Source organism: Psychrobacter sp. van23A, assembly GCF_030845275.1.
GTDB classification, from domain to species: Bacteria; Pseudomonadota; Gammaproteobacteria; order Pseudomonadales; family Moraxellaceae; genus Psychrobacter; species Psychrobacter faecalis.
This window is the reverse complement of record NZ_CP132595.1, coordinates 2,710,556-2,768,226: the sequence shown is the minus strand read 5'-3', so window position 1 is coordinate 2,768,226 and position 57,671 is coordinate 2,710,556. Positions and strand designations below refer to the sequence as shown.

At 44.1% G+C, this 57,671-nt stretch carries 44 protein-coding genes and 1 riboswitch (2 of these 45 running past the window's edge); of the genes, 26 read left to right on the top strand and 18 right to left on the bottom strand.

From position 1 onward, the window contains the following. From pilQ to RAH45_RS11740, 7 genes are all read left to right on the top strand, one after another. Positions 1-1,510: the 3' portion of a type IV pilus secretin PilQ gene (gene pilQ, locus RAH45_RS11770; protein WP_102077697.1), read on the top strand. The gene continues 863 nt to the left of window position 1, outside the view; the window shows 1,510 of its 2,373 coding nt (coding positions 864-2,373); the start codon falls outside the window, past its left edge; the stop codon is at positions 1,508-1,510. Positions 1,511-1,675: 165 nt separating this feature from the next. Beyond that, the gene (gene aroK, locus RAH45_RS11765; protein WP_068405099.1) at positions 1,676-2,239 is read left to right on the top strand and encodes a shikimate kinase AroK; all 564 of its coding nucleotides are present in this window, start codon (positions 1,676-1,678) and stop codon (positions 2,237-2,239) included. Between the two features lie 89 nt (positions 2,240-2,328). Beyond that, the gene (aroB, locus tag RAH45_RS11760; RefSeq protein ID WP_198328722.1) at positions 2,329-3,504 is read left to right on the top strand and encodes a 3-dehydroquinate synthase; all 1,176 of its coding nucleotides are present in this window, start codon (positions 2,329-2,331) and stop codon (positions 3,502-3,504) included. Positions 3,505-3,711: 207 nt separating this feature from the next. Then, positions 3,712-4,839, top strand: coding sequence for a hypothetical protein (locus RAH45_RS11755; protein ID WP_068405103.1), 1,128 nt, complete (start codon positions 3,712-3,714; stop codon positions 4,837-4,839). Positions 4,840-5,657: 818 nt separating this feature from the next. Further along, the gene (gltB, locus tag RAH45_RS11750) at positions 5,658-10,121 is read left to right on the top strand and encodes a glutamate synthase large subunit (RefSeq protein WP_198328721.1); all 4,464 of its coding nucleotides are present in this window, start codon (positions 5,658-5,660) and stop codon (positions 10,119-10,121) included. Positions 10,122-10,261: 140 nt separating this feature from the next. Further along, positions 10,262-11,683 carry a glutamate synthase small subunit GltD family protein gene (locus RAH45_RS11745; protein ID WP_306495953.1) on the top strand — a complete coding sequence of 474 codons (1,422 nt, stop codon included), beginning with the start codon at positions 10,262-10,264 and terminating at the stop codon, positions 11,681-11,683. Positions 11,684-11,898: 215 nt separating this feature from the next. Further along, positions 11,899-13,134, top strand: a complete 1,236-nt coding sequence (locus RAH45_RS11740; RefSeq protein ID WP_198328720.1) for an FUSC family protein — start codon at positions 11,899-11,901, stop codon at positions 13,132-13,134. Positions 13,135-13,253: 119 nt separating this feature from the next. Here the strand turns inward: RAH45_RS11740 and RAH45_RS11735 are convergent, their stop codons facing one another. Further along, the gene (locus RAH45_RS11735) at positions 13,254-14,375 is read right to left on the bottom strand and encodes an ABC transporter substrate-binding protein (protein WP_068405109.1); all 1,122 of its coding nucleotides are present in this window, start codon (positions 14,373-14,375) and stop codon (positions 13,254-13,256) included. A gap of 384 nt (positions 14,376-14,759) precedes the next feature. Between RAH45_RS11735 and RAH45_RS11730 the strand changes: the two genes are divergently transcribed. Next, the gene (locus tag RAH45_RS11730; RefSeq protein ID WP_068405111.1) at positions 14,760-15,023 is read left to right on the top strand and encodes a hypothetical protein; all 264 of its coding nucleotides are present in this window, start codon (positions 14,760-14,762) and stop codon (positions 15,021-15,023) included. Positions 15,024-15,111: 88 nt separating this feature from the next. Here the strand turns inward: RAH45_RS11730 and RAH45_RS11725 are convergent, their stop codons facing one another. The 3 genes from RAH45_RS11725 to parC form a co-directional block, all read right to left on the bottom strand. Then, positions 15,112-15,942 (bottom strand): Cof-type HAD-IIB family hydrolase, encoded by an 831-nt coding sequence (locus RAH45_RS11725; RefSeq protein ID WP_068405113.1) that lies wholly within the window; start codon positions 15,940-15,942, stop codon positions 15,112-15,114. 231 nt (positions 15,943-16,173) lie between these two features. Further along, positions 16,174-16,461, bottom strand: a complete 288-nt coding sequence (locus RAH45_RS11720) for a hypothetical protein (protein WP_193032070.1) — start codon at positions 16,459-16,461, stop codon at positions 16,174-16,176. 59 nt (positions 16,462-16,520) lie between these two features. Then, positions 16,521-18,818, bottom strand: a complete 2,298-nt coding sequence (gene parC / locus RAH45_RS11715) for a DNA topoisomerase IV subunit A (protein ID WP_306495289.1) — start codon at positions 18,816-18,818, stop codon at positions 16,521-16,523. Between the two features lie 598 nt (positions 18,819-19,416). Here parC and RAH45_RS11710 point away from each other — a divergent pair. The 5 genes from RAH45_RS11710 to RAH45_RS11690 all read left to right on the top strand — a co-directional run bounded on the left by RAH45_RS11710 (position 19,417) and on the right by RAH45_RS11690 (position 26,109). Beyond that, positions 19,417-21,144 carry an AMP-binding protein gene (locus RAH45_RS11710; RefSeq protein WP_191690247.1) on the top strand — a complete coding sequence of 576 codons (1,728 nt, stop codon included), beginning with the start codon at positions 19,417-19,419 and terminating at the stop codon, positions 21,142-21,144. Positions 21,145-21,686: 542 nt separating this feature from the next. Then, entirely contained in the window at positions 21,687-23,408 is a 1,722-nt protein-coding gene (locus RAH45_RS11705; RefSeq protein WP_369811293.1) for an AMP-binding protein, read from the top strand. Positions 23,409-23,633: 225 nt separating this feature from the next. After that, positions 23,634-24,350, top strand: a complete 717-nt coding sequence (gene rph / locus RAH45_RS11700; protein WP_198328718.1) for a ribonuclease PH — start codon at positions 23,634-23,636, stop codon at positions 24,348-24,350. A 73-nt stretch (positions 24,351-24,423) separates the two neighbouring features. Further along, positions 24,424-24,915: a hypothetical protein gene (locus RAH45_RS11695; protein ID WP_198328717.1), complete on the top strand. Its 492-nt coding sequence runs from the start codon at positions 24,424-24,426 to the stop codon at positions 24,913-24,915. Positions 24,916-25,275: 360 nt separating this feature from the next. Next, the gene (locus RAH45_RS11690) at positions 25,276-26,109 is read left to right on the top strand and encodes a hypothetical protein (protein WP_198328716.1); all 834 of its coding nucleotides are present in this window, start codon (positions 25,276-25,278) and stop codon (positions 26,107-26,109) included. Between the two features lie 164 nt (positions 26,110-26,273). On the opposite strand, the gene hemJ is transcribed toward RAH45_RS11690, so the two are convergent. From hemJ to serB, 6 genes are all read right to left on the bottom strand, one after another. Beyond that, positions 26,274-26,708, bottom strand: a complete 435-nt coding sequence (gene hemJ / locus RAH45_RS11685) for a protoporphyrinogen oxidase HemJ (protein ID WP_198328727.1) — start codon at positions 26,706-26,708, stop codon at positions 26,274-26,276. 119 nt (positions 26,709-26,827) lie between these two features. Then, entirely contained in the window at positions 26,828-27,994 is a 1,167-nt protein-coding gene (gene bioB, locus RAH45_RS11680) for a biotin synthase BioB (protein WP_306495288.1), read from the bottom strand. 322 nt (positions 27,995-28,316) lie between these two features. After that, positions 28,317-28,823, bottom strand: coding sequence for an SCP2 sterol-binding domain-containing protein (locus tag RAH45_RS11675; RefSeq protein ID WP_068403625.1), 507 nt, complete (start codon positions 28,821-28,823; stop codon positions 28,317-28,319). A gap of 219 nt (positions 28,824-29,042) precedes the next feature. After that, positions 29,043-29,432 (bottom strand): AciT family ciprofloxacin tolerance protein, encoded by a 390-nt coding sequence (gene aciT / locus RAH45_RS11670; RefSeq protein ID WP_198328714.1) that lies wholly within the window; start codon positions 29,430-29,432, stop codon positions 29,043-29,045. Positions 29,433-29,658: 226 nt separating this feature from the next. Beyond that, positions 29,659-30,669 carry a DUF368 domain-containing protein gene (locus RAH45_RS11665; RefSeq protein ID WP_198328713.1) on the bottom strand — a complete coding sequence of 337 codons (1,011 nt, stop codon included), beginning with the start codon at positions 30,667-30,669 and terminating at the stop codon, positions 29,659-29,661. Positions 30,670-30,807: 138 nt separating this feature from the next. Continuing rightward, a complete protein-coding gene (gene serB / locus RAH45_RS11660; RefSeq protein ID WP_193032091.1) occupies positions 30,808-31,995 on the bottom strand; it encodes a phosphoserine phosphatase SerB in 1,188 nt (395 codons plus the stop codon). A 522-nt stretch (positions 31,996-32,517) separates the two neighbouring features. On the opposite strand from serB, the gene RAH45_RS11655 reads away from it, so the two are divergent. The 6 genes from RAH45_RS11655 (at position 32,518) to RAH45_RS11630 (ending at position 37,633) form a co-directional block, all read left to right on the top strand. Beyond that, positions 32,518-34,023, top strand: coding sequence for a hypothetical protein (locus tag RAH45_RS11655; RefSeq protein ID WP_102077717.1), 1,506 nt, complete (start codon positions 32,518-32,520; stop codon positions 34,021-34,023). A gap of 189 nt (positions 34,024-34,212) precedes the next feature. Further along, positions 34,213-34,449, top strand: a complete 237-nt coding sequence (locus RAH45_RS11650; protein WP_068403618.1) for a PA3496 family putative envelope integrity protein — start codon at positions 34,213-34,215, stop codon at positions 34,447-34,449. Positions 34,450-34,699: 250 nt separating this feature from the next. After that, positions 34,700-35,257 carry a UPF0149 family protein gene (locus tag RAH45_RS11645; RefSeq protein ID WP_198328712.1) on the top strand — a complete coding sequence of 186 codons (558 nt, stop codon included), beginning with the start codon at positions 34,700-34,702 and terminating at the stop codon, positions 35,255-35,257. 91 nt (positions 35,258-35,348) lie between these two features. Next, on the top strand, positions 35,349-35,819 hold the full coding sequence (locus tag RAH45_RS11640; protein ID WP_198328711.1) for a YbjQ family protein: 471 nt from the start codon (positions 35,349-35,351) through the stop codon (positions 35,817-35,819). Between the two features lie 48 nt (positions 35,820-35,867). Then, the gene (locus RAH45_RS11635; RefSeq protein ID WP_198328710.1) at positions 35,868-36,356 is read left to right on the top strand and encodes a YbjQ family protein; all 489 of its coding nucleotides are present in this window, start codon (positions 35,868-35,870) and stop codon (positions 36,354-36,356) included. Between the two features lie 353 nt (positions 36,357-36,709). After that, positions 36,710-37,633: a bile acid:sodium symporter family protein gene (locus RAH45_RS11630; protein WP_198328709.1), complete on the top strand. Its 924-nt coding sequence runs from the start codon at positions 36,710-36,712 to the stop codon at positions 37,631-37,633. A 266-nt stretch (positions 37,634-37,899) separates the two neighbouring features. Here the strand turns inward: RAH45_RS11630 and RAH45_RS11625 are convergent, their stop codons facing one another. Next, positions 37,900-39,006, bottom strand: coding sequence for a formate/nitrite transporter family protein (locus RAH45_RS11625; RefSeq protein ID WP_198328708.1), 1,107 nt, complete (start codon positions 39,004-39,006; stop codon positions 37,900-37,902). A gap of 251 nt (positions 39,007-39,257) precedes the next feature. On the opposite strand from RAH45_RS11625, the gene RAH45_RS11620 reads away from it, so the two are divergent. Together RAH45_RS11620 and RAH45_RS11615 are read left to right on the top strand one after the other, a co-directional pair. Next, entirely contained in the window at positions 39,258-42,227 is a 2,970-nt protein-coding gene (locus tag RAH45_RS11620) for a valine--tRNA ligase (RefSeq protein WP_198328707.1), read from the top strand. A 263-nt stretch (positions 42,228-42,490) separates the two neighbouring features. Further along, the gene (locus RAH45_RS11615) at positions 42,491-44,128 is read left to right on the top strand and encodes a hypothetical protein (RefSeq protein WP_306495287.1); all 1,638 of its coding nucleotides are present in this window, start codon (positions 42,491-42,493) and stop codon (positions 44,126-44,128) included. A 197-nt stretch (positions 44,129-44,325) separates the two neighbouring features. Here the strand turns inward: RAH45_RS11615 and RAH45_RS11610 are convergent, their stop codons facing one another. Then, the gene (locus RAH45_RS11610; RefSeq protein WP_198329131.1) at positions 44,326-45,222 is read right to left on the bottom strand and encodes an ABC transporter substrate-binding protein; all 897 of its coding nucleotides are present in this window, start codon (positions 45,220-45,222) and stop codon (positions 44,326-44,328) included. A gap of 151 nt (positions 45,223-45,373) precedes the next feature. Next, positions 45,374-45,491, bottom strand: a riboswitch (TPP riboswitch). 449 nt (positions 45,492-45,940) lie between these two features. Here RAH45_RS11610 and RAH45_RS11605 point away from each other — a divergent pair. Together RAH45_RS11605 and RAH45_RS11600 are read left to right on the top strand one after the other, a co-directional pair. Further along, positions 45,941-46,366, top strand: a complete 426-nt coding sequence (locus tag RAH45_RS11605) for a YbaN family protein (protein ID WP_191690282.1) — start codon at positions 45,941-45,943, stop codon at positions 46,364-46,366. Positions 46,367-46,647: 281 nt separating this feature from the next. Next, on the top strand, positions 46,648-46,857 hold the full coding sequence (locus tag RAH45_RS11600) for a transcription antiterminator/RNA stability regulator CspE (RefSeq protein ID WP_068403593.1): 210 nt from the start codon (positions 46,648-46,650) through the stop codon (positions 46,855-46,857). Positions 46,858-47,054: 197 nt separating this feature from the next. Here the strand turns inward: RAH45_RS11600 and RAH45_RS11595 are convergent, their stop codons facing one another. Next, positions 47,055-48,137, bottom strand: a complete 1,083-nt coding sequence (locus RAH45_RS11595) for a YeiH family protein (RefSeq protein WP_198329130.1) — start codon at positions 48,135-48,137, stop codon at positions 47,055-47,057. 201 nt (positions 48,138-48,338) lie between these two features. On the opposite strand from RAH45_RS11595, the gene RAH45_RS11590 reads away from it, so the two are divergent. Continuing rightward, positions 48,339-49,277, top strand: coding sequence for a LysR substrate-binding domain-containing protein (locus tag RAH45_RS11590; RefSeq protein ID WP_306495286.1), 939 nt, complete (start codon positions 48,339-48,341; stop codon positions 49,275-49,277). A 143-nt stretch (positions 49,278-49,420) separates the two neighbouring features. Here RAH45_RS11590 and RAH45_RS11585 read toward each other — a convergent pair whose 3' ends face one another. Beyond that, complete coding sequence (locus tag RAH45_RS11585) at positions 49,421-49,882, bottom strand: universal stress protein (protein WP_068403584.1); 462 nt, start codon at positions 49,880-49,882, stop codon at positions 49,421-49,423. Between the two features lie 393 nt (positions 49,883-50,275). On the opposite strand from RAH45_RS11585, the gene RAH45_RS11580 reads away from it, so the two are divergent. Continuing rightward, positions 50,276-53,341 (top strand): insulinase family protein, encoded by a 3,066-nt coding sequence (locus tag RAH45_RS11580; protein WP_198329128.1) that lies wholly within the window; start codon positions 50,276-50,278, stop codon positions 53,339-53,341. Between the two features lie 121 nt (positions 53,342-53,462). Here RAH45_RS11580 and RAH45_RS11575 read toward each other — a convergent pair whose 3' ends face one another. Next, positions 53,463-54,026, bottom strand: coding sequence for an NUDIX hydrolase (locus tag RAH45_RS11575; protein WP_193032113.1), 564 nt, complete (start codon positions 54,024-54,026; stop codon positions 53,463-53,465). Between the two features lie 359 nt (positions 54,027-54,385). Continuing rightward, positions 54,386-54,901, bottom strand: a complete 516-nt coding sequence (locus RAH45_RS11570) for an HPP family protein (protein ID WP_227514902.1) — start codon at positions 54,899-54,901, stop codon at positions 54,386-54,388. A gap of 144 nt (positions 54,902-55,045) precedes the next feature. Here RAH45_RS11570 and RAH45_RS11565 point away from each other — a divergent pair, with 144 nt between their 5' ends. Beyond that, positions 55,046-55,783 carry an NUDIX hydrolase gene (locus RAH45_RS11565; protein WP_193032115.1) on the top strand — a complete coding sequence of 246 codons (738 nt, stop codon included), beginning with the start codon at positions 55,046-55,048 and terminating at the stop codon, positions 55,781-55,783. Between the two features lie 257 nt (positions 55,784-56,040). On the opposite strand, the gene RAH45_RS11560 is transcribed toward RAH45_RS11565, so the two are convergent. After that, positions 56,041-57,441, bottom strand: a complete 1,401-nt coding sequence (locus RAH45_RS11560) for an oxygenase MpaB family protein (RefSeq protein ID WP_306495285.1) — start codon at positions 57,439-57,441, stop codon at positions 56,041-56,043. Positions 57,442-57,544: 103 nt separating this feature from the next. Continuing rightward, positions 57,545-57,671 carry the 3' end of a Na+/H+ antiporter NhaA gene (nhaA, locus tag RAH45_RS11555; protein ID WP_193032119.1) on the bottom strand. The gene runs 1,076 nt beyond the window's last position, so 127 of the gene's 1,203 nt are visible here — the last part of the coding sequence; its start codon lies beyond the right edge, outside the window; its stop codon occupies positions 57,545-57,547.

Genomic DNA, 57,671 nt, shown 5'->3' with positions numbered 1-57,671 from the left:
GGTTGATAGTATTGATACCAAAAACCAAGGGCAAAATGGTGTGATCACTATTAATGTCAAAGAAGATTTTGAATATCAGGCTTACCAATCAGGCAATCAATTAAACATCAGTATCAGAAAGCCCGAGCTACTACGCGAGCCGACATTAGAAGAAAAAGTCTATACCGGCGAAGCATTATCGATGGAGTTTCAAGACGTCGAAATCCGTAGTGTTTTAGATATATTGGCCCAGTTTACAGAAATGAATATTGTGGCGAGTGACTCGGTGGCGGGCAACATCACTTTGCGTTTGATTAATGTCCCGTGGGATCAAGCACTAGATATTATTCTAAAGAGTAAGAATCTTGGCAAACGTGAAAATGGCAATGTGATTTTGGTCGCACCTTCGACTGAGCTTGCAGAACAAGAAGCGCGTGAGCTTGAAGCGCAGCAAGCGGTTGAGTCTTATGCACCGCTACGTACAGAATACATTCGCTTAAGCTATGCTAAGGCAGCAGATGTATTGACGCTGATCTCTCAAGGCAGTGGTTCAACAGGTAGTAGCGGTACTGGCAACGCAAACTCTGTTGATAACAATACCTTATTGTCAAACCGTGGTACGGTAACGGTCGATGAGCGTACCAATACCTTGATTATCAAAGATGTGGCTGAAAGCATCGAGAATATTCATAAGCTGATTGGTAAAATTGATATTCCAGTCCGTCAAGTAATGATTGAAGCGCGTATCGTTAGCGCAACCGATAGCTTTAGTAAAGAGATTGGCGTGCGTTGGGGGATTTTATCAAACGGCGCTGCCAATAACCGTAACTTGTTGGTCGGTGGTAGCAATCAGACGCTATGGGACTTAAAAGACTTTGATGTAGAGACGACGACCGTCAATGGTCAAACAGTTTCTTATCCTAAGTATGACATCAGCCGTCCTGATAACTTAAACGTGGATTTAGGGGTTGCCAACCCAGCGGGTAGGATTGCTTTTGGACTGCTTAGCATGTCAGATGTGATGCTCGATCTTGAATTATCAGCCCTACAAGCAGATAACCGCGGTGAAGTGATTTCGACGCCAAAGATTTTGACCGCTGATAAACAAACGGCAAAAGTATCTTCTGGTACGCAAATACCTTATCAAGAAGCCTCGGCCAGTGGCGCGACCACCACCAGCTTTAAAGAAGCGGCATTGAGCTTGGAAGCCACGCCAAACATTACCCCAGACGGTAAAATTGGTTTGCAACTGCTTATCACCAATGGCACACCGACTATCATTAATAATCAGGTTGCGATTGCTGAAGATTCTATTTCAACCAATGTGATTGTGGAAGATGGGCAAACCGTTGTACTGGGCGGCGTCTTTAAAAACCGTAAAAGTAATGGGGTCGATAAAGTACCTTTCTTAGGCGACTTACCTTATGTTGGTCGTGCGTTCCGCAAGGATGTACGTAACAATGCAAAAGAAGAGCTATTGATCTTTGTCACGCCAAAATTGATTAATGATGGTACCAGTCGCCTAAACTAATCTAGCGTTTCATTATTTCATAATAGAAAAAAGCAAGCAGCAACGCTTGCTTTTTTTATGGGTAAGTTTTGTGCCTCCCTATATTTTACTGACAATAATCAATACACGTTACTAGCCAGAATATCCATGACGTTGTATCATACCTAATTTAGCTGAGTGCGTATTATGGTTGAGGAATTACCGTCGGTATTTCTAGTGGGGCCGATGGGAGCGGGAAAGACCACCATTGGCAGATTGCTTGCTAAGCAGTTGGGACGCTCGTTTGTAGACAGTGATTGGTATATCGAGTCGCAAACTGGGGCTGATATTGCTTGGATATTTGCCAAAGAAGGCGAAGCGGGCTTTCGAGAGCGCGAGACGCGTGCCATTGATGAGCTGACGCAGCAAACACAAATTGTCTTAGCAACCGGCGGCGGTGCGGTAATGGCCGCTGAAAACCGAGCGTTTCTTAAAGAGCGCGGCATCGTCGTCTATCTCAATGCTCCGGTGGACGTGCAAATGGCGCGTACTGCAAAAGATAAGTCGCGACCTTTATTACAACAGCCCAACCCTAGAAAAATATTGCAAGATTTATACAGCGCCCGCGACCCCTTATATCGGCAAGTGGCGCATATTATCATGCCGACCGGTCATACTTATCCGCGCCATATGGTCAATCAGTTATTGCAGAAATTAGAAACCTTTTGTGAGTCGACTTCTATTAGCTCAGCACATGAAGAAGATGAATAATAAAAAATAAAATTTCGTTAATGAGCTTAAAAAATATTTATTAAAAATCCGCTAAATTTAACTCAATCCTCATACTTAAGGAGATTTTCATGGCAACGCCACTGTTTCATGCCACCCTAACAGTACAGACGCAAAGTCATGATTATCCTATCGTCATTACTGAAGATAGTAATGCAGGCAACCCTAAAAACATTGTTAGTAATATTACTGAAAATGGCGCTAATGACATTGCTGAAAATGGCGCTAAAAAAAGCAGCATGGCCAGTCAAATCGCGCCTTATATTACCGGTCATCAAGTCCTTATCGTGACTAATGAGACGGTTGCGCCTTTATATTTAAGCGCTTTACAAGAAGAACTTGAAGCAGAGTTTACGGTCAAGGTTTGTGTGCTGCCAGATGGTGAGCAGTATAAAAACCAGGCCAGTATCAATCAGATTTATGATGCGCTGATGGCAGAACACTTTAACCGCGATGTGACTTTAATCGCCCTTGGTGGCGGCGTGGTCGGCGACATGACAGGATTTGCCGCGGCAAGCTTTATGCGTGGGGTCAATTTTATTCAAATCCCAACCACTCTGTTATCACAGGTGGATTCGAGCGTCGGCGGCAAGACCGGCATCAATCATCCGCAAGGTAAAAATATGATTGGCGCATTTTGGCAGCCGCAAATGGTGCTTGCTGATATGAGTACGCTAAAAACCTTGCCCGCGCGTGAGCTATCAGCAGGATTGGCAGAAGTCATCAAGTACGCGCTGATTATGGATGCAGAGTTTTTGACTTGGCTTGAGCACAATTTGCCAGCGATGATGGCGTTAGATTTAGCCGTACTTGGCGAGGCGGTAAAGCGCTGCTGTCAGTATAAAGCCGATATCGTCGCACAAGACGAAAGAGAGTCCGGCGTACGCGCTTTGTTAAACTTCGGTCATACTTTTGGCCATGTGATTGAAACCCATCAAGGCTACGGCAATTGGCTACATGGCGAGGCGGTCGCCGCTGGCATGGTACAAGCGGCTGAGCTGTCGCAAAAAACTGGCTGGTTAACAACTGCGGACGTTGAGCGTATTAAACGCGTACTTACCTTGGCAAATTTGCCGATTACGCCGCCCGCTATTGACGTACAAACGGCATTAGGTTTGATGGGTCATGATAAAAAAGTCAAACACGGACAAATCCGCCTTATTTTGTTAAAATCATTGGGTGAGGCGGTATTGACCAACGATTTTGATGCCAAGCTTTTGACCGAAGTTTTGTCGCAGCATCAATAGTACAAGCTCGTGAAGTATTCAGTAGGTAAGTTGCACGTTTAATTTATCAGTTAATATATAATCGTTAAACGCTTAAAATAATCATTTCAGCCATTTTTAGCTACGATATATTTCGACAATCTTGAGCATTATTTTTTTAAGACCATTATTATATAAAACTCTTTTATAAGTATCTTTTTATAAGTACCCTTTTCCAAGGACCTCTCCATGGCAGCATCACGCTCGACGACTCGCACAGCTGGGCAGAAATATCGCCGTCAAGCACTGATTTGGCTGATAGCAACCCTGCTATTGGGCGTGTTTACCGCCTTAGTTTGGATGTTTAGTCAAACGCCAGCGATAGGTGCTAAGATTGAGAATGAGCCAATATCAGCGCCACAAGCCTCAACCGCTGAGCTTGAGCAGCCGCTAAAGATAGAGTCCTTGCATGAGCTCGATACAGACGTGCAGCCGATTAGTTTTGATACCACGGTTAAAGACTTACGCAGCTATCCTGATGAGTTTAAAGACAAGCGTTATCTGCTCGCTAATAAAGGCAAGTGGACCGTACAGGTGATGAATGTCGCTGAAAATGATGTGATCGTCAGCTATTTAGAAAGCCGAGAAGATCGCGATAAGTTCGCTTATTTCCGCTACCTTGATGAAAATGAGCAGGTGCGTTATATGCTGACTTATGGGCTGATGAGCAGTCCACAAGAGGCGGTCGGTGCCGCGAAGTTGATAGATTTTAAACTGCCTGCAAATGTACGCGTCTTACCTGAAGAGATCAATCGTTACGTCAGTATCATCGATAATTATGAACGTCCAGATCCGGTTAAGGATTTGAGCACCAAGCGCACGCGCAATGTAAACTTGCGCCCAACCAAACGCGAAGTACCAGTACGTCAACAGACACAAACGTCTGATGACAGTAATGGCCAAATGGCAAATAATAATGCCAATCGCGGCGCACAAGATGGCGCTAATGAAAGCATACGTCAGTCAGCTGATACTTCTGACACTTTGACTGTCAATGAAGAGCGGACGGTCGAGATCGAAGGGCAACCAACGACCACGCAATCCTCTACAGATACTAACCGTAAGCCTGAAGCAACCACTGGTAATGCAACAAATAATGGTTCAGGCAATAATAACGCACCGAAAAAACCGCCGGTGGTTGAAGCGCCTAAACCACCGAGCGCCAATGCAAATAGTAACGCCGCCAATAAAAATACCAACGCTGCTGGCAAAAACCCCAATGCCAACGCAGCTGGCAAAAACCCCAATGCCAATGCTAACGCCTCAAAAGGCAATAATGACAGCATCAAAGAGCTGATAGAAGAAAAAAGTAACTAATCTTACTAAGCATGCCGTTTTATAAACGCTCCTGTCGTATTTTATGGCGGGGGCTTTTTTGTGAACGATTTATTCACTATTAAAAAAGCTTAGTAACGCTAATAAAAGCGGCTTTGAATAAGTAATTATTCTCAATAGTTAGTCATTAATGTGTCATTGATAATATATTTTTTTTACAAAATCTAGAGTATGAGTTGACAGAAAAGACTAGATTTTTTAGTCATCATTCACTAAGATAACTGAGGGCGACGTTCTGTATAGTTATCGTAAACTGTTATTTCATACCTCGATATTGTCGTTTCAAGCGCTGCTACTTGCTACCTATTTAAGCTTATCGCAAGTGGCGCAACTCCTCACTTTATCCCGATTGGGATTGTTAAGGCGCTTGAATATAGAGCGTCTCATATTCATATTTAACGGCGGTTTAACCTATTCATCGCCAATTTATCCATAACTTTCTTATCAGCTGCTTTGCTTATTGTCTCTTAAAGAAGTTAAGGCGTCACCGTTTTTATTAACGTTTACGCCGCTCATATTGAGTTTTTAACCGCTAAAACAGACATAAAAGTAAGCAGAGTCCGATAAGGGTTTAGGTATAAATGCTTTAGCGTTAACGTTAAATCAGTAGCTGCGATGGTTATAAAATAAAGAGAGTCGTGATAAGTATTCTTATCACCCTCAAAACGCTTGCATTATTTTCTCCGCTTGCGCTTTATTAATCCGCTTACGTGAATATATTTAGCCCGTTCTGCCCGCGGAGTTTGGTTGCTACTTCATATTGAAAGTATAGGCCGTCCGCTCACTCAAAAGGACAAGCTATGTCAATGATTTCTTCCTCTACGCATTTGGCGGCGCCAGATGACTTCTCTGATAATTGCGGCTTTGGTTTGATAGCTCATATCGAGGGCCAAGCCAGTCACGATTTGGTAAAAACAGCTATTCATAGTCTAAGTTGTATGACCCATCGCGGCGGTGTTGCAGCTGATGGTAAGACTGGCGATGGCTGCGGTTTATTGCTGGCAACGCCGACGGTATTTTTTAGCGATATAGCCGCTGAGCAAGGCTTTACCCTGACTGCTGATTTTGCCGTTGGCATGGTGTTTGTCAGTTTGGATGAGACAAAAGCGCAGTATAGTCAGCAGGTGCTTAATGAAGAGATTGCCGCCCAAGGGTTAGCAGTGGCGGGCTGGCGCGATGTGCCGCTTGATTTAAGTATCGTTGGTGAGATTGGGCGTCAGACATTACCTGGTTTTCAGCAGATATTTGTCAATGCACCAGACGAGATAGCAGCCGATGACTTTAACCGCAAATTATTTGTCGCGCGTAAAAAAGCTGAACAACGCTTGGTTGATGACGAGCTATTTTATGTTTGTTCCTTAAACTGTCAGACCATTATCTATAAAGGTTTGGTCATGCCATCAGATCTGCCAGCGTTCTTTTTAGACTTACAAGATACGCGTTTGGCCTCGCATATCGTGGTCTTCCATCAGCGTTTTTCAACCAATACCTTGCCGCGCTGGCCACTGGCGCAGCCGTTTCGCTATCTGGCGCATAATGGCGAGCTTAATACCATCACAGGCAACCGTAGCTGGTCTGAAGCGCGCACGCCAAAATTAAAGTCTGATAAATTGCCCAATTTAAGTGAATTGACGCCACTGGTGAATAGTACGGGTTCGGATTCATCGAGCTTAGATAATATGCTAGAGGTGCTGATGTCGGGCGGTATGAGTTTATTCCACTCGATGTCAATTCTGGTACCGCCCGCTTGGCAAAATGTCGACAGCATGGATATGGACTTGCGGGCGTTTTATGAATTTTACTCGCAGCATATGGAGGCGTGGGATGGCCCAGCAGGACTAGTGATTCAAGACGGTCGCTATGCGGTATGTATGCTCGACCGTAATGGTCTGCGTCCGTCGCGTTGGGTCACCACCAAAAATGGCTATATCACGGTGGCCTCAGAAGTCGGCGTTTGGGATTATGCGCCAAAAGATGTGCTTGCTAAAGGGCGCGTTGGGCCCGGTCAGATGTTAGTTATCGATACCATGACCGGTCAAATCATGGATACTAAAGCGATTGCGACGTTACTCAAAAAAGCGCATCCATATCGTAAATGGCTGCGCGAAGAAGCAACCCGCATCCGCGATGATGAGCGCTTAGAAGAAGAATTAGCCGCCCAAGCTTGCCGCGGTGAGCCGCTAAAAGCATTGCAAAAAATGTATCATATCACCAATGAAGAGCGCACCGAAATTATCCGTCCTAATGCCGAAAATGCGCAAGAGCCAGTCGGCTCGATGGGCGATGATACGCCGATGGCGGTGCTATCTCAGCAAATTCGTCATGTCGGCGACTTTTTCCGCCAGCAGTTTGCGCAGGTGACCAATCCACCGATAGACCCGTTGCGTGAGTCAATTGTGATGTCGCTACAGACGTGTCTTGGTGCTGAAACCAATGTATTTGCGCCGTCAGCACGCGACGCGCATCGTATTATCTTATCGTCACCGGTTTTATCGGCCAGTAAAATGCAGCAGCTCGAAACCTTGGCTGATCCAGCGTTTCAAATGGCGCGTATCGACTTAAACTACGATACCAATCTTGAGCTAGCAGCCGCTATTAAAGCCATCTGTGAGCAAGTAGCAAATAGCATTCGTGCGGGTTTTACTTTAATTGTCTTGTCTGATAAGAATATCGCAGCCGACAAACTACCTGCCAACGCCATTATGGTCACTGGTGCGGTGCATCATTATTTAATTGCGCAAGGTATTCGTACCGATGCCAATTTAATCGTCGAGACTGGTCTGGCGCGCGATTCACATCAAGTGGCGGTATTGATTGGCTTTGGCGCGACTTGTGTCTATCCATATCTGGCCTATGACGTCATCGATGATTTGGTGGCGACGGGTGAGCTGCTTGGCGATCCGATTCAAGCGCGGGTCAATTTCCGTAAAGGCTTGGATAAAGGGCTGCTAAAAATCTTATCAAAAATGGGTATCTCTACCATTGTCTCTTACCGCGGCGCGCAATTATTTGAAGCGGTGGGGCTTTCTGAAGAAGTGGTAAGCTTATGCTTTAAAGGTGTGCAAAGTCGTATTAAAGGCGCAACCTTTGCCGATTTAGCTGCCGATCAAGCACAATTGGCGGCCAATGCTTTTAAACGCCGTGCGCCACTTGACCAAGGTGGTTTATTAAAATTTGTCTTTAATAAAGAGTACCATGCCTTTAATCCTGACGTAATTAACAGCCTACATACCGCAGTCCGTACCGGCGATTATGACAATTATCGCAATTATGCCGATTTGGTCAATAGCCGTCCCGTAGCAACCTTGCGCGATTTATTACAATTAAAAACCGATAATTCAATCGACGTAAATGACGTCGAGGACATCTCAGAAATTTTATCGCGCTTTGATTCTGCTGGTATGTCTTTAGGAGCATTGTCACCTGAAGCCCATGAAGCGATTGCCATGGCGATGAATACTATTGGCGGGCGCTCAAACTCTGGTGAAGGCGGCGAAGATCCGGTGCGTTATGGTACCTTGCGTAACTCAAAAATTAAGCAAATTGCCTCAGGTCGCTTTGGCGTCACACCGGCGTATCTGCGTTCGGCAGAAGTGCTGCAAATTAAAGTTGCTCAAGGAGCAAAACCGGGTGAGGGCGGTCAGCTGCCGGGCGGTAAGGTTAATGCGCTCATCGCTCGCCTGCGTTATTCGGTACCGGGGGTGACGCTCATATCGCCGCCGCCGCATCATGATATTTACTCTATCGAAGATTTGGCGCAGCTAATTTTTGATTTAAAACAAGTCAATCCAGATGCTTTGGTGTCAGTGAAGCTGGTCTCACGTCCGGGTGTTGGCACCATTGCAACGGGCGTGGCAAAAGCCTACGCTGACCTAATTACCATCTCAGGCTATGATGGTGGCACGGCAGCGTCGCCACTGTCATCTATCCATCATGCTGGCTCGCCGTGGGAGCTGGGGCTTGCTGAAACGCATCAATCGCTTCGGGTCAACGGCTTGCGTGATAAAGTTCGTATTCAAACCGATGGCGGTCTAAAAACGGGTCTTGATGTGGTCAAAGCCGCAATTCTTGGGGCAGAGAGCTTTGGTTTTGGCACCACGCCGATGATTGCCGTTGGCTGTAAATACTTGCGGATTTGCCATCTTAATAACTGCCCAACCGGCGTTGCCACCCAAAAAGCCCAGCTACGTGATGAGCATTTCATCGGTGAAGCAGAAATGCTGATTAACTTCTTTAAATTTGTCGCCACCGAAACGCGCGAATGGCTTGCCGCTCTCGGCGTGCGCAGTATGGAGGAGCTGGTCGGGCGTACCGATTTGCTTGACGTGTTAGAAGGTAATACTGATAAGCAGCGGCATTTGGATTTAACGCCGTTATTATTTAGTCATCCAGCCAGTAGCAGCAAAGCGCAAACTTGTCAGGTGGCGCGTAATGAGCCATTTGATAAAGGCTTGCTCGCTGAGCAAATGATTAACGATATGCTGCTAAGTATCCGTCAAGGTAACGGCGGCGATTATAGCTACGCCGTCGGTAACTGTGATCGCTCTATCGGCGCGCGTATTTCCGGCGAAATTGCGCAGGTCTGGGGCAACCTTGGCATGAGTGATAGACCCATTAAGCTGCATCTAAACGGCACCGCAGGTCAAAGTTTAGGGGTCTGGAATGCGGGCGGTTTGCATATTGAGCTAGAAGGCGATGCCAATGACTATGTTGGTAAAGGCATGGCGGGCGGTGAGATTGTCATTTATCCACCGCAAGATTCAAGCTTTACCACGCATGAAACCGCCATTATCGGCAACACTTGTCTGTATGGCGCTACCGGTGGCAAGTTGTATGCGGCGGGTACAGCAGGCGAGCGTTTCGGCGTACGTAATTCGGGCGCTCATGCGGTTATCGAAGGCACGGGCGACCATTGCTGCGAGTATATGACCGGCGGCATCATTACCGTCCTTGGGCGTACGGGGCTGAATTTCGGCGCAGGCATGACCGGCGGCTTTGCTTATGTCCTCGATATGGATGGTGACTTTTTCGATCGCTGTAATCATGAACTGATTGATTTAAACCGTATCTCAAGCGAGCAAATGGAAGGTCATCGTATTTACTTGCAACAAGTGATTGAAACTCATGTTGAAAAAACGGGCAGTGCGTGGGGGCAAACCATCTTAGCGGACTTTGAGCATTACGCGCGTAAGTTCTATTTGGTAAAACCCAAAGCGGCAAACGTTGCGACCCTGCTTAAAACCACGACGGCTGACCCACAATAAATTGGCTTGGTCAATAATAGGTTTACAAGCAGTTTAATTCATAGGTTTTAAACAGGTAAATGACAACCTCTATCCGTAAATTTGCCTCATTTGGGCTGCAGATATTGGCTGTCGTTACCCACTATAGAAGAGACAATACCATGGCAAAACGCTTAGAAAATAGTTTTCAGTTTTTAGATGTACCGCGCCTTGAGCCGATCAAAAAAGACATCGTTACGCGCTCAACAGAGTTTGTAGAAATTTATCAGCCGTTCGATAGCGAATCAGTAGCGCAGCAATCGCACCGCTGCCTTGAGTGCGGCAATCCATACTGCGAGTGGAAATGTCCGGTACATAATTACATTCCCAACTGGCTTAAATTAGCGGCAGAAGGACAAATATTTCAGGCAGCAGAATTGTGTCATCAAACCAATACTTTGCCTGAAGTTTGTGGCCGTGTCTGTCCGCAAGACCGCTTGTGTGAAGGCGCTTGTACGCTAAACGATGGCTTTGGCGCGGTCACCATCGGCAATGTTGAGAAGTATATCAATGACACCGCTTTTGCCCTTGGCTGGCGCCCTGATATGTCCGAGGTGGTTTGGACGGATAAAAAAGTCGCTATTATTGGCGCAGGGCCTGCAGGACTGGGCTGCGCCGATATCTTAGTCAGAAATGGGGTCAAACCTGTTATCTTTGATAAGCGTCCTGAGATTGGCGGTTTATTAACCTTTGGTATTCCAGAGTTTAAAATGGAAAAAGATGTCATGCGCAATCGCCGTGTCATTTTTGAAGGCATGGGCATGGAGTTCCGTTTAGAGACCGAAATCGGCAGCGACGTCAGTATTGACGAGCTGCTAAGCGAGTACGATGCGGTATTTATGGGCATGGGCACTTATACTTATATGCGCGGCGGCTTTGCAGGCGAAGAGCTAGAAGGCGTCTACGATGCGCTAGATTATTTGATAGCTAACGTCAATCGCTGCAATGACTGGGAAAAAAATCCAGCAGACTATATCGATTTAAAAGGCAAAAAAGTGGTGGTGCTAGGCGGCGGTGATACAGCGATGGACTGTAACCGTAGCAGTGTGCGTCAAGGCGCGCAGCAAGTAGTTTGCGCTTATCGCCGTGACGAAGAAAATATGCCCGGCTCTCGCCGTGAGGTGGTCAATGCGCGCGAAGAAGGCGTTGAGTTTTTATTCAATCGTCAACCGACGAAAATCATTGGTTTAAATGGCAAGGTGAATGCGGTTAAGGTGATTACCACGCATTTGGGCACGCCTGACAGTCATGGTCGCCGCCACCCTGAGCCCATTCCTAACTCAGAAGAAATCATCCCGTGTGATGCGGTTATTCTGGCTTTTGGTTTCCGTCCTAGCCCGGCCGATTGGTTTGCCAGTCAGCAAGTGACAATGGACACGTCAGGTCGAGTCGTCGCCGCCGAAAAACAAACCTTTAAATTCCAAACCAATAACCCAAGAATATTTGCCGGTGGCGATATGGTGCGCGGCTCTGATTTGGTGGTGACAGCGATTTGGGAAGGTCGTGAAGCGGCAGAAGGTATTTTGGATTTCTTAGAAGTCTAGCTTTTAGAAGTCTAGTATTTAGCTGTTGGCAGTTATCAATAGCCAAACACGCTTTTCCAATATTTTTCTGGTTATGTGCTAGTATCTTTACACCTTTAACGCCTTTTCTCTTTTAACAGATAAAAGGCGTTATTTTTTTGATAATTGTTTTATGAATGGTTAAGCTAGCAGTTATCATTTAAGCCACTTTTTATTTATTATAAGAGACGCCCTGCGTGAAACCGACTTTTTGGCAACGATTTACCGTGCCGTTTGTAGAGCCTTACGCCCGCTATCAGCATGCCGATGTTTTGCATGCCATACGTTTGGGCGTGGCCGTGCTTATTGCCCTGTTGTTAAATGAGTTTACCCACTTACCGCATGGTGAATGGACGACCATCACCGTGTTTGTGATATTGGGTTTGTTGCAGTATCAAGGGGCGATTTATACCAAGGCCAAAGAGCGCATACTCGGCACTTTATTAGGTGTGGTGGTCGGGCTGAGCTTTTTATGGTTGATTCAAGATACCGGTGGCTGGCTATGGTTATATTACGGGCTAATTGGTATTATCAGCGGTATTATTGGCTACGTGGCGGTTAAGCAGTTGGGTTATATCGGGCTGCTAACGGGCATTACCATGCTGATGATTGTCTCAAGCCCCGACCATAGCAATATCACCCAAGACGGTCTGTATCGCGCAATTAATATCTTACTTGGCGCAGGGGTTGCGGTCGCTGCGACCTTGATTTTACCGCTGAAATCAACGCTAATGTGGCGGTTTTTATTGGCCAGTAACCTTGAAACCTGCGGTAATTTATACGCTGGAGTGGGCAATCATATTGATGCCGAGATTTTAGTACCAAAACCCTTTAAATATAGTAAGGCGACCAGTTCAGCCAGTATTATTTACCCAAAAAACCCCTCTGTACCAGATACACCAGTGAATAAAGCCTTGGTCAAAGCGCTGCAAAAGATCAATAAGCGCCTGCTTGCCGTACGTCCGCATATCGCCGCCACAGCGAGCGAATCTGGGATTGAAAAAGAAACGCTAGAGACCATTCAGCGTACCCATCGCAATATTATTGGTACGATTGATTTATTATTAAGTGCCGCGCCGCGCTTGGCAAACATCGAGATTGACGATGAAAACCATATTTTACTGATTCATTATCAGCACGAATTAACCCAAGCGATGCAGCATATGGCGGCAGTATTACGTAGTCCAAATGATGAAGTGTTTCGCCCGATTACCCGTATCGCGGTATCAGAATATCCAAGTGTGGAAAACTTAGGCTTTGAATGGCAAGGTTATTTTTGGCTCACCCAAACGCTGCAAGTACAGTTACAGCGGCTTAGTGAATTATTGCAAACCACCAAGCCGCAGTGGTTTGCTGCCTCTGGGTTGCGCTATCAGCGCCGCGAGCAGCGCCGTATTGAACATAAAGGTAGCGAAACCGATTTGCACTTATAAATAAAAGACAAATAAAAGAAAAGACAAATAAAAAACGCTGACTTAATAAAGGCAGCGTTTTTTGGATAGATAATAGGTATCTAAAACAGCAATCAATAAATGCGTATTAATTTACAGAATTAACGCCCCGTTTTAAGCTTATCCCAATACTGCTGATACACTTGCAACGCTTCATCACCGACATCTTCTTGAAACTCCGCTTTTGCTAGCACCTCTTTGCTTGGATAAATGGTTGGATTGTTGCGCACCTCTTCTGGCATCAGCTCACGCGCGGCCATATTCGGTGATGCGTAACCAATCTCTTCGCTGACGATTTTAGAGTTCTCAGGACGCAGTAAGTAGTCGATAAATTTGTGCGCCGCATCCACCTGTTTGGCATTTTTTGGAATAACAAAGTTGTCCATCCAAAGAATAGCCCCTTCAGTTGGGTATTTATACACCAAGCTGGTCAAGCCTTCGTTATTGGCGATGATGGCTTCACCATTCCAGCTCATACCAACCGTGGTTTCCCCTTCCATATACGGCATGCGTGAAGCATCCGAGTTAAAGGTTTTTACATTTGGCATCAAGGTCGTTAGCTTCTCGTAAGCGGCTTTGATTTCTTCAGGGTTTTTACTATTACCTGAATAGCCCAAGGTTAAGAGCGCCATGCCAAACACTTCGCGCATGTCATTCATCAGCATCACTTGACCTTTATACTCAGGACGCCATAAGTCATTCCAGCTATTTACGGTTGCAGGATCGACCGCTTCGCCATTGATGGCAAGACCGGTGCTGCCCCACATATAAGGAATCGAGTATTTGTTTTCTGGATCAACCTTGGTATTGGTAAAGGAGGTATCAAGATTTTTAAAGTTGCTTAATTTGGATTTATCAAGCTCTTGTAGCAGTCCTTCTTTGGCCATTTTTTCCACATAATACGTCGATGGAATCGCTAAATCGTATTGGCTAGAATCATCAAGCAATTTAAGCTTAGCGTACATAGCTTCGTTAGAATCAAAAGTAGTGTAATTGACTCGAATGCCAGTCTCTTTGGTAAAACCATCAAGAATTTCTTGCGGCATATATTCCGACCAGTTATACAGGTTTAACGTTTCTGCACTGGTCGCAGCGCCATCGGTAGCGGCGTTATCTGATTTACTACAGCTCACAAGTGCGAGCCCAACCGCCACGGCTAATAAGGCTTTTGGAAGCATGCGAGCGCTACGAGCGGCAGCGCGCGACGATGATAAATGAGTCAAAATATCTCTCCTAAAATAAGAATGGTGCAAAGCAAGAAAACCCGTAAAACAGGCGCGATGCTAAATTTACAGCTATGTAAACCATTATGGCTATGATTGCGCATAATTTAAAGGGCAATCGTGCATAGCGTTTTTGCTAGTATCGTTACAGCTAAGGCGATTAAAAATAATATGCCAAATGATCATAAATGATGACAAATGCCGCTTTGTATTATGCTTGATTTAACAATAGCCTTTTATAGAATAAACAGATTTACCATAGCGTCGTAATCAAAAAGGCGACATGATAGGCGCGTTTTATGCCACTATAGTTACCGCATGAGACTTTAAACAATAAAAATAAGACAATTTTACCCAATTTGATTGAATTAAAAGAGGAAGACAATGAATAATCGTGTACGCGCTGGGATAGTGATGGCTTTAATTGGCATTATAGGTTTTATGATTATATTTAATTCGGGCTCGCCAACCTCAATTCTGAATTGGCCAGTTGAAACTTATCTGGGTTTGGCATTTACCATTGGCTGGTTAAGCCACGTACCAAATTGGCTGGCTTATGTGCTCGCAGCGTTGGTAATTATTTTAATCATCGTCGGATTTTATAAAGTCGGTAGCTGGCTTTATGGTTTGATGGCTAAGCGTCGTTAAATAGCGTCGTTAAATTCTGCTAGGACGTGCTCTTCTTTTAAAAATGAGGACACGCCTTATATAAATAGCGGTTTTTATAAACTATTTATCAAGACGCTATATGAAATTGCTTGAGTACCGACTGGATGCCACGCTCTTCAATCGTACCCGTGACAAAATCCGCGCGCTCAATCAACGCAGGCTGGGCATCGCCCATCGCTACTGCATAGCCGACCAAATCAAACATCTCTAAGTCATTCATGCCATCGCCAAACGCCATGCATTCGGTTGCATCTACGCCATAATAGCGACAGACGTCTTTGATACCGCGCGCTTTAGAAGCATTGGCGGGCAGGATATCTGCGCCGATATGATGCCAATGTACCAGTTTTAAATCGTCCTGTGCAAAGTCGATATCTTGCATTTTATCGAATTGATTGTTAAAAAACACTGAGCATTGATAAACGGGGTTTGATTGATAATAGAGTGGATCCACGATAGAGTTGGGCGTTTTGGCATTAAAATCACGCAAACGCTCGTTTTCGCCTGACCAAGCAATGTGGGTCGCCGAGTCAAACTTATGAATCAGCTGACTGGTTTGGCATAACTGCACAATTTTGTCCGCTTGCTCAGCAGACAATGGATAATGGCTAATCAAGCCTTTATTATCAAAACTATATTGTCCATTCATACAAATAATGGCATCTAAGACATCCGCTTCGAGCAAGGCTAAAATATCCGCTGGCAATATCGCTTTAGAGCGTCCGGTCGAAATCACCAATTTAATATCAGTTTTGGCCAGCGCCTCAAGCGTCGCTTGGTTGTGCGTAGCGATGATGCCATTACGGCTGAGCGTGTCATCAATGTCAAAAAATATTACTTTCGGCACTGGTAACGCCTGATTGATATTGGCTGGCGCCGCCTTATCTACAATAAACATGAGTATCCTTTATATTTAAAAACCGACTGTATAGGTATTCAAAGCAAGTATAGAAAGTCGTTGGAACTTGCTGAATAATTTTAAATGTAGGGTGCGTCCAGCGCACTATTTCCATACTTTATTAATCTTATCGGTGCGTGGAACGCACCCTACTAACACTCAACTTGTTAGATTGTAAAAGCTAAAAACCCATAAAGTACATCTATGAGTATCATCACTCTTATCGATAAGTTACTCATTGACAAACGATAAAAGGCTTTGAGCGAATTCGAATTGTAGGCCAAGTCTATATGCGTCATCATCAGACCAACCTAAATCTTTTAAAGACCTAATAACTAATTCAACGTCAATTTGTTTATGAGTTTTATGGACTAAATATAAGAACCGAAACCACCTTTCTTCGTCTAATGGATGTCCAGCAAGAGTCGACTTGTTTGCTAATCTTGAAAATCTCTCAAGAGCTTCTTTTGTTTCAGAATTAAAAGTACTTTCTAAAAAGTTAATATTTTCTGAATTCATAAGATTTTTTCCAATAAAGTTTATACGATAAAGTATTTTTCTTACTAAAGAACCATAAACTACCCAATCTCAACACTCGTCACATTCTGAAAGCCTCTTGGCAACTGTCCACCGCGATTACCGCGAGTGCCCGTATAATTAGCCAAATCATTAGGCTTTAGCGTCACATGGCGTTTGCCAGCAGTGATGATTAAGCTGTCTTGCTGACTGAGTGGCGTGATGGCAAGTACTTCTTCACCGTCTTTTAATTTGATCAGCTTATTACCCTTACCACGTGCCTGTTCAGGCAAATCATCAAGGGCAAATATCAATAGATAGCCCGCATTGGTCACGACAGCGAGATGGTCAGGTGTGGCTGTTACCGCTTCACTATTATCGCCATTAGCTTCTGCATTAGCATCAATCTGCGCAACAGGTAGCAAGCGGCTATCAGTTGCTAGGTTGATGATGTTTTTACCCGCTTTTTGATTGCTATCGAGATTGCCAACGGTGTTGATAAAACCATAACCTGCTGAACTTGCGAGGATGATGCGTTGGTTATTATCTCCCGTTAATAGCTGCTCAAAACTGGCGCCCGCTGGCGGTTTGAGTACGCTGGTCAGCGGATCGCCTTGACCACGAGCCGATGCGAGGCTATGGGCGTCGATACTATAGCTGCGCCCAGTGCTGTCGAGCACGTAGATTCTCTCATTGGATTTAGCACGTACATGCGCTTGATAGCTATCACCTGAGCGATAAGTCATGCCGGCAGCATCGACGTCATGACCTTTGGCAGCGCGAATCCAGCCCGCTTTCGATAGGATGGCAGTGACAGGCTCGCTTGGTACGAGGTCAGACTCTTTTAACGCTTGCGCTTCTTCGCGTTCTGCCAATTGCGATACGCGCTCGTTGCCGTGTTCCTTCATGTCGGCGCTAAGCTCATCAATCATCAGATTGGTCAGGCTGTCTGGATTGTCCAAGTATTCTTGAATGATGGCACGTTCGGCAGCCAGTTCATCTTGCTCGCGGCGCAGCTCAATCTCTTCTAGTCTTGCCAGCTGGCGCAGACGAATATCTAAGATAGCATTGGCTTGGATTTCAGTCAGATCATAGCCTTGCATCAATGATAATTTTGGATCGTCTTCTTCACGAATGATACGAATGACTTCATCGATATTGAGATAAGCAATCAGCAAGCCTGCGAGGATATGTAAGCGTTTATCAATTTTATCGAGGCGATATTGCAGACGGCGGGTGACCACGGAGCGGCGACAGACAAGCCATTCTTCAAGGATTTCTTTGAGGTTTTTGACCTGCGGCTTACCATTTAAGCCAATCATATTCATGTTGACGCGGTAATTACTCTCAAGGTCAGTACTGGCAAATAAATGACTCATGACACGCTCAACATCGACGCGCGATGAACGTAGTTCAAGTACGATACGGCAAGCGTTTTCGTGGTCTGATTCGTCATGGATATCCGTTACCCATGGCAACTTTTTATCCATCATGAGTTTAGCGATTTGCTCTTGAATTTTATTGCCTGACACTTGATAGGGAAGCGCGTCGATGATGACTAAATTCTTCTCTTTTGGGTCAATATGGAAAGTGGCGCGCATTTTATAACTGCCGCGACCGCTTTCATACATTGCCTGCAAGTCTTTTTTACTGGTGATGATTTCAGCAGGCGTTGGCAAATCCGGTGCGGGTATCGATTGGGTCAATTGCTTCACCGATAAATCAGGATTTTTAAGCAAACGAATTGCCGCCCGTACCACTTCATTAAGGTTATGCGGCGGAATATCGGTCGCCATACCGACGGCGATACCCGTCGTACCATTCAATAAAATATTGGGTAGGCGCGCGGGCAGGGTGACCGGCTCTTGCATGGTGCCATCGAAGTTATCTTGCCAATCGACCGTGCCTTGACCAAGCTCGGCAAGCAAGGTATTGGCATAAGCCGACATTTTAGCTTCGGTATAACGCATGGCAGCAAAGGATTTGGGATCATCAGGGCTACCCCAGTTGCCTTGACCTGTAATCAGCGGATAGCGATAACTAAACGGCTGCGCCATCAGCACCATCGCTTCATAACAAGCGATATCGCCATGAGGGTGGTATTTACCCAGCACGTCACCGACCGTACGTGCGGATTTTTTGGCTTTGGCAGACGATTTTAGCCCAAGCTCGCTCATCGCATAAACGATACGGCGCTGCACAGGTTTTAGACCGTCAGCGATATTGGGCAATGCGCGATCCATGATGACGTACATGGCGTAGTTGAGATAGGCTTGCTCGGTGAATTCCGCCACGGAGCGGGTATCCATCGGTTCATTAGGAATAATAGGGTCAATCGTATGATCAATAACATCGGACATAAAATAGGGTTCGCTTTTGATTCTTAAAAGAGGTTTTCAATCAGTTTATATCGATAAAATAGGGAAAAATAAGATAGTGCTATCGTAAAGGATATTGGCAAAATTAAAAAGGGATAAGTCAGAATAGACGACAGGTCGTGACGCGCTTGATATAACAGCTTTAATATCAAATATTGAGAATGAAGTGTTGAGCAAAGTAAAAATGTGCCGGTTTTATAATTTTAGAAATGGTGGAAAATAGTGAAAAAACTGATAAATTTCTTAATAACAAATAAAAGTTTATTATATAAATAGTCGTAATTATAGCCAATTTTAGTATTTAAGTCACTGATATTAATAAAGATAGATATCGTCAAGTAAGTTTAAGAACTCAAGTTTCAATCTTTTGTATTGAGTAGTTTGTATAAAGTGTGTATGTTAATCAACAAAGGGCTATTTACCGCTATATTGTTGATCCTTCGCCATATTTTATATCGTCAGCCGCCGCCATTACTTACGTTATATCAATGGTTGGTTGTACGGCGATGTTAGATATGTTTGACCTTTTCGATTATGGATGGATTGATACCAGCACACTATTATTAGGAGCAGTAAGATTATGGAAAATCAAGGTAACGTAATTCGTCGCGATGACAAACCGTGGGTAAAAACTTACGAAAAACTTGGCATCCAATACGATATTGATATGCCGCCCGCCAACACTTCTTTGATCGATATCCTCGAACAGAATTTCGTTACCCATGCAGGTCGTACCGCTTTTGTGTGCATGGATGTGACACTTTCTTATGAAGATTTAGACCGTTATAGCAAACAAATTGCCGCGTATCTACAGTCGCTTGGTTTACAAAAAGGCGATAAAGTAGCGGTTATGATGCCCAATATCTTGCAGCTACCGGTTGCTGTATTAGGGGTGTTACGCGCTGGCATGACCTTGGTCAATGTCAATCCACTTTATACCACCAAAGAGCTTGAGCATCAGTTAAAAGACTCTGATACCAAAGTGCTATTCATCCTAGAAAACTTTGCCAAAACCTATCAAGACATCGGTAAAGACTTGGTTGATCACGTCGTCATTACCTCGATGGGCGATTTGATGAGCCCGTTAAAAGGCTTTATCGTGAATGCAGTCGTGCGCCATGTCAAAAAACTGGTGCCTGATTATAAGGTTAACGGTAGCGTAAACTTTAAAAAAGCACTTAATAAATTGTCTGTCAAAAACTATAAACGCCCAACCAATATCGGTCTTGATGACGTGGCGGTCCTACAATATACAGGTGGAACCACAGGTGTTGCCAAGGGCGCGATGCTGACGCACGGCAACTTGGTCGCCAACCTTATTCAATGTGATACTTATCTTGGCGATGCGTTTGATAAGTTCCAAGAGCGTAACGAGCAGCCGGTCATTATGACCGCCTTGCCGCTGTATCATATTTTCTCATTTACCGTTTGCGGTATGTACGGTTTATATAGAGGTTGTATCGGCTTATTGGTACCAAATCCACGTGATGGCGCAAGCTTAATCAAGGCTTATAAGGACTATCCACCGGCGTTTTTCCCAGCGGTCAACACGCTGTTTAACGCGCTTGCCAACAGCGAAGCCTTTCAAGCATTGGACCATAGCAAGCTTGAGATGTCGATGGGCGGCGGCATGGCAGTATTAAAAGACACCGCGGCTAAGTGGGAAAAAATAACCGGCAATATTATCGTCCAAGGTTATGGCTTATCAGAGACATCTCCTGTCGCGTCGGCAAACCCGCAAGGTACCGGCGAGTTCTCAGGAAATATCGGTCTACCGATGCCAGCGACTGACATGGCCATTTTGGACGAAGAAGGTAATGAGTTGCCAATTGGTGAGCGCGGCGAAATCTGTGTTCGTGGTCCGCAGGTTATGAAGGGCTACTGGAAACGCGAAGACGCGACGGCTGAGGTCATGACGGCGGATGGCTATTTCCGTACCGGCGATATCGGCGTGATGAATGAAGAAGGTTACTTTAAGATTGTCGATCGCAAAAAGAATATGATTTTGGTCTCAGGCTTTAACGTTTATCCAAACGAAGTAGAAGATGTGATGTCTGGTCATCCAAAGATTTTGGAATGCGGCGTTATCGGTATCGACGATGAAAAAAGCGGCGAAGTGCCGAAGATTTTTGTTGTGCGTAGTGATAGTAGCCTGACCGAAGAGGAAGTGCTTGCTTATGCCAAAGAAAACCTCACCGGTTATAAGCGTCCTCGTTATGTTGAATTTATCGACGAGCTGCCAAAGTCTAACGTCGGTAAGATTTTACATAAAGACTTACGCGCCCTAGAAGAAAAGAAACACGCTTAAACCGTTTCATATAATAAATAACCTAATACCAAATTTAGCGGGCTTTTTATAGCGCTTTATCAATACTGAGCATTGATAAAAATATCTTGATATTTGATAGGCGAATGGTGAAAGATGATAAGGTCTTATGCAAATGACCTTATCATCTTTTTTGTTTTTCTATAAGGGTTTGCTAGTATTCATAGAGAACTGGGCGCAAAACTGCTATAGTTCTTGCCCATAAATACTCTATTTAACAGGTGTATTTGACGATAAATGTAGAATATTATCGTCATAAATACCCTTAGACATGCTCTATATGTCTCGAGATTTTTAACTTAAAAGTTTGTGAATGACAAATTCTCTTGAATAAGCAGTTTCTTATGTCATAAGACTTCTTATTCACAAGTTTTTGCTTTTATAACTCAGTGATTGTAAACCACGGTGATTCTATTTAATAAATTTTGATAGCAACTTACTAACAGTAATATTTAGGGAAGATTATGACGGACAGTACCAATAAAGAAGCCAAAAACCATAACGCTGCGGCAGATAGTCAATCAATGGTTGAAAATACCTTTCCTACCATGCCGACGATAGATAGCGACAGTCCGTGGTTAGGCGCGTATGAGCGCTATGGCATCAATGCAACCATCGATATGCCAGAAGACAATACGTCTTTACTGGAAGTGTTCGAACGTAATTTTAGCCGTTATGGGCAAAAACCTGCTTATATTTGCATGGGTTCATCAATCACCTTTAAGCAATTAGATTTATACAGCCGCCAAATCGCCAGTTATTTGCAGTCATTAGGATTGGTCAAAGGTGACAAAGTTGCCGTTATGATGCCCAACATCTTGCAGTATCCTATTGTGATGCTCGGTATCATCCGCGCTGGCATGATTTTGGTCAACGTTAACCCGCTATATACCAGTCGCGAGTTGTCGCATCAGCTAAACGATAGCGGTGCCAAAGCGTTATTTATCGTTGAGAATTTTGCCAAAACTTACCAAGAAGCCGAAGACAAAGGTCAAGTGCAGCACGTTATCGTCTGTAAATTGGGCGATATGCTTGGTTTGGTCAAAGGCACCGTCGTCAATCTTGTTGCGCGCCACGTGAAAAAAATGATTCCGGCTTACCGCTTGCCCGGTAGCACGAGCTTCAAACACGCGTTAAATGCTGTCTCTGCGAGTAAATATAAGCGTCCTGATTTAAACTTAAGCGATGTCGCTTTATTACAATATACCGGCGGTACCACCGGTGTTGCCAAAGGCGCGATGCTGTCACACGGCAACTTAGTCGCCAACATGCTCCAAATCAGTGTCTTAATGAATAGCGCCTTCAACGACGATGTCGATGCCGATGACGTGATTTTGACCGCGCTGCCGCTATACCATGTGTTCTCGTTTATGGTTTGCGGTATGTACGGCATGTATCAAGGTTATGCTGGCTTGCTGATTCCAAATCCGCGTGATTTGGATGGCTTGATTAAAGAGATGGCGAAATATAAACCGGCATTTATCCCGGCGGTAAATACCTTATTTAACGGTTTGGTGCATAAAGAAGGTTTTGCTGATTTAGATTTCTCTAATCTGAAAGCCTCGATTGGCGGCGGTATGTCGGTCTTGCCAAGCGTGGCAAAAGAGTGGCATAAAATCACTGGCTTGCCCATCGTTGAAGGGTACGGTTTGTCGGAAACCTCACCAGTAGTGGCCTTTAACCCGATGACCATCTCTGAATTTACCGGTAAAATTGGTATTCCTGCTTCTAGCACCGACATTATTTTAATCGATGATGATGAAAATGAAGTTGCACTCGGCGACCGCGGCGAAATCTGTGTCAAAGGGCCACAGGTGATGATTGGTTATCAAAACCGCCCACAAGAAACGGCTGAAACCTTTACCGCCAAAGGTTTTTTGAAAACGGGCGATATCGGTATCATGGACGAAAAAGGCTTTATCAAAATCGTTGATCGCAAAAAAGATATGATTTTGGTGTCAGGCTTTAACGTCTATCCAAATGAAATCGAAGAAGCCATGAGTGAGCATCCGAATGTGGTAGAATGCGGCGTTATCGGCATTCCTAACGATGAGCGCGGCGAAGATCCTAAGCTGTTTGTAGTCAAAAAAGGCGAGGTAACCGAGCAAGAGCTGATTGATTTTGGCAAAAAGCAATTAACTGGTTATAAGCGTCCGCGTCATATTCAGTTCGTGGATGAATTACCAAAATCAAACGTCGGTAAAATCCTGCGTAAAGAATTGCGTAAGATGGAAGGGTTAGAATAAGGTTGGCAGCAGACCTTTAACACTAAACTTTTGGCATCAAACTTTTAGCACTAAATCTTGCGAAAGTAGCGGCGTAATAGCTTGGTGATTCTTGCTATTGCGCCGCTGCCACGTTAGGATAACGTCATCTTTTCGTCTGCCAACATAGCTGTTGACGTCGCGACGACCCTATTATTTTATAACGCTTTATCACTTTGATTTTATAACATCGTACTAGGAAATTTTATGCGTATTGATAACCGTGAGCTTAACCAACTTCGCTCGATCAGCTTTGAGCGCCATTACACGAAGCATGCTGAAGGTTCAGTATTGGTCAGCTTTGGCGATACCAAAGTACTATGCACCGCGAGCGTGGAGACGGGCGTACCGCGCTGGCTCAAAGGTAAAGGCAAAGGCTGGGTTACTGCCGAATACGGCATGCTACCGCGTGCGACCAATACTCGTAATCAGCGCGAAGCGGCTCGCGGTAAACAGTCAGGGCGCACGCAAGAAATCCAGCGTTTGATCGGTCGCAGCTTACGAGCGATGATTGATTTGGGTAAACTTGGCGAAAATACCATCTATCTTGATTGTGATGTATTACAAGCGGATGGCGGCACGCGTACCGCCAGTGTGACGGGCGCGGCGATTGCCCTTATCGATGCATTAGAGAGCCTACAAAAAGCCAAAAAACTAAAAGCTGATCCGTTAATTGGTTTGGTCGCTGCGGTATCGGTTGGTATGAAAGATGGCGAAGCGTATTTGGACTTAAACTACGAAGAAGACGCCAGCTGTGATACCGATTTAAACGTGGTAATGACCCAAAAAGGTGAGTTTATCGAACTACAGGGTACGGCAGAAGAAAAACCTTTTACCCGCGCACAAGCAGACGCTATGCTTATCCTTGCCGAAAAAGGTATCGCTGAGCTGATCGATATGCAAAAAACAGCATTAGGTTGGTAAATCTCTAAGCGTATTTTTAAGGTTTATTATTTCAATTTTTAACTATCCACTGCTCTTAAACAGGTATTCATGCATGCTAAAGCTGACCGATGACGGCGCCAAAATCACCTTGCAAGGTCAGTCGCCCGCAGCCGATAATGGGCTGTTTTGGTTTGGCACTGCATTGTTGGTTGGAGCGGTGGCGGTCGCTTTGGCAATGAGCTTGCTATCTGAGCGCTTAGCAATTGGTGCTTTGGCACTATTGATTATTGGTAGTTTTATTTTTAATCGGCAGCGCCAGCAGCGTAAAAAAACCATGAGCGGTGTTATTAGTAGCGGCGTCTTGTGGGTGCGCGATGGCGAGTTGGTACATGACCATCAAGGTAAACGCGCGCATATCCATCTGACCGATGGCGACAAAATTAACTTAATTGGCGAGCAGCTACAAATTGTCGACTGTGATGACATTCGTAAATATCTAATCAGTGGCTTTGATAATATCCAAGAAGCAACCGCGACCAAAGCCATCTTACAAGGTCAGGCTTTGAGCAAACGCCATGCCAATATAAAAATGAGCGATGAGTAAATTATTGATTAGCTTTTATCCTTTGGTCTGTTTTTCTATAAATAGTCTACAATCTGATAATAGCTAAGTATTCTTTCTGAATCTCCGTTCATATTTCTAAAGCCGATGTCTTTCTAAAAACCATATTTTTATAAAAACCAAGCCTCGTTTTACCACTTATCCTCAATTTCATACCTTTTATCGCTTATCTAAAAGCAATAGTACTTGCAGATTCCTGTACAAATGGTTTATAAGTAGGGTTGAAAAATTTATCTTATTTATCGTTAATATGCTTATTGATACCAGCTTATAAAGACCAAACTTTGTGAATGGTCAAAGCTCAAGCTAAGTCATCAATAATATGTCGCCAAGGAGTTGGTCATGTCGCGTTTGTCCTTTTGGTCAATCACAACGTCGAGCAGTGCATTATTATTTACCTTTGTTACAGTTTTTCCGGTCAACCAAGCAAATGCCGATAGCATGAGCGCCCTGATTGCACAAAAATCAGCTCAACCTAATTATAGCGCCCGATATACCCCAACGTACTCAGCGGTTCCTCCTGCCAAAATCACGACGCGATCTACCATTCAACGCGCTAGCAATGCTGCTAGCTATCGCGCGAATGCGAGCAGCGCGCAACCAAGTTATACGACTAATAGCGCGTCTAATACCTCGTATGCTAACCAAAATGCTTATATCGGTAACGCCCAAAGCAATTACCGCTATCCGGCAGTCCAACGCCAAGCGCCAACCGTTCTGCCGGCATTTCTATCGGGCAGTTATGACAATGTCGATAGCGAATATTTGCCGCTACTCAGTAATGCTGAAACCCAAAGTAGTCGGGCGGCGCGGGAAGTCATCAGCACCGCGCGCAAGATGGCGCTCAATGAGCGGACGATTATTAAAGGTGGCTGCTGGGATTATCTCAATGCGGTATTTAATCGAGCAGGGGTGAGCCGTAATACCATCCATAAAGGCACCTACGGACAAGGCCCTTATGCCAATAGCAGTGAGATAGAAGTCGGTGATTGGCTCTACTATATCAATCACGGCTACAATGGCGTCGAGCACAGCGGGCTATTTGTTGGCTGGGTCGATGAGCGTGCCAAGCAAGCATTGATACTTAGCTATGCTGGTGAAAATCGCCGTGAGCCTGCGCGCTACCGTGTTTATGATTTAAGCAATGTCTATCAAATCATGCGGCCAAATGTTTAATAGCGTTAATTTGAGATAACAAGACTTAAAAAAAGCGTCCGTTACTTATTAAAGTAATAAACCGTCCAACATTTGGGGGTCAGTTCATAACGGACGCTTTTTTTTGAGTTTCAGACTCAAGATAAAAATACTTTTAAGGTAAGTCAGCTTTACTTTCCATTATTTTAAAAAGGTTTTACCACCACTAAAATGACAATGAAAATTAACGCAAATACGGGGATTTCATTAAACCAGCGCCAAAATTTATGTGTTTTATAATGCGGATTATCAATCAGCTTTTTGCGATAAAATCCGCAAGCGCCATGATAACCTGATAGCAGTACCACCAATAGTAGTTTTACGTGTAGCCAGCCCTGAGTTTTATACACATCCCAGCCCATTCCCAACATCCATAAACCAAACAACCAAGTGGCTATCATCGATGGCGTCATGATACCGCGATAGAGCTTTCGCTCCATAATGGCAAAGCGCTCGTAGCTGATGCTATCGTCACTCATCGCATGATACACGAATAGGCGTGGCAGATAAAATATCGCCGCAAACCAGCACACCATAGAGATAATGTGAGCCGCTTTAATCCAATTAAAATAGTCTGCCATCATTTTCTCTCTTACGTTTTAGTATTTTACGTTTTAGTATTTTGTGCGCAATTTCTTAATTAATAATGTTGGCAAGCTTAGCGTAGATGACGCGATAATGGTAGCGGCACGTATGGCATTTACTCTGCTAAGACAACTTGCGACTGATGACCACTCATGGCGTCAAGCACCGCTACTTGCTTTGGCGCTCGTGGCGCGGCAAATTGCTTAGTCAAACCAAGCTCGCGCATCAGTCTATCATCACCTGACTGGCTGGCATTGCCAGTGGTCAAAAGCTTATCACCATAAAAGAATGAATTTGCCCCTGCCATGAATGCCAATGCTTGTTCAGCGTCAGACAAGCTTTCGCGTCCAGCAGATAAGCGTACGTAGCTGGTTGGACAGCAGATACGCGTTACGGCAATCGTCCGTATCCATTCAAGAACGGATAGCTGACCTTGTGCTAATACTTTATCGCCAATCGGCGTCCCTTGAATAGGCACCAGTAAATTGACTGGAATAGATTCAGGCGCTTTGGGCATTTTTAGTAACTCATGGACCCAAGCGATGCGATCATTACGGCTTTCACCCATGCCAACGATGTTGCCGCTACAAACGTTAATACCTGAATTGCGTACATTCGCAATGGTATCTAAGCGCTCATCATAGCTGCGCGTACTGACCACTTGCTCGTAGTAACTTCTCGAGGTATCGAGATTATGATTGTAATAATCTAAACCTGCATCCGCCAACTGTGCTGCTTGGTCTGTATCTAGCATACCAAGAGTCATACAGGTTTCAAGTCCCAATGCTTTGACTTCTTTGACCAGTTCGACCACATAAGGCATGTCTTTGGCGCTTGGATGCTTCCACGCTGCACCCATACAAAAGCGCGATGAACCTGTGGCTTTGGCGCGTTTGGCGGCGGCAATGACTTTATCGACTTCTATACGCTTTTCTGCTTGTAGCTTAGTGGTATCGCGGTGGTGACCGGACTGCGAGCAGTAACCGCAATCTTCAGGACAGTTACCGGTCTTGATAGACAGTAAGGTGCTGATTTGTACTTCATTAGCGCTAAAGTGTTGGCGGTGTATCGTCTGTGCTTGCAGTAATAAATCCATCAACGGCAAGTCAAACAACTGAGCGATTTGTTCACGGCTGTATTTTTTCTCGCGGTTTTTAGTCGCGTCTGTCGCTAAGCTTGCTAAAAAATCATGGGACGCATTGTTATTATTAAGTATTGAAACAGTATTATTATGACTATGGTTATTGGCATTTGGTTCTGAGATATTAAGCAATCCTGCCATGAGATAAATCCTTTTATAACGATATTAAGAGGTATTAGATAAATTAATAGCGATTAGTTAAATTAAGAAAAATTGAGTAACCTTGGGTTTATGCCTTTGTTAAAGTGTAGACAAAATAATTTAGGCAATAAAAAAAGGTTGCCGTATAGTATACCGCAACCTTTTTAGAAAATCAGAATAGTGCTAAGTAGTGAAACGTATCTAGGTTATTTTTACACTAGACTGTTTTTACGCTAAATTGTTTTTACGCTAGATTATATGGACGTTAGCCAGCTACTCTCTGCTTATTTTCACTCGTGACATTATTTATTCGATTGAGTTATTACTTACCCAATTTATGCTTAGCAACACCGATCCAATGATTGGCAAATTGCTGCGCTTTATAGGCATAAGGCTTGGCTTGTTGAATATAAGGTTTGTACTGTTCTGGCACCGCTGGCACAATATGTTTGGCAAGCTTATTGAACCACATCATGAGGCTATAGTCGCCCTCGATGCTCAAATTGCCTTCTTGCACGGCAGTCATAAAAGCAGGCAGGCTGCCTTTGGTCAATAGCTTAACGCCCGTCATCGAATCTTTAAAATTAATCGTCAAATCAGCGTCTTTGGCGTGACCGCTATGTTGACTAAATTGACCATTATCAAAGCTATAGTAACGCGCGATATCAGCGTCAGTGCTGGCAAGCTCGATAGTGACTTTACGATCAGCAAACAGCGCTTTGACGTCTTCATCTTCGCTATCAGCGAGCATCGATAAACGATAACCAATCACCGCCAATAACACATCTAATGGGTCAGACTTAATATCTAATACAGGAACAGTAAACATAATCGAACTCCTAAACAACCTAAAGAATGAAAAATGAAACGCAAAATAATGCGTACTTTATAACAATTTTTATGACAAATATATAATTAGATTATAAACGATTGAATAGATGATAAGTTTCCATTCTTTAGGATTTACGTAGAGTGCCTTAAGTATCTTGTAACATTCGATGACAGCGGTATGATTGGAACAAGCTTAGTAAATGACCGAATGACTGAATTACTGAAAGCGCGGTTGATAGTCATCATCATAAACGGGCGTGTGTTCAATATAGCGGGCGGCTTGTCGCTCGCGCTGCTGATGTACAGTGCGGCTGACGTCTTCGTAACGCAATGCTCTATAGAGTACCCAACCTATCAAAGGCAACCAGCTAATACCCATCGCGATCACATAATTGTGCCATTCTGATAGTACCGACCAATAACTTAACAAGCTATGAATGGCTTCAACCGCCAACCAATACGCCATGCCGCCAAACAGATACCACAGTAACCAACGCTGCGACGATAAAGCCAGCGCAAGCACCAAACCCATTAGCAGTCCAGTACCCAATATGGCACCTACGCCCCATGTCTCACTGGCAAAAGTAGAAAATATGGTTAATAACATTGTTCATCTCGCTCTTTATCAGGTGAATTCCAACAGGGTCATTATGGAAGTTTGCGAGCTAAAGCTAAAGAGGCTAGCGACGACTTTGCGACAACAGCTGACGTTTGATTTTTTTAAACAGTTTTAAGGAAATTGCTCGCAAATATCGCCGTTAATAGCAACAAAAAAGCGCCTCAATCGTGGGCGCTTTTTTGGACTTAACATACTCTTTAACGTAGATTTGGCTTTAAGGGCGAACGCCGCGGCGCCCCCACCACGATAAGGCAGTGACCAAAACAGCGCCTAACAGCATCAAGCCCAAAGTCGTCAGCCAATGCGCGCCCGTAGGGTATTGCCATGGCATGACGTTACTGATAGCAGCGCTATTTAATGTACCGAGCGCATCGGTTTTCCATGGCCAAACTTTCACCAGCGAGCCTGCAATAAAACCTGTCAACAAGGCAAGGGTTGCTTGATAATAGCGTGATAGCAACCATTTGAGCATACGGGTAAATAATAATAACCCCGTTGCCATGCCAGCTATGACAGTAAAAATAATACTAAAGTTTAGCGTATGCACCGCTTCGAGTACGGTGTCATAAGCGCCCATTAATAATAGAATAAATGAGCCTGAGATACCGGGTAATATCATCGCACAAATGGCAATCGCACCTGCAAGAAACAAATACGGCAAACTCGGCGCGGTGGTCAATAACGGTAAGCTACTGATGACAACCGCGCTACCAGCCCCTAGCAAAAACAATACCACCCGTCCTATATTCCAGCGTGTAATCTCAGTCAATAAGATAAAGACTGTTGCCACCACCAAACCAAAAAAGAACGACCAAATCAGTAAAGGCTGATGGTCGAGTAAATGCTTAATAAATCCAGCTAACGTAGCAAAACTGGTGGCGATACCAAGTAGCAAGCACACCAAAAAAGTGGCATCGACTTGCTTCCATACGGCGACCAAGCCTTTAAGCCCGCCTTGTTGGCGAAAGATTTGCCAAAGATGAGGGCCGACGCTACTCAAAGCATTAATCAAGCGCTCGTAAATCCCTGCAATTAGGGCAATCGTGCCGCCAGAAACACCGGGTACAATGTCTGCTGCACCCATCGCAATGCCTTTGGCATAGACGCCAAATAGCTGCTTTGGACTGTCATTATAAATAGGGGTGCTTTCTTGGGATAAAGACGCATTATCTATAGGAGTGGAAGATGACGGCGCATCTGGCCGCGGTGATTGTGATGCCGTCATGGACAGTCCTTTTTTATTTAATAAGATAAAAGTAAGATGAATAGGGTAAAAGAGATGTAGATATAAAAAAGCTTCAACCATAAAAGCTAGGCTAAAGACAAATCCTTAACCTAGCTAATTTTTTAGAATGGTTAAGCGTTATTTAGTGCGGGCAAAGGCTGGATAGCCAAGCGCATAAAGCACGCCTTCAAGCCCTGTAACATTGACCGCAGCGTCCGCACGCGCTTGAACGATAGGTTTGGCATTAAACGCCACGCCCAAATCCGCTAGCGCCATCATCGGTAAGTCATTGGCGCCATCGCCGACGCAAACCACTTGTGACATATCAATACCCAAGCGCTCAGCAGTATGTTCAGCAATCGCCGCTTTTTTGGCGCCATTAATAATCGGCAGTTGCACATGACCGGTCACTTCGCCGTCTTCGATATCTAGCGCATTGGCGTGGACTTCATCGATGCCTAGTTGCTCAGCGATATAACGGGCAAAATAGGTAAAGCCGCCTGAAACCAAGACTGTATGATAACCCAGAGCTTTAAGGGCGCTGATAGTGGTCAGCGCGCCTGTTGATAAGGTTAAACGGCTACAAATATCATCAAGCACATCGGTCGATATGCCTTTTAGTAACGCCACGCGCTGTGCAAAGGATTCATCAAAATCCATCTCACCGCGCATCGCCGCTTCGGTAATGGCTGCAACTTTCTCGCCGATACCCGCAGTTTTTGCCAGCTCAACGATGACTTCTTGTTCAATCAACGTCGAATCCATATCAAAACAGGCCAGCTTATGGGTACGTAGCATATGACCGACCGACAAGATATGACAGTCGACCACATCTAAATGCTCGCTACCTATGGCAGTTTGCGAGTTTTTATAGTCTTCCATTAATTCTTGACGCAGACGGGTGGTCAATTGGTCATCGATAATGTGCGCCGCTGCTGTCTTTTTAGCAGGGTGCATGAGAGTATCGGTGACGGGCACCAGCAGATAGCGGAACACTTGCACATCAATAAACGAGCGCTTGGCAAATGGCTGCGTGGTATCTATATCAGCAATCTCAATATCGACAAAATTGGCGTCGGCGTCTTCTGCGACAGTGACCAAGTGCCAGTTTGGCTGCTCATCGACCCAAGACTGCACATATTGATGAATATCGAGCGAAGATACATGCGTCGGCAATACCACAATTAAGGCAAACACAGGCAAGGATTGTAGCGCATCAAAATCATGTAGATTTGTGCCTTCAGGCAATAATGAGGCTACAGAATCGACCGCTTGTTGCCAAGCTTTGCTGTCTTTTGGTAACGAGTAAGATGTATTTTTTTGCATCGCTCAATTGTCCCTTGTATGCTGATATAAGATTGGGAATAATAGCAGCTTTACTGGGCAGCGCCTATAGATGAGGTACAAAGTCTCACAGTCTGATAAAAACGCTTAGCATACCCAATTAACAGGCCTAAAAAGCGCCGCCGCATAGAAGAAAATTCTTACAATAAATTTATGCGATTCGCTAACGCCATAACCCTTACTATGATGATATAGTAGAGAAAATAAGCGCTCGATTTGTCGGTAAAGGTATGAACCAAACATAATTGCACAACAAAACTGCTGTACGATGGCAAGGTCTTATCAATAGCATTGGTTTCATTGTCATCTGTTTAGGTGCTATTTGTTTAAGTGCTATTTGTTTAAGTGCTATGCGTTTAAATACTGCAATACTATTGATTGAGTGGCAGCGCTAGTAAATTAAGCAAAAAATAAATAGACAAATTAAGAGCTGCATACACTTCTAGAAAATGAGCCTTAGCCTCGTTTTTTTACTTCCATTTATCCAAAAAAGTTTACCATATCATGACGTATTTAGCGCCGCGGCAAGGGTTGTTTGCCATTATTCTTCTGGTTAGTTTTTGTTTGCAGACCCTATTATTGGTCATCAGTACCGATCAGCAGCTGAGCAATAGCCGTGCCCAAAAGGGCGAGCAAATGGTCGCTCAGCTCATTGATGAAGCGCGCTTATCTTTAGAAAATAAAGACCGCGTCAGCCTTAGCGTCATAGCCAATCGTTATACCAGCGAGCAGGACGTCACGCGCATTTTGATTAAAGACAATAATGGTGATGTCTTGGTACCAGTCGGTAATGCACCGATGCAGCAAGGCGATACCATTAGCCAAATCGCCACCAAAGGCGATGCAGTCATCGGTAGCGTGGCCTTGACGCTTAAAGACATTAGCAAGGGTGAGATTATCGCCATGCAGTGGCCGTTTGTGATTGGCTCGATGCTGCTGCATTTGTTGCTATGGCTGATTTATGGTTATATTGCGCGCCCAACCAAAGAGCAAATCAATGCGCTAAGCCGCGATATTCAAGATTTGCATCGCGAGCAGTACAGACAGATTGATCAGCGCGAATTTGCGCGAGGTTATGAGCGCAACCTTGAGCGTGGCGATGAAACAGAAGATGTGTCAACAGAATCCGCTAGTGCAGCCAATGCCGCGGCTACCAGCCGCAATCCAAATGCTGATAAATCAGACCTACCGCGTAAACTAGATATTCATAGTGCGGTCAATCAATACGTTAGAGGGCAGCAAGGTCAAAATCCTGAGCTTGATGCGACTCATGACACCACTTCACATGCTATGAATAACGATGGCGCGGACAATCTACAGGACCAACTGACTGCTGGCAATGCTAACAATCATGACAGCCATAAGTCTAATGGCTCTAATGGTATGGCTCGGCTGTCTGCCAACCGTCCATTTGATAGTGTCAGCGTCCAGATAGTCTTTCATGATGAGTTCAATATGCTCGAGCGCTTAGCGCCGTCGCAGCGCCTGCCTTATTTGGCATTATGTACGCAGTTATTAAATCAAGCGGTGACCGAATTACTGAAGCAGCCATTATTGCTTGGGGTCAGCGCAATTAATGAGCCACACTTTGATGAAAGCGGCGCTTATGTGATGCTAAAGGCAGATAATAGCCATGCCAAAGTAGCATTGGCAGGGGTGATGCTCGCTAAGCTGTATCTCATGCTCAATAAAATTATCCACGATAAGCATATCGAGCTGTCAAGATTTGCCTTACCAGCGAAAGCGGGTGTCAGTGACAATGCGCAAGTTGAAGCGATGAGCCATTTATTAGAGAGCGTCGGTAAAAAAGAGCAGATGCTTATTTTGCTACCAAATGCGGGTATTAAACAAATCAATCATCATGTTCAGCTCCAAAGCGTCATGCGCCCAACGACCGTTTATGAGCGCGAATGTGCGATATTCGATGGCGGTAATGATGCCATGATTCAGCGGCTGGCTGATGTACGTAATGCGGTATTGATGATTGAAGAGACAGAAGAGCAAGGGTAAATTTGTCACTTTAGACGTCAGTGAATCTCTACAATTGCCTGTAAGATAAATGCCTATGCGCTTATTATCTTTGAGCATAACGTTGTCATAGTGATAAAAAGGATTGACAACGCTTGGGAGAGACTTTATAAGGCATATATATATTTATGTATTTTTAATACCTTTGCCGAAAAACGATAGGAGCTTGTCATGAGTGACGCTGATATTGATGACGATTTTGATGACGATTTTGTCGATGATGACGACGCCAAGATGGTGGAAGAGGCCGAAACCAGTGTGCGTACGCGCTTAAGCAGCCTTGAAAAACGCCGTTTGATTGATAACCTACTAGAAGAAAAACGTCTAGAAAAAGAGCTCAAAGACGATCTTGATGACATCGATAATTTTGATGAAGATGGCGATGACTGGGATGATGACGATATTTAACCCGTTATTTCTGTTTTAAGTTTGCCGCCTGATAATCAGGAAAAGTAAAGATAATGGCTTGTGTTAGCCGAAAGTTGTTAACTGGTTACACAGATAAGCAATCATCATGTTAAGTATATTGTGCTAAGCTGATTGTCAGATATTTTTAATAATATTAAATTGTTAAAAATGATGCTGCAATCAGCTCTTTTTATGTTGCCATACTCATGTATGGCGTACGCCGTAATCTAGCCGCCAAGGACTCCCTGCTATGAATAACCCACTCAGTTTCGATGAATTATTAGACTATTTGGACAATGATGAGAGCCAGTTCGTGCTGGATAGTGTTGCCACCCACGGTTTTTTGACCGCCACTATTATCGGACGTCCATTGCCAAATTGGCTAGATGCGCTATTTGAAGGTCACGTCAGTGACATTCCTGCAAATGTGATTGACGGTATTCAGCGCTGGCGCGACTCGATTATGGCTGAGCTAAAAAACGAAACGCCGATCGAGCTACCCTTTGGTGAAGATGCGGGTAATGAGGAAGTGGCGGTCGATTTTTCAGAGGAGTCTGACATCGTTGCTTGGTCGATCGGTTTTGTCGATGCGATGTATGGCGATGAAGCCAGTGATTGGTTTGAAGATGAAGAAACGGCAGAAGATGTGGCGGTCTTAACCTTGCCTATGATTGTGCTAAGCGGTATCGATGATGAGGATCCTGAGCTTGCCGAAATGCGCGCTGATGAAGATAAAATGGCGCAAATGGCCAATAGCATCGAAGGCAATTTGACCGAGCTGTTTTTATTGTTTCATACCAATGACTAGCAGGGTTTGTTTCAACAATATTGATTGTTTATTATGCACTGACACCATCAATCTTCATTAAATTCATATAAGTCACCAATAAGGCTGTAGCATGACTGTGCAACTTTCCAACCTTGAGCACTTACCCAACTACCAGATTACCGAGCGCTTGGACGTTGTTTACGGTAGTACTGTGCGCTCAAAGCACATGGGCAAAGACTTGTTCGCTGGGCTAAAAAATATCGTTGGTGGTGAGCTGACGGCTTATACCGAGCTATTAGAAGAGTCACGCCAAGAAGCCATCGATCGTATGGTCATCAAAGCAGAAGCCTTAGGTGCCGATGCCGTGGTAGGTCTGCGGTTTTCGACTTCGAGCATTGCCCAAGGCGCTTCTGAGCTGTTTGTCTATGGCACCGCGGTTAAAGCCGTACCCATGCCGCAGCAGTCCGTCTCTTCGCCGTCATCTCATCAACCGCCAAGCAATCCTTCTTGTCCTACAGGTTTGCAAAATCACGACCAAGCAGCGCCGCAAAACCCCAACGTCGCCGCTGATGATTTGCCACGTTTCAATCCTTTTGGTTAATTAACCAGCAAAAAAAGCAGCAACGCTTTTTGACGCTCGAGACGGTCCATGAATAATTCTCTCACCCAAATGCTCATCAACTACGCGCCGCTTCTGGTGTTGTTTGTGGTCGGCTGGTTTTTTGGCTCACGGCATGAGCGTCAGCACTTGGCACAATTAAAAATCGCTGAAAAAGAGCTTAGCCATATTGTCGTCTCGACCGAGCGCTTTTATGTCCCCAAATTGGATGCTCATACTGAGGGTGAATTGGTACTTGGCAGCGTGGTGATTGCGCAAGATTATTTTAAAATGGTCATTGCTCGCGTTTTAAGTATCTTTGGTAAAAATCTTACCACTTATGAGACCTTACTTGATCGCGCGCGCCGTGAAGCTGCCGTACGTATGCGTAGCCAAGCGCAGGCGAAAGGCTATAGTCATATTTATGGCCTGCGTTTTGAAGTCAGTAATGTCAATCAGTTGGGCAGCATGGTCGAAGCCATTGCCTATGGTACCGCCGTCCATAGTTGTGAAAATTCTAATAAAGCCTCTATGTATTAGATATCATTTAACCGTAACTCCTTAGAATCTTCTGGCAAACCCTTTCTATTTCTACTCTATTCCCACATTTTACACTTGACTGATGAGTCGTTGAATAAAGCAAATGTATATGACATTTGCGCTATATACTCGCTATATGTTTTGCTGACTTTTATGCTATAAGCACTCTCATAAAAGCTATAGTGAGTGAAAAGTAATATCGATACATCAGCAATTCAGTATAACAATGAGTGATGGCTGTTGATGTTAAGCGTTAGCCGCTATTAACCAGCCTTAGCAAGGAATGCTAAGCAGGTATCACTTAATCATTAGCAGTTGATCTAGGAATAGGTCACATTTACAGGGATGTTAGTATGGAAAGTTTGGCGCTAGTCACTTTAGTAAACTCAGTTATTATTCCTATTTGCTTGTTTTTAATCATGATGGGCATGGGCTTGACCCTCGTCACCAACGATTTTAAACGGGTGTTAAAGTATCCCAAAGCTGTCGGTATAGGCTTGACCAATCAGCTGATACTACTGCCAATCATCGGCTTTACCTTAGCCAATATCATGCCATTACGCCCAGAGTATGCCGTTGGCGTTATGCTGCTCGTGCTATGCCCAGGCGGCACTACCTCAAACTTATTTACTTATTTGGCCAAAGGCGATGTGGCGCTGTCGGTGACGATGACCGCGATTGCCAGCGTTATCACGGTATTTACCATTCCAATTGTACTGAGCTTTTCGTTGATTTATTTTATGGGCAGCGGTAGCGCGTTTGAATTGCCCGTATTAAAAACGGTGCTTACTTTGGTGCTGCTAACGATTGTGCCTATTAGTATCGGCATGCTGATTAAGCGTTACGCGCCAGCAGTCGCCGATCGCTCACAAATCTATGTGTCGCGCTTTGGCGTGCTTTTTTTAACGTTTTTAGTGCTGTTTTTGGGCTATGTGCAACGCGATATCATCGTCGATGCCTTTATCGCTACCGGCCCTGTGTCGATAATATTGAACCTTTCAACCATGGCGCTTGGTTATTATAGTAGTAAATGGTTTGGTCTAAACTTGGCGCAAAGAACGTCGGTCACGTTAGAAGTCGGGCTCCAAAACAGTACCTTATCGATATTTATGGCGTTGACGTTATTATCGAACTACGATATGTCGATGATGCCAGCCATCTATACCTTGGTGATGTTCTTGACGGCAGGGATTTTGGTACGCATATTTAGCGCGCGACACAATAAACTGAGAAAGTCTGAAATAGAAAGCAGTGTATTAGCCGCGCGCATGCTTTAACGCTAATGATTTAGACAGACGTTAAGCATCTATAGCCAATTCAATATAAAAGTGGTTCATTTAAAATAGCGCTCTGCTGGAATAAATCTTCCTCGCTTGCTGTGTGCTTCGCACTCCAGAGGCTTCGAAAAATTTATTCCAGCAGTCCTATAACATTTCTAAATGGAATTTACTATATATCACTCGTTCATAAAATCCCATAACAGGTTTAAATGCTTAAAATCTGTTATGGGAAATTAGCTTAAGGATTTTACTGCTAATTATTGTTAATAAGGTCGTCGGGTATTTATACGGCTGTTTATATTGTTGACTTCGTTTGGTTTGTCTTTGGCAGTTTCTTCTTTGACCTTAGCAATATCAAACAAGAAGGTACGGTTTTTTAGTACCGCGACAAACACCACCCCGCCAACGGTGTTGCCAACCAATATCACCGCCAAAAATAGCAAATAGCGCGCTAAGCTGACGGTATTGCCATAAAGCAAAGCAGAAAATATCTCGATATTACCGACGATACTATGATGCAAACCTAAAAAGCCAATACTGCCAGTAATCAAGGTCACTAAAACAATGCGACTTAGGGTATCGCGCGCCGAGGTCACAAGCCAGGCGGTGATACCCATCATCCAGCCTGCCAAGATGGCGCTACCAAATATCACCCACCATCTAAACCCTAAGATATGCTCGGCATAGGCATCGATGTCACTGACGCTAAACAGCTGCATATTTAAACCTAGTCCGATCATCAAAGCGGCAAATAAACAGCCACCAACGACGTTACCGGCGATGACAATGCCCCAAAGGCGTAGCAATTTATGTAAGGGTTCGATTTTATTGAGTACAGGAAGGCTTAAAAGAGAGGTTTGTTCGGTAAATAAAAGCGATTGACCGATGACGACAATAATAAAGCCAATCGGATAAAGTAGGGAAGCGAGGACGATCGCGTAATGGCTCGGGAGCACGCCACTCAAAAGCGCAAAAGCCGATAAAATCATAAAGAAGCTGATGCCAATCTCAAGCCCAGCAGTAAAAGCACTGGTAAATAACGAGCCAAGCGAGCGCTCAAAGGTTTCTCTGGCATCCATCACCTGCTCAACCAAGATACTGGCATAGCTTTTTGCTTGGCTGAAATTGTCATCATTGGCGACTTTTTTGATGGTCTCTTTGTCTTCTTCGCTAATATCCTCAGAGAAATCTTCGTCCTCTAAGTTTTCTGTGGTATCGGAGTCGCTCTGCGCCTCAGTATCGCCTTCTACTTTGTCTTCAGTACTATTTTCTTCAGCAGCTATAGAGCGTACATCCTCTCTTTTTTCAGCTTTAGAGTGGCTGCTATTGCTACTATTATTGTTATCGTTGTGCTCGCTATCTTTAGACACGGTCGGCTCGCTGTTTATCTGATAATAATTTAGGTTTCTCTTTATTCTAGCGTATGCGCAGCGTTTATTATGTTGAGTGTTCAGCCGATTACTGTTGTAAATTGGCCCCTGCCGCTATTGAAGACTGATAAATGTCCTTAGCATCTAACAAAATCTGCCCATCTGCGTTAAAATCACTCTATTAATTATTTTCCCTATTTTTCGATAACTTTGTTTGACCACCTTCATTTTTAATAAAAGACCATTCTATTATGAGTACTTCTAATACCCCTGATAATACCAAGAGCAACACCAAGAGCAACCTGACACAATCGATTCAGGCCGCCTTAAGTCAATTAGAGAACGCCTATAATCCAAGCGATGTCGAAGCAGGCATGTATCAAGGTTGGGAAGAAAACGGTTATTTTAAGCCAAGCTTTGATAAAGACGAGTCGTTCTCTATCGCCTTGCCGCCACCAAACGTCACCGGTTCACTGCATATGGGTCATGGCTTTAACAATGCCATCATGGACGCACTAACCCGTTATCACCGTATGGATGGTGACAACACGCTTTGGCAACCGGGCACCGACCATGCGGGTATTGCCACCCAAATGGTCGTTGAGCGTCGTTTGGAGGCGCAAGGTTTGAAGCGCCGTGATATGACGCGCGAAGATTTCATCGATAAAGTCTGGGAATGGAAAGAAGAGTCGGGCGACAATATCACCCGTCAAATTCGTCGTTTGGGCAGCTCAGTCGACTGGTCACGTGAGCGCTTTACCATGGACGATGGTTTGTCGAATGCGGTAAAAGAAGTATTTGTACGCCTATTCGATGATGGCTTGATTTATCGTGGTAAGCGTCTGGTCAACTGGGATCCTAAGTTCCAAACGGCGCTATCGGATTTAGAAGTAGAAAACGTCGATGAAAAGGGTAGCTTATGGCATTTCCGCTATCATTTCACCGATAAAGACTTAACGACCCAAGAGGGTAAAAACTATCTGGTCGTTGCCACCACGCGCCCTGAAACCTTGCTTGGCGATACCGCCGTTGCCGTCAATCCAAAGGACGAGCGTTACGCGCACTTGATTGGCAAAACCATTACCTTGCCGATTACTGGTCGCATTGTTCCTATCGTTGCCGATGATTATGTTGATATCGAATTTGGTACTGGCTGCGTAAAAATCACCCCAGCCCATGATTTTAATGACTATGAGCTTGGTCGTCGTCATAACTTGCCATTGATTAATATCCTTGATGAACGCGCCAATATCTTACCTGCGATGGAAGTTTATCCTGACCTACAAACACGTGAGCCGACATTAGAAACCACGCCAAGTGAATATGCAGGACTTGAGCGTTTTGCGGCGCGTAAATTCTTGGTTGAGCAAGCGGGCGAGCAAGGTTGGCTAGAGGATATCGAAGACTACGCACTCAAAGCCCCACGTGCTGAGCGTGGTGGTACGATCGTTGAGCCGTGGTTGACCGATCAATGGTACGTGGCCGTCAGTAAGCTTGCCAAACCTGCGATTGATGCCGTAGAAGATGGCCGAATTGAGTTCGTTCCTGCGCAATATAAAAATATGTATATGGCGTGGATGACGGACTTGCAAGACTGGTGTATCAGCCGTCAGCTATGGTGGGGACATCGTATCCCTGCATGGTACGACGATGCGACTGGTGAGATTTATGTTGCCCGTGATGAAGCGGAAGTGCGTACTAAATACAATCTAAGCGACGATGTTAAATTGCGCCAAGACGATGATGTGCTCGATACCTGGTTTAGCTCGGGACTTTGGACGTTTAGTACGCTTGACTGGGCAGACCCGAACGCTGATCCGCGCGTACTTAAAACCTTTCACCCGACCAGCGTCTTGGTCACGGGCTTTGACATTATTTTCTTTTGGGTCGCGCGCATGATTATGCTGACCATGCATTTTGTCAAAAACGACGATGGCAGCCCGCAAGTACCGTTTAAGACCGTTTATGTCCATGGTCTCGTCCGTGATGGCCAAGGACAAAAAATGTCCAAATCAAAAGGCAACGTTCTCGACCCAATCGATATCATCGATGGTATCGATTTGGAGACGCTAGTAGAAAAACGTACCAGCAATATGATGAACCCAAAAGACGCGGCGAAAATTGAGAAGCAAACGCGTAAAGAGTTCCCTGAAGGCATCGCGGCTTACGGTACGGATGCATTGAGATTCACCTTTACCTCCTTGGCGAGCACGGGCCGCGATATTAACTTCGATCTGAAACGCGTTGAGGGCTATCGTAACTTCTGTAATAAAATCTGGAACGCCAGCCGTTTTGTACTGATGAACTGTGTCGATAAAGAGGGGAGCGCACTGCCTATTGACCAAAGCGCGAAGCCTGAGGTGTGGGAGCTACCCGAAAAATGGATTATGAGTCGTCTAAATTCTAGTGTCCAAAATATCCATCAGCACTTTAACCAGTATCGCCTTGACATGGTCAGCCATGATATCTATGAGTTTATTTGGAACGAGTACTGCGATTGGTACGTTGAGCTTGCCAAAGCCAGTCTCAATGATGACTCAGTGACAGACGAGCGTAAAGCGCAAATCCGCTACGTACTGCTGCATGTGCTTGAGAGCTCCATGCGCTTCACCCATCCGATTATGCCGTATCTGACCGAAGAGATTTGGCAAACCATCGCGCCGCTGCTAGATCGCAAAAACACCGACAGCATCGTCATCGCTGACTACCCGCAAACCGATAGCACGCTGATTAGCGAGCAAACCGAGTCTGATATGGACTGGTTACAAGAGCTGATCGCTAGCGTCCGTAATATCAGAGGCGAGATGAAACTCGGTAACGCGGTGCGCTTGCCTGTGCTACTACAAAATATCTCTAATGAGGAAGAGCAGCGCCTATCGCGCATTGCCAATCAATTTAAGGCATTAGCGAAAGTGGAGAGCTTAACCCTTCTAAAAGACGGTGATGAGGTGCCACTATCGTCATCGAGCATGGTTGGCCAGCTACGCGTCCTTGTACCCATGAAAGGACTGATTGACCCGACCGCTGAGCTAAAACGTCTGGGTAAATCTTTTGATAAGCTACAAAAGCAAGCCGAAGGTATCTCGCGCAAGCTCTCTAATGAAGGCTTTGTCAGTAAAGCGCCAGCCGAAGTAGTCGATGCTGAGAAGGCGAAACTGGCTGAGTTAGAAGGTCAGATTAAGACTATGGCGGGGCAGATGGAGGAGCTTAAAGCGTTGTAAATAAAGCGTAAATATCTATATAAGTAGAAAACGCCGTCACGATTGTGATGGCGTTTTTTATTGTCTACTGGTAGGTTCTATAAGTAAATCTTGGTTCTGATAAATAACTGAATATTTGTATGCTTTTATCTATGGTTTATTAATATGAACTCGAATATATTTATATAAAGTAAAGCATCTGCAGAAGCGGTTGAGGCTGAAAAGATTAAACTGGCTAAGTTAGAGGGGCAGTTGACCGCGATGAAAGAGTCAAAGGCGTTGTAATGAAATACACATTAGTGAATCCATCCAAGACCAAGAGTTCTGTTCATTCAAATATATTCACTACAAAAGTAAAATGTAAAATAGATGATTGCTTAAATCTTACGTTCGGCACATTGGATAAGTGTGCCTTACATTGTGAAAAGGGTGATTATCGCACAGATTGGTATAATGGTTTACTATCAGAATTTACCAACTTATTAAATAGTTATATATTGAGGTACTTTAAAGATGACTATTATAGTTACAAAGGTCTAAACCATCATGCTAATCAGTTAATTTATGAATTAAAAGCATATCTTAATACTAGTAGAGATCTTTATTTATCGACTGTAATAGAAAGGTTTTTTTGTGAAATTGATATAGTGTTTTCAGGTATAAGGTTTCCAACTAGAGATAGCAAAGATAGTTTTGATTATTTTAAGACATTAAGAATGTTCAAAGGAATACACTTTGTTAATTGTGAATTTTACCTAGATAATTTATATATAAAAAATATAAGTTTTTTCTTTCAAAACTGTTACTTCAATAGCAACTTTACAATCCATCCAATAACACTGTTAGATAATGATATTGACTCATTATTCTCTGAATGCACTTTTGATGGGTGGACACGAGTCATCCCAACTGATGATAATGACTCTGTCGAAAATACTTTATTTTCAGGCTGTGTATTTAATAGTAATTTAACTATCTGCGACATGAGTATTAGTGCAGATATATTCGATTGTGAAGAAGATGCAAAAAGTAGAATTTCGAACTTGACAATTTTATCAAGTGTTTTTAAGTCTAGTTTGAAGTTAAATTTAATGAAAATAAATAAGCTTTGTATCGAAGATACTGAATTTGAATCTAAATTTGAAATAAAAAATAGTGTAATTAATATTTTGGAGTTTAGAAACTCTAATGTAGAAAAAGTATTTGACTCATTTGAAAGTGAGTTTGAGAAGTCTTATTTCTATAAAAGTATTTTTAATGGCTTTGCTGGATTTGAAGGAGTCAAGTTTGGAGCAGTTGATAAAAACACAGAAGAATATCAGGCTAAATTTATATATACCACTTTTATGAGTTTCTCTAACTTTAGAAACACTAAGTTCCTATCAGGTCTGGATTTTGAAAATTCTAATTTAAAAGAACAGCCCAATTTTTTAAAAACTATAATCAGCCCAAAAAATACTAATCGAGAAACATTTAGAATTATTAAAAAGTCTTTCGACGATGTTGGCAACCAACTGGAAGCGAATAGATTTTTTGTTGAAGAAATGAACGCATACAGCAAGGAACTAATAGCTTCAGATGGTAATTATTCAGAAAAAATAGTTTTTTTTACTAATTATATAACCTCTAGCTTTGGAAGAAGCTATATAAGGCCATTTTTATTATTAGTATTATCTTTATGCTTTTACGTAGGTTCTTATGAATTCTATGTAGCATGGTACCAGAGTAATATATATATTCTTCCTGAACCTATTCACACTATAGCCAAGTATCTAAATGATGGTGCTAAAAGTTTTTTACCTTTTTCTAGGTTTATACAAGAAAGAAGGGGGTTTGAATTTATTAGTTTAATTTTTTATGTATTATTCGCTATATTAACTTGGCAGATAATCGTAGCAGTTAAACGACATACTCAACGTTAAGGAACACCATGAACCATCTCACCGTTGGACAACGCGCGCCTTTAAGCAATCTTGCTATTGACGATACCGTACCAATAACGCTTAAGTTCACCCGTCAAAGCCCGATATCAGCTGTTTTGCACTAACTCAGCTTCACTCAAAAAAACCGCCACAGCAACCACGATGGCGGTTTTTTATTACTCAAACTATTTTAACGCCTACAGCGCCCACAGCGATTGATATTGCTCATCAGTCAACGTCACAATATCGATCTCGGCCAGCATCTCGCGCAGCTCTTGCCACTTACTCGCATCAGGCTTGATAGGCGTGATCAATCTACCTAGCGTATTATCGATAATCGCATCCATCAAGGCATCTGCGTCGGTTTGACTATAGTCATAATACATGCGGCGCGCAGACTTAGGCTCACTTTTACAGTGTTCTGTCATTTGATTGGTCACTTGGATAAAGGTATCTATCGCGTCTTTTTTCGCGCTATAAGTCTCATCAGTCGTGAGGATTTCTAACGCCGAAAAATTCGGATAAGGGGACAGATGCTGATCGATAAACGTAAAGTCTAAACCTTCATGAGTCGCCTCAACCCCTTCAAAGTTATAAAAGCACAGCCATGCACCATCGAGACTTAGGTCTTCTTGCAGGTTTTTTATATGGTAGAAGTCTTTTTGTACAAAGGTCACATTATCACGGCTGATACTAAAGCCGTTTTTCTTGGCATAGCGGGCTAATATCTCAAAGCCAATGCGATTGGTTTTTTCTTCAGCCGCTGGGGTACAAACGCGAATCGGTTGATTGTTCTTGAGCTTATCCATGCTGGATTGCTGCATCAATATGCCGCCATCGGTCTCAAAAAAACAGCCAAGCGCACGCAGATTAGGCGCGTAATGCTCAAACAGATGAATTGGCTCATTCACATGCAGATCGATGCTTTGATTTTGCAATTCAGCAAAGCCATCATAGTGGTCATCAGGCTCAATGATGGTGATATCTAGCCCTGCTTGCTCATACGCGCCTGTGGTCACACCCGCGATAAAGGGCAGGTGATCAGGGTTCAAAAACCATTCGAGGGTGAGGGTCAGTTTGGTGGTTGACTGCATGGTTGTTTCCTTTTTAATGATAGAAAACAATCAGACTGATGCTGTTTAAATAAAACAAAAAAGGTAAAACAAGAAAGGCAAAATCTCAACATGTAAGGCGCTATCAGATCAGCGCGTCAGGTAGAGGTTTCTCTTATTCATAGACTGCTTAGGGTCTGTCATGCTTGTTTCCTACGTCAGTGCTAACTGCTTCAGGTTCACGGGTGTCTCTCAGCGATGGTTTTAACAATCGTTACAAGGTTAAAAGCAAAGCACCCCGACAAGATTGAGTGGTGCTGCATTATTTTTGATCAGTACTGCTCATGAATCCGTACTGCTAATGACTATTATCGATAGCTACTGCATTATCATAGACGACTTGTAAGCGGTGATGCAAGCGTATCAGGAATGACAATGAAAGGTGATGACTGACGCTCGTTAACCGTCCTTTATAACAGTTCTCATTTGTGACGGCTTTTTATAAGCGCTTTCAATCTTATAGGCGCTTTCAATCGACGTGTTAATAGAAGAGCGCACTATCTGTAATTGGTACTTACCCAATCACTAACCAAACATACCGATTGATAGCAAAACCCTCATAAAAATAGTCTTGTAGCATATCTCCTCATACGGCATCCTTAGTGAGTTCTATAAGCCGCCGTCTTTGTCATAAATTTGCCGGCCAAAACCTGATTATCTGACACTATCCAACGATATCCACTATCCAACGACATCCTTTATGAGCCAAAAAAAGCACTTCTACTACCGCCCAAAGACCAATCAACACAATAGCCCAGCGGTGCGTTGGGCATTTTTGATATTTGGTTGGATATTTTTTGTCTTGGGAATTATTGGCGCATTATTACCCGTGATGCCGACCGCGCCTTTTATCTTATTAGCAGCAGGTTGCTGGGCACGAAGCTCACGACGCTTTCATTTTTGGCTGATTAATCACAAGTATTTTGGTAAGTTTGTTCGCGATTGGGAAGAGCGCCGCGCTGTTCCGCTATATGCCAAGTGGTTAGCCACGATTATGATGTCTATATCGACGGCGATGTTATTTTATCGCTTGCCAGCCGATACGCTATGGGTAGCGTGGCTAGTTGCAGCGGTATGTAGTAGCGTCGCTATATATTTATTTCGTTTGCCAAATGCCTATACTTAGCGGTTAAATGCTTAAAATTTTTGTTAAGTATCTAAAAATAAAGCAAATAAGTGCAAAAAATAGCCAATAATTGCGCTTTGTTACACTAAAGATAAGATAAGGCTTGCGATACTGCGCTAGGCCACCTATAATACTTCCAAGCTTAAGAGCAGTTCTGCACCAAATCATTACCTCGTAGTATTAGTTATAATCCTTCGTTTTAATATTTATCGTTCAGTAGCTATTTGCAAGCGTTATCGGCCAATTAGGCCAAAAATAAATTAAATATCAGGGTTATGACTATGTCAGACGTTCAAAAAGGTACAGTTAAGTGGTTCAACGAAGCTAAAGGCTTTGGTTTCATCGCTCCAGAAAATGGCGCAGACGTTTTTGCTCATTACAGCGAAATCACTGGTTCAGGTTTTAAAACTTTGGCTGAAGGCCAAGAAGTTGAGTTCACTGTAACTCAAGGCCAAAAAGGCCCACAAGCACATAACATCGTTGCTATCTAATTCGTCTTTATAGACAACTAGAGCAAGATGAATAAAAAAACGAGCCTTAGGGTTCGTTTTTTTTCGCCTATTATTTATGTTTATTGCTTTTGATAAATAAATAGTAAAGTGTTGAATAAAGTCTTAGGACAACAATGCCGACGATTATAGGAATAATCGTCGGCATTGTTAGTTTTATTGGTGCGTTAATAGCTTTTTTATAGTGAAGCGATGCCAATATTGATCAAGCCGCCACCGATAATTAACCAAGTAAACATAATGGCACCGAGTATCAATGGTTTGACGCCAGCTTGTTTAATGGCACTCATATGCGTGGTCAAACCAAGGGCAAACATTGCCATCGTCAATAACACATCATCAAGCATGACCATACTGTGTTCAAAGCTTGCCGTCATCGGTATCCACGTATGCAATACCACCACCAAAATAAAGATAAAGGCAAACCAAGGAACTTTCACTTGTTGCACGCGATTGATAAATGATGGTTTTTCGCCATTATCGCTACTGGTTTTGGTTAAGGCAAAAGACAATATTAATAAGAAAGGGGCGAGCATCATAACGCGAATCATCTTGGTCACGACCGCTGTATTGCCAACCTCGGTGCTAACGGCGTTACCTGCGACCACCACTTGCGCCACTTCATGAATGGTTGAACCAGTATAAATGCCGTATTGCTGAGCGTTTAGCCAAGGTTGTAACCAGCCAAGTTGATATAAAAATGGATAGAGCAGCATAGCAATCGTGCCAAAGACCACCACGGTGGCAACGGCAATGGTGACTTTATGCGCTTCGGCTTTGACCACAGGTTCTGCGGCAATTACCGCTGCAGCGCCACAAATACTGGCCCCTGAGCCGATCAATAGCGTCGTTTGCTTATCGACTTTAAGCCACTTTGTACCGAGCCAATAAGTGATTAAAAATGTCGAGGTCAGTATCAGTGCATCCGTCATTACGGCTGGCATACCAACGCTTGCGACTTGGGTTAAAGTCAGTTTAAAACCATAAAATATAATGGCAAGGCGTAAAATTTGACCTTTAGCAAAACTAACACCCGCGCTTAATTGATCAGAAAAATTTGGATAAACTGTATTGCCAAGTACCATGCCAAGTAAAATTGCTAGCGTCAACGATGACAGACCAACAATGTGTCCATTTGACCATGTGTCTAGGCTGATATTTAACCACAAACAAAACAAGCTCCCAATCAGCACGACGATAAGTCCCATCGCATGACGGTTATGCGGGAAGTAATTATTCATGGTTTGTGCTATTGCGTTCATTTCGTACGCATCCTATTCTTTATTATCTATAATCGAAATAAGCATAAGCTTATGAATAGACAGTATAAGACAAACCGATTTATAATAAAAACAGATTAATAAGATATAAACTATCGATTTTTTAGGTTAAGAAGTTGTTGTAGGCTAGGTTGTGTCCTAATTAGTTAAAGACAAAAGGCCAGTGCAAGAGGTAATCCAATCATGAAAAAAGTTATGCAGCTGCTACCGAGGATTACCCTTAAGCAGCTATCAGTGTTTGTCAGTATTTATCAAACTGGCAGTACCAGCCGTGCCAGTGAAGAGCTGCATTTATCGCAGTCAGCGGTCAGCAGTGCGCTCACTGAGCTGGAGGCGCGGTTGCAAATGCCGCTATTTGAGCGCGTCGGTCGCAGGCTTAATCAGCATCCAAATGCTCATCCTATTTATATACAGGCACAAGCGATTTTGGGACAAGCTTTAACCCTTGAGCATTATCATAAGCATCAAGCAGGGCAGATTCATATTGGTGCTAGCACGACTATCGGTAATTATGTATTGCCACCGCTGCTTGCCAAATTGTACGAAGCGCTACCCGATGCCCATATCGATATGTATATTGCTAATACCCAAGAAGTAGTCGGCGAGGTTGAGCAGTTAAATATCGATATTGCGCTTGTAGAAGGTATGCCGCGCCCGACAGATATGAAAGTGATTGAGCAGCGCGCTTGGCGCACCGATACCTTGATGGTATTTGCTAAATCTAATAGCAAATGGTTGACAGACATGACCTATAATGAGAAAGAAAAATGCTATGAGCTCAGCGCGGAACAATTGGCAAGGCTGCCATTACTGGTACGAGAGGCGGGTTCGGGGACGCGGCAAATCATCGATGAGCAGTTATTGCAGCATCTGCCACATGCCGAGATTGTCATGGCGATTCAGCAGTCAGAAGCGATTAAGCATATGGTCAGCGCCGATATCGGTCTTGGCTGCTTATCGCAGTATGTCATTGAAGCAGAACTAGCAGCAGGGAAGTTGGTGCAGGTGAAAGTAGCGGGTATTGATTTAGCGCGCACGTGGTGGCTAGTTTGGCACAAAGCGCGTCATCAAAGCCCCATTTGGCAAAGCTTTATCGATATTTTAAGAGAGGATTCACGTTAGCAATACGTGTAAAATTATTGGTGAGAAAATTTACTGTTTTCACGAATAATAAAAAAGCGCACTGTCATACAGTGCGCTTTTGTTAATGAGATTTTTTAATAATTTTAAATAACTTCGGAACGATGCTTGGTCTGTTCTTAGGCTTATTTATTAACGGGTTTATCGAGTCGCACCACTAAGCTGTCGCATGGAACGTTTGGCAAGATATTATCTGCCGTCGCGCCACTTAGCCAAGCCGAGATACCGTGGCGCTCATGACGACCGATGACCAATAAATCAACGTCATGCTTATGGCAATAATTGACGATACCTTCACTGTTAGAGATAGCGGTTGTTACTTCAGAGTTGACCGCGTGCAAGTCATTACGCTCCAAAAACTGAGCCAGTTTGGCGCGCGCTTCTTGGCAGCGTTCATCATCGATTTCATCGTATAAGCTTGAGGCAGGCACCAGCTCATAGCCAAAGCCGACCATGGTATCTTTGACAATATGTAATACCGATAATTTGGCGTTCGGACGATTCTCGACGATACGTTTGGCCTTTTGGGCGACCACATCAGCGTCGGACATCAAGTCGGTGACCAATAAAATATGTTCGTAACTCATGAGCTGCTCCTTTTGACAGATGATTTCAACTATAGCACTACTACTGACTGCTGTTAAGTATGCTTTGTTAATTCCACACTATCTTTATGATGTATTGTTGAAGCGTTATTATTTTTCTCCTAGCGCTATCTTGACTTATCAAGCCCTAAGCCCCATCTAGTTTCGTTAGGCAAATCCTTTTTAGCTGATAATTGCCACTCTATTTAAAGATTACCTATATTTTGTATAACACTGCTATTTTTATAACTTTTACAACGCTATTAATTTTAGACCAATCAATTTTATAAATATAAACCTTTCCATTTTTGATTGTTTATCCTGAGATGCTTTATCAGTTAACGGCCACATGAGCGCTTAACGAAGAAGCTATCAGGTTACTCTATAAGGACAACTATGACTGACACGCCATTTACCGCTGATTTAACCCTACATCCAGCGTTTGAGCTGCTTGAGCACCGTCATATCGATGCATTGTCGATGGACGTATTGATAAGCCAGCACGTCAAGACAGGCGCCATGCATTACCATTTGGCGCATCCAAGCGATGAAAATGCCTTTTTGGTCGGCTTTCGTACCCAGCCAATGGACTCAAAAGGTGAGGCGCATATTTTAGAGCACGTGGCTTTGTGTGGCTCTGAAAAGTTCCCTGTCCGCGACCCGTTCTTTTCGATGATTAAACGTTCATTAAACACCTTTATGAATGCCATGACCGCCGCCGATTGGACTGCCTATCCGTATGCCACCCAAAATAAAAATGACTACTTTAACTTACTGGCTGTTTATCTTGATGCGTCGTTTTTCCCCAATATTCATCCACTCGATTTTGCCCAAGAAGGTATTCGCGTAGAATTAGATGAAAATGATAAACTGCAGTTTAAAGGTATTGTTTTCAATGAGATGAAAGGCGCGATGAGCGGCGAGATTGACCAGTTATATCATACGGTCGCCCATCATTTGTTCCCAACGACGACCTATCATTATAATTCGGGCGGCGATCCTGCTGATATTCCTGATTTGACCCATCATGAGCTGGTTGAATTTCATCAGAGCCATTATCATCCGTCAAACAGCGTAATCATGAGCTTTGGTAATATTCCAGTTGCCCAAACGCAAGCGAAAATTCATGACGATGCCTTGATTCAGTTTGAAGCGGGTAAAAAGCACGTTTCACGTCCAGAAAAACGTCTGTCTGCACCAATTAGCGCGGTTGATACTTATACTGCTGATGAAGCCGGTCCAGACCAAACTCACCATGTGGTGGCGTGGTTATTGCCGTCAATTACCGATCCCAAGCAGCGTTTGGCACTGCGTCTATTAGAAGGTGTGTTGGTTGAGCATGCTGGTTCGCCATTGCGTGCGTATTTGGACAGCCATCCACTTGGTAAAGCGCCAAGTCCGCTACTAGGTTTGGATGACAGTCATTATGAAATGGTCTTTTATACCGGTCTGCGCGGTTCTAACCCTGAACACGCCGAAGCGGTAGAGCAGGGCATTCTTGATTTGCTTAAAGAGGTCGCGAGCCAACCGATTGATGATGAAACCATTGAGACGATTCTGCACCAAATCGAGATTGATCAGCGCCATATCGGCGGCGATAGCATGCCGTATGGTCTAAATCTCATGCTAGAAGGCTTTAGCACGGCGATTCATGATGGCAACCCTATCGATGTCTGGGAAGTTGATGAGCATTTGCAGTGGCTGCGTGAGCAAGTAAAGGACGAACAGTGGTTACCCAATTTAATTAAGCAGCACTTGTTAGACAATCAACACCGTGTCCGAGTCACGTTGACACCTGACAGTGAAAAAACCGCCCGTCTGGCAGCCGCTGAGCAAACCCGTCTTGATACTATTGCGATGGATTTGACTGCTGACGATAAAGCCATCTTAAAACAACAAGCGTTAGATTTGGCAGCGCGCCAAGCTGCGCCTGATGATTTAAGCTTATTGCCAAAAGTTGGCTTAGAAGATGTCCCGACCGATATCAGCTTTAAACAAGGCACGCAAAAACAAGTGAATTTAAGCGGGCAAGACAGCACCTTATTTGAATATGAGGCCGGTACCAATGGTTTATACTATTATCAAATAATTGTACCGTTGACCGATGCGATTGGTCATCAGAACACCAGCGAGCTACCGGTTGATGAAGTGATTAATCATCCATTGTTACCTATTTATCTGAGTTTATTGTCAGAACTGGGCACGGATTCGCTAAGCGCACATGAAATGCAGGCCAAGCAAGCGGCGCATTCATCAGGGGTGACGGCGCGTATCAGTCAGCGCACCAATATCGATGACAGTCAAGCGATTAGCAGCTACTTCGTCGTCGCTACACGCGCGCTAAATCGTAAGCCTGAAGCCATTGATTTGCTTAAAGAAGTCATAGAGCACAGCGTCTTTAGCGAGCATGACCGTATTAAAGAGATTTTGCAGCAGCGCGCAGCTGGTTGGCAATCAAACCTTGCCGGTTCTGGGCATTCGTATGCTATGCAAACCGCCAGTCGCGGCATGAGTCGTCAAGCGCAGTTAGAATATGTGCGTAGCGGGCTGCCAGCACTAAACGCGCTCAAAGACTTCTTAACCCATGCCAGTACTGATGATGCGCAGTGGGATAAGTTGGCCATTAGCTTGATGGATTTACATCAGCGTATAATAAGCTTGCCAAAACACGCCGTCATTATTTGTGAAGCCGAGCAAACCGAACGCTTAAGCAATTTGATTGTTGAGAGCTGGAAAGACAGTAAAGCGCCACAAATTGCGGAAAAATTAAGCCATACTGAAACGGCTATTGAAGCGAACATTCCAAGTGAGTTTGCAGATTTACAGTTAGACTCGGCGCTCAATGGTAAGAATGATGGCGCTCAACTAGAAGAGGTTACCGCTGACGATTTGGCGTGGCTAGTGCCGACCAACGTCTATCATAATGCCAGTGCTTATTCTGTGCCAGCCGCAGACCATCCTGATACTGCTGCCTTAATGGTGTTGGCGCCATATTTACGAAATGGCTACTTGCATAGCGCCATTCGTGAGCGCGGCGGTGCTTATGGCGGCGGCGCAGGTTACGATGCCAACGCGTGCGCCTTTAAGTTCTTTAGCTATCGCGATCCACAGTGTGCTGAAACTTTTGCCCATTTTGATGCCAGTATCGAATGGTTATTGAATGAGCCGCAAACCGATGAGCAATTAGAAGAAGCGATTTTGGGTATTATCTCAGGTATGGATAAACCTGGCTCTCCAGCAGGCGAGGCGGTAAAAGCCTGCTTTGCCAATCTGCATCATCGCGGCGTCGACTGGCAGCGTAAAATGCGCGCGGCGATATTATCTGTGACGGTTGCTGACTTGCAGCGCGTCGCTAAGCAATATCTGCAAGGTCAAAAACACGTGCGAGCGGTACTAGCGCCGTATGATAAAGAAGAAGCCGTAAAAGAGTTAGGCTTTAACGTTTGTAAAATTAAAAGCTAGTTGTTAATTTAGCGCAAAATCAGTCATCGCAAATCATTGACTGTATAAAAAAACCGCCGCTCTCAGTGTTTGTATTGAAAGCGGCGGTTTTTATTGCCGGTAAGTATTTTAAAAAGCTGTATTAATAACGCTTAATCGCTTGGTCTTTGCCAATCAAATCTTGATGAATAGGGAAGTCGGTATGGTCGTCAAACTCCTTGCGGTCGGCAAAGTAGCTTTTTAAGGTACGGCGCACGGCTTCAAAGGCAAGCTTATCCCATGGAATGTCTTCTTCAGCAAATAACGCGCAGTCCAGACTTTCAGAGCCAATACCGTAAGCGCCGTCTTTTAGCTCGGTGATATAAATGCTATAGATTTGCCCGATATCAGGAATATCATATAAGCAATATAAATGCGGGTTGGTAACCACTGCTTCCGCCTCTTCAAAGCTTTCTCTCGCCGCGCCTTCTGCCATGGTTTCGCCATTTTCCATAAAGCCTGCGGGCAACGTCCATAAGCCATATTGCGGCTCAATCGCACGGCGGCATAATAGCACTCTATTTTTATGTACGACCAGTGAGCCACAAATCACTTTTGGATTTTCGTAGTGAATATAATTGCAGTTTGGGCATACCAAACGCGGCATATTATCGGTGGCTGGTATTTTGCGTTCTGCTTCATGGCCGCATTGTAGACAATAGCACATATCAACTGCCTTATATAAGATAAACGAAAGATGGAAAAAAGGTTATCGGTGTTGTAAGAATTATAATTCTTATGTTATGACGTTCGCTTGTCAGCTGGCATCATAGCTATGAAGCCTAAGATAACACAAATTTCCATCGCACTGGTCGTGATAATAAAAAGCACACATTTTTGCTAAACTGATGGTAGCTAGGCTTACGTTTATGAAATAAGGTTTTTTAAGCGTCATTGTCAGCGCTGCGATTGCGCATCAGTCCAGTCACATAAAGTATATGCAGCCGCTTTTAGATTACGCTAGTCTAGACTAGACTGATGTTGAATAATAAATGATCGCTTTACCTTTTACCTTGAAGGATGGATTTACCAATAACGCGGATAATGGCGACCGCGACCGATATTGTTATAAATCAGCGCCACTGCAACCAAGGCAAGCGCACCGATTAGCGTAGGGGTGACTAAAAAATGCCAGTTGACGCCGCCGAGCATGACGATTAGTGGATTAGAGCCGGCGGGTGGATGCGGTACGCGCAGCAATAGCATCAGCGCAATCGCTGTACCGACCGCCAGCGACAAGCTCCACCACTCGATACCAAACAAGGTCAAAAACGATAGCCCCGTAAAAGTGGTGATAAGATGCCCGCCAACGATGTTTCTAGGCTGGGCAAATGGACTCTCTGGATAGGCAAAAATAAGCAAACAGCTGGCACCAAATGAGCCCAAAATCATAGCGACGTTTTGCCAGCTGCCCAGTAGCGCCAGTATGGCGGTGGCGAAAGTACCGCCAACCCAAGCAAGGGCAATGATAATTAATGGCAATCTTTGCGGGCAATCATCGGTCTTGCCCTGCATTTTATTTAATGAAAAAATCTTATCCACAAATATTTCCTAAAAACATGTAATCTTAAAGTGCTTACTTGCGTAATCAGCATCTTATTTAATGGTTATTTAATGGCTATTTAATGGTTATTTATGTTTAACGGCATTGATGCTTGATACTAATAAAAACATAGGGCAATAATAATGTTACTCCCCCCGCAGTCTGTCCATTTCGATGAATTTTCCGTCGCTGTGCCAGACTTTATTCGTTATCCCACTATTAGAAAGTTGGCGGAACGCGTGCAGCATGAGACCTTAAATGCGGTCACCAATCCTGCGTTATACCACAACTCTCATACTTCTCTTAGCGAGCGCATTTTAGAGAGTCTGTATCAGACACCGATTGCTGATGCCTCGGTATTGGTTGCCATCACTCATGAGCGCCATCCCAAGCTGCTACTGACGCGCCGCGCTGCTCACATGAACAGTCATGCCGGCGAAGTCTCTTGCGTAGGCGGTAAACATGACGCCAGCGATGGTAATAATGTCATCACCGCCTTGCGTGAAGCCTGCGAAGAGACCGCGCTGCCACCCAATAAAGTCCAGCTACTTGGTCAGTTACCGATTCAAACCTCTAAAAGTGGCATGAGTGTGCGTCCCATTGTGGCGCTAATTGCGCCAGATTTACTGTTAGTGCCGGAGCTTGATGAAATCTCGCGTATCTTTTGGGCAGATTTTGAAACCTTGCTGACGCAGCCTACCGTTGAGTATGCGATAGAGTATACGATGCAAGGTCAGACCGCGACCATCCTCACGCCAAGCTGGCAAGTGGATGGCGAAACAATATGGGGTCTGACAGGACGCGTCATCGCCAGCTTGCTAGAGACGGGGTTTGATCGGCAACTTGAGTGGTATTACCGCATTCAAGATACGCGTAATTAATACGTCAGTCGCTTGCGGTGATTTATTGAATTGTTTACAGTAAAACCATTTTCTAATCAAACCAAGCGCGTCTTTTGCGGATTTATTATAGTTATTGTAGAGGCGGTTGATAATGGCTTGATATATTCTATTTACTACTAATAATATTCGACTTATGCCCTCTGGTTATGGTTATAGATTTGCATAATATTATTCGTTATTGGTTTTATCTAATACTGAGTGATTATTCTTCTTAAAGTAACTGTAATTAGCACAAGTTATTTATAATAATCGTCGTTTTTCTTTAACCACCAATTCATATTATCTTGGCGTTTAGCACGGAAGGCTTCTAATTTTCCCGCCACCGTTTGATTGTGCTGGCGTGCGGTATCGAGCGCAAAAAGAATCGGCACCGAAGATAAGACGCCAAAACGGATTTTCGATTTTGGCAAATCCAGCCCATCGCCGATATCATCGCCGACCAAGGTACGAGTCACGCTGGCATTGACCATCTCAACGAAACGCCCACGGCGATTGTCCTCGCCCATCAGCTGCCGCGGTAAATCGTGCAGGGCTTTTGCCAGTGGCTGACCCATTTTAAAATCAAGCTGCTGAATTGATAAATAGGTATAAAGCCATTCCCAACAAGCGGCTTCATCTTTTGGTAAGCGCTGTAAATCAACGCCCATCCAATAGCTGGCAAGATTCCAGAGATGTAAGATACCTTCTGCTTCCTCGCTGCTGATACGGGCGCCAAGCAGCCGTAGCCCACGCATAATCAATAATGAAAACTGCAAATGGGTAGCAATCATATCGGTTTGATTGATAGGAATACCCCAATAGTCGGTGTTCCAGCTGCCATCTACATTGTGGTGTTGGTCGGCATCGGGTATGACACCTTTAGCAGCATTGCCTTTACCTTTGAGCAAGTTTTGCCGCACCGTCGTGTGAATTTGCCGCACTTTGATAGACTGCCGCCAGCCTTCTGAGCCAATCGCCAATACCTGCTCAATTGGTTGACGATTATTATAAGAACTAGAATTTAGTTGTGGGTGTTCAGAGACGGCTAGAATATAGGCGTAAGTACGCATCAAGCGCGGTAGGGCGTCGTGCATTAAGGCGCCCGTTTGAATAAGCGGCAGGGAGAGGGCAGGAATACTATAGCCGGCCATTAGCGCGACATTGCGCAACAGCCAAATGAGCATCAATGGATAACGTCGGTAAGCAACCGCACCGATTTGTGCAAGCTTGGGGTCAAACCAAGCAGGATGGCTGCTAAATTGCTCGGTTAAGGTATTAAATGCAGGGTTGCTTAAAAGGGTAGCATCGAAGTTACTGTCACTGCCACCATTACTATCGCCACTACTACTGTCGCTTAAGATAAATTGCTTCAAGGGTTTAGCAAAACGAATACCGTCAGCGGCTAATGCATCGGCTAGTGGATCGCCAATATCGTAGCCGGCAACCATTTCCTGCAATAACTCTGGCGAGATGACAAAATCTTTTGGCAATAAATAACGCTTAATACGCTTTAAGACTTGCAGGTCGCTATGGTCATCAATTGCCGTCGTGCGTCCGTGGCGCTGGTAAGCGTGAATTGCCGGGTTGGGGTCAGCTTTTTGCCGAGCACTGGCGCTATTTTCTTTGGCATTTTCTTTAGCGATATCGATGGGATCCATATTATTAGCTACTCTATATCGTCTGCTTTTATCCACCCATTTTAAGCGCATTAAGCGACTTATTTAGCATGATAGCCATAAGTCGCTCACGCTTAATGAGTGCTTAAGAATGATGGGTTAAGTCCACCGAGGTATTGCTGACCTCTTCTTTTAAGGTGGCTTTTAGCATCAAGTAACCTGCGATACCAGACACGATTGAACCCATAATGATACCTAAGCGCTCGTCAAAT

What these genes read in the sequence shown, in the direction of transcription:
- RAH45_RS11690 (WP_198328716.1), top strand. Translation starts at nt 25,276, where the DNA reads ATGTCGCGTTTGTCCTTTTGGTCAATCACAACGTCGAGCAGTGCATTA.
- RAH45_RS11590 (WP_306495286.1), top strand. Translation starts at nt 48,339, where the DNA reads ATGAAAAAAGTTATGCAGCTGCTACCGAGGATTACCCTTAAGCAGCTA.
- RAH45_RS11615 (WP_306495287.1), top strand. Translation starts at nt 42,491, where the DNA reads ATGAAATACACATTAGTGAATCCATCCAAGACCAAGAGTTCTGTTCAT.
- RAH45_RS11630 (WP_198328709.1), top strand. Translation starts at nt 36,710, where the DNA reads ATGGAAAGTTTGGCGCTAGTCACTTTAGTAAACTCAGTTATTATTCCT.
- parC (WP_306495289.1), bottom strand. Translation starts at nt 18,818, where the DNA reads ATGTCCGATGTTATTGATCATACGATTGACCCTATTATTCCTAATGAA.
- RAH45_RS11755 (WP_068405103.1), top strand. Translation starts at nt 3,712, where the DNA reads ATGGCAGCATCACGCTCGACGACTCGCACAGCTGGGCAGAAATATCGC.
- RAH45_RS11600 (WP_068403593.1), top strand. Translation starts at nt 46,648, where the DNA reads ATGTCAGACGTTCAAAAAGGTACAGTTAAGTGGTTCAACGAAGCTAAA.
- RAH45_RS11575 (WP_193032113.1), bottom strand. Translation starts at nt 54,026, where the DNA reads ATGTGCTATTGTCTACAATGCGGCCATGAAGCAGAACGCAAAATACCA.
- RAH45_RS11710 (WP_191690247.1), top strand. Translation starts at nt 19,417, where the DNA reads ATGGAAAATCAAGGTAACGTAATTCGTCGCGATGACAAACCGTGGGTA.
- RAH45_RS11635 (WP_198328710.1), top strand. Translation starts at nt 35,868, where the DNA reads ATGAATAATTCTCTCACCCAAATGCTCATCAACTACGCGCCGCTTCTG.
- RAH45_RS11610 (WP_198329131.1), bottom strand. Translation starts at nt 45,222, where the DNA reads ATGCAGTCAACCACCAAACTGACCCTCACCCTCGAATGGTTTTTGAAC.
- RAH45_RS11585 (WP_068403584.1), bottom strand. Translation starts at nt 49,882, where the DNA reads ATGAGTTACGAACATATTTTATTGGTCACCGACTTGATGTCCGACGCT.
- RAH45_RS11705 (WP_369811293.1), top strand. Translation starts at nt 21,687, where the DNA reads ATGGTTGAAAATACCTTTCCTACCATGCCGACGATAGATAGCGACAGT.
- rph (WP_198328718.1), top strand. Translation starts at nt 23,634, where the DNA reads ATGCGTATTGATAACCGTGAGCTTAACCAACTTCGCTCGATCAGCTTT.
- RAH45_RS11665 (WP_198328713.1), bottom strand. Translation starts at nt 30,669, where the DNA reads ATGACGGCATCACAATCACCGCGGCCAGATGCGCCGTCATCTTCCACT.
- RAH45_RS11725 (WP_068405113.1), bottom strand. Translation starts at nt 15,942, where the DNA reads ATGTTTATTGTAGATAAGGCGGCGCCAGCCAATATCAATCAGGCGTTA.
- RAH45_RS11650 (WP_068403618.1), top strand. Translation starts at nt 34,213, where the DNA reads ATGAGTGACGCTGATATTGATGACGATTTTGATGACGATTTTGTCGAT.
- RAH45_RS11595 (WP_198329130.1), bottom strand. Translation starts at nt 48,137, where the DNA reads ATGAACGCAATAGCACAAACCATGAATAATTACTTCCCGCATAACCGT.
- RAH45_RS11730 (WP_068405111.1), top strand. Translation starts at nt 14,760, where the DNA reads ATGAATAATCGTGTACGCGCTGGGATAGTGATGGCTTTAATTGGCATT.
- RAH45_RS11620 (WP_198328707.1), top strand. Translation starts at nt 39,258, where the DNA reads ATGAGTACTTCTAATACCCCTGATAATACCAAGAGCAACACCAAGAGC.
- aciT (WP_198328714.1), bottom strand. Translation starts at nt 29,432, where the DNA reads ATGTTATTAACCATATTTTCTACTTTTGCCAGTGAGACATGGGGCGTA.
- RAH45_RS11560 (WP_306495285.1), bottom strand. Translation starts at nt 57,441, where the DNA reads ATGGATCCCATCGATATCGCTAAAGAAAATGCCAAAGAAAATAGCGCC.
- gltB (WP_198328721.1), top strand. Translation starts at nt 5,658, where the DNA reads ATGTCAATGATTTCTTCCTCTACGCATTTGGCGGCGCCAGATGACTTC.
- aroB (WP_198328722.1), top strand. Translation starts at nt 2,329, where the DNA reads ATGGCAACGCCACTGTTTCATGCCACCCTAACAGTACAGACGCAAAGT.
- RAH45_RS11580 (WP_198329128.1), top strand. Translation starts at nt 50,276, where the DNA reads ATGACTGACACGCCATTTACCGCTGATTTAACCCTACATCCAGCGTTT.
- RAH45_RS11640 (WP_198328711.1), top strand. Translation starts at nt 35,349, where the DNA reads ATGACTGTGCAACTTTCCAACCTTGAGCACTTACCCAACTACCAGATT.
- RAH45_RS11745 (WP_306495953.1), top strand. Translation starts at nt 10,262, where the DNA reads ATGGCAAAACGCTTAGAAAATAGTTTTCAGTTTTTAGATGTACCGCGC.
- serB (WP_193032091.1), bottom strand. Translation starts at nt 31,995, where the DNA reads ATGCAAAAAAATACATCTTACTCGTTACCAAAAGACAGCAAAGCTTGG.
- RAH45_RS11645 (WP_198328712.1), top strand. Translation starts at nt 34,700, where the DNA reads ATGAATAACCCACTCAGTTTCGATGAATTATTAGACTATTTGGACAAT.
- bioB (WP_306495288.1), bottom strand. Translation starts at nt 27,994, where the DNA reads ATGGCAGGATTGCTTAATATCTCAGAACCAAATGCCAATAACCATAGT.
- RAH45_RS11565 (WP_193032115.1), top strand. Translation starts at nt 55,046, where the DNA reads ATGTTACTCCCCCCGCAGTCTGTCCATTTCGATGAATTTTCCGTCGCT.
- RAH45_RS11675 (WP_068403625.1), bottom strand. Translation starts at nt 28,823, where the DNA reads ATGTTTACTGTTCCTGTATTAGATATTAAGTCTGACCCATTAGATGTG.
- RAH45_RS11720 (WP_193032070.1), bottom strand. Translation starts at nt 16,461, where the DNA reads ATGAATTCAGAAAATATTAACTTTTTAGAAAGTACTTTTAATTCTGAA.
- aroK (WP_068405099.1), top strand. Translation starts at nt 1,676, where the DNA reads ATGGTTGAGGAATTACCGTCGGTATTTCTAGTGGGGCCGATGGGAGCG.
- RAH45_RS11605 (WP_191690282.1), top strand. Translation starts at nt 45,941, where the DNA reads ATGAGCCAAAAAAAGCACTTCTACTACCGCCCAAAGACCAATCAACAC.
- hemJ (WP_198328727.1), bottom strand. Translation starts at nt 26,708, where the DNA reads ATGGCAGACTATTTTAATTGGATTAAAGCGGCTCACATTATCTCTATG.
- RAH45_RS11695 (WP_198328717.1), top strand. Translation starts at nt 24,424, where the DNA reads ATGCTAAAGCTGACCGATGACGGCGCCAAAATCACCTTGCAAGGTCAG.
- RAH45_RS11655 (WP_102077717.1), top strand. Translation starts at nt 32,518, where the DNA reads ATGACGTATTTAGCGCCGCGGCAAGGGTTGTTTGCCATTATTCTTCTG.